Source organism: Flavobacterium agrisoli (assembly GCF_016522065.1).
Lineage (GTDB): Bacteria > Bacteroidota > Bacteroidia > Flavobacteriales > Flavobacteriaceae > Flavobacterium > Flavobacterium agrisoli.
This window is the reverse complement of record NZ_JAEHFV010000001.1, coordinates 1-57671: the sequence shown is the minus strand read 5'-3', so window position 1 is coordinate 57671 and position 57671 is coordinate 1. Positions and strand designations below refer to the sequence as shown.

Genomic DNA, 57671 nt, shown 5'->3' with positions numbered 1-57671 from the left:
GCCCTCTTATTTTTATATCAAATCCCCCTCCGGGCATGCCAGTGGTTTGCGTAATGGCAACTCCTGCCATTCTCCCTTGCATGGTGGCCAAGACATTGGTCACGGGCTGTGTTTCTATATCTTTTGCTGTAATACGTGCAATACTTCCTGTGCGTTCACTTTCTTTAACCGAATAGTATCCGGCATTGACCTTAACTTCTTGAAGTGTACTGGTATCGTACTCTAACTTAATATCAATCGTCCTACGTCCTAGCACAGGCATGAGTACCTTTTTAAATCCGATGAAAGACACCACAAGAGTGTCTTTTGGAGCAGCATATATAGCATACTGTCCATTATAATCGGTAATAGCAGTAGTATTGGATCTGCTCTTTACAGTGATGGAAACACCGGGTAGTGGCGCATGCCCATCGGTAACGGTTCCTTGAATTTTAATTTCCTGCGGAAAAACATGAGGCTTCCGGTTTACATTTCCGGCAAATGAAGTTGAAAAGGACAATAGTAGGCATGAAAAAATTATGCAATAAAGTGTCTTCCCATCCTTGTAAAATGAAGAATAATTCATAATATTGAGATTGGTTAGTGAAATGGACATTTGATTAGCTAAGGTCCTCTGCTCTAGTTTGGTCGCTGAACAGAGGGCCATTTTTATGCTATAGTATTTATATATTTTGGAATAGCGGTTTACTTCATGGGCAATTTGTTCTAAATAGGTTAAACAATGACGAATACGAATTTTCTAAATAAAGAAGAAATGCTAAGAATTGTAAGGGAGTAAAAAAAATGGCATGGAACTCACCATACTGCCTTTGAGGTACTGGTATACCAGGGGACAATAAGTGAGCCCACGCCAAAGACGTGAGCATCATACTTATCATCTCGTCCCCGTTAAAAATTACCAGTTTTCAAAAGCGAGATTCAAAGCGAATGCTTCAAATATTTTTATATGAAGTTTCGCAAAATTAATAAAAAACCATCAAAGGTTTTTTTAAACTTTATTGAAAGTTCAAATATATGAAAAAAATCAGAAAATTGTCAAATTTGACAATTTTTTTTATTGCAATTGTTTCAATTTCACTTTATGAATGAAATTAGAAAACAATATTATGTCGCATTTGGGGAAAATTTGCATAAAATAATTAATATAAATAATACAGATGTAATGACAATTGCCTCTATTGGTAAAATTGAACCCAAACAAGTATACCGCGTTTTAAAAGGTGAACATGGTGCTTCAATGGGTACGATAATTTCAATAGCAAAAGGATTAAGAATTTCTCCAAAAGAACTATTTGATTTTGATTTTGATTTTGATCACGATTACTAAACACTTTTCTAAATATTAGGTTTAGGAACTTCAATCTCTAATTTCATTTTATTCTATCTCTTCAAGTTTATCTTATTACATTAAACTACCCGCTTAAATATTTACCAACAAAGTAATACTTTAATGTACTTCCATTTTTAGGTAAATTTAGCACAACTAAAATTTCAGTTATTGAAACATCATAAAAGCCGTACTGCATTTTCGTTACGTGCCAATTGTAATCTTTAACAATCAGTCGTTTCAGGAAAATCCAATTTCATTTGACTTTTTTTACAAAAAAGAATGTTCTTCAGATTTGCTGTTATACCCTAGCCCATGTTAATAAATCAACTTTTTCATCCAATTGCTTTTTACTATGTTTGTAGGATAGCACTAACAAAACAGAACACCCTGTTGTTTCTATAGTAAACACATACAATGATTGAGTACTAATCTACCCCAATCAGTAATCTTAAATAACCTAATGGCAAAGCAAAAAAAAGAAAAATCAATTGAGGAAACCCTATGGGATTCAGCAAACAAATTAAGAGGAACAGTTGAATCATCCGAATACAAACACGTCGTACTCGGGTTAATCTTCTTGAAATTCGCCAGTGATAAATTTGAAGTAAGAAGAAAAGAGCTAGTAGCTGAAGGCAAAGAAAAGTTTTTAGAAATGAAAGAGTTCTACAATATGTCGAACATCTTTTATTTACCCGAAGAAGCTCGCTGGAGTTATATTATTGAAAATTCCAAACAGGCTGATATCGCCTTAAAAATTGATACCGCTTTGCACACCATCGAGAAAAACAATCCTTCACTTAAAGGCGCTTTACCCGATAATTACTTCTCTCGTTTGAACATGGACGTCAGTAAATTGGCTGCACTATTAGACACTATCAACAATATTGACACCATAAAGGACAAACAACAAGACATTGTAGGGCGTGTTTATGAATATTTTCTGAGCAAGTTTGCCTTGGCCGAAGGAAAAGGAAAAGGCGAATTTTACACCCCAAAAAGCATTGTTAACCTGATTGCTGAGATGATCGAACCCTACAAAGGCATTATCTATGATCCCGCTTGTGGTTCGGGGGGTATGTTTGTACAATCAATAAAGTTTATAGAAAACCACCACGGAAACAAAAAAGAGATTTCCATTTACGGACAAGAATATACGGCTACAACTTATAAACTAGCCAAAATGAACCTCGCCATTCGTGGTATTGCTGCCAATTTAGGTGATGTTCCTGCCGACACTTTTGGCCGTGATCAACATCCCGATTTGAAAGCCGACTACATTATGGCAAACCCACCTTTCAACCAAAAGGATTGGCGTGCGAGTGATGAATTAATAGACGATCCTCGTTGGAAAGGCTACGACGTACCACCAACGAGCAATGCCAACTACGGTTGGATTTTGAATATGGTTGCCAAGCTCTCCGACAATGGAGTTGCAGGTTTTATCTTGGCTAATGGCGCACTTTCAGGAGGTGGCGAAGAATATAAAATTCGTAGAAAACTGATAGAAAATGACATTGTTGAAGCTGTTGTGATTTTGCCTCGATCAATGTTCTATACTACTGATATTAGTGTAACGCTTTGGATTTTAAACAAAAACAAAAAAGCGAGAACAGTTCAACTCCCTGATGCTACTAGAAACTATCGCAATAGAGAAAACGAAATTTTATTTTTGGACTTGCGTGAAAAAGGAATACCGTTTGAAAAGAAATTTATTCAATTTTCAGAAGAGAATATTATAGAAATTACTGAAGCGTATCATAACTGGCAAACGGATTTGTCTGTTTATGAAAATGTTCCTGAATTTTGTCATTCTGCTTCTTTAGAAGAAATTGAAGCCAAAGATTTTTCATTAGTACCTAGTAAATACATCACATTTGTAAACCGTGATGAGAATATAGATTTTGAAGATAAAATGACTTCCTTACACAGCGAGTTTTCAGAGTTATTAAAAGCCGAAGCACAATCGAAAAACGATTTATTAACCGTATTTAAAGAATTAGGTTATGCCATCGAATTATAAAAAGCTAGCCGATTATATACAACTAGTTAATAATAGAAACAAAGACTTAGTTACTATTCCGTTATTGGGAGTAAGTATCAAAAAGGTTTTAATGCCTTCTATCGCTAATATCATTGGAACAGATATGTCAACGTATAAATTGATTTCAAAAAATCAATTTGCTTATGGCCCTGTAACTTCCCGTAATGGCGATAAAATCTCTATTGCTTTATTAGAAGATTATGAGAATGCTATGGTTTCACAAGCTTATACTGTTTTTGAAGTAATTGACGAGAAAGAATTATTACCTGAATATTTAATGATGTGGTTTCGAAGACCTGAATTTGATCGTTATGCCCGTTTTAAATCACATGGTAGTGCAAGAGAAATTTTTGACTGGGCTGAAATGTGTGATGCTGAATTACCTATTCCTTCTATTGAAAAACAACAAGAAATTGTTAGAGAATACAATATCATTCAAAACCGTATTACTTTAAACAATCAACTCATTTCTAAGCTCGAAGAAACAGCTCAGGCTATTTACAAACAATGGTTTGTTGATTTTGAGTTTCCTGATGAAAATGGAAAACCTTATAAAAGTAATGGTGGGGAAATGGTTTGGTGTAAGGAATTGGAGAAGGAGATTCCTGCGGGGTGGGAAATGAATAAATTAAAAAATATATGTTCCAAAATAGGTAGCGGTTCTACTCCAACAGGAGGTAAAGGAAGCTATTTCAAAACAGGAATATCATTAATAAGAAGTACAAATGTTTATGATTTTTCATTTTCATTAGACGATTTAGCATATATAAACAATATCCAAGCTGAAAAGTTAAAAGGAGCGGAGGTTTTAGAGAATGATGTTTTATTTAATATTACTGGAGTTTCTGTTGCTCGTTGCTCCATCGTACCGCAATATGTACTTCCTGCTCGAGTAAATCAGCACGTTATGATAATCCGAGCTGCTAAAAACTCAAATCTTTCATCTTACATCTTGTGTACACTTTGTCATTCAGAAAACAAAAATAAATTGCTTGGTATCAGTCAGTCTGGATCAACAAGAGAAGCTATCACAAAAGCTGAACTTGAAAATTTTGACATTATAGTTCCTAGCTCTGAAATAATGCGACGTTTTGAGGAAATAATAAATAAAGTTTTTACTCAGAAAGAAATTCAGAATAAAGAAGTTCAAAAACTTGAGGAGTTGAAAGATTTGCTATTAGCGAAGATGACAAAAGTAGAAACTGAAAAATACCTATACCAATGACTTTAAAATTTGATGAATTTCTAAGATCAGTATCAATAAGTAAAGACAACACATATTCGATGCTTCTTGGAGCTGGTTGTTCAATTAGTTCAGATATTCAATCTGCAAATGATTGTATTTGGGAATGGAAAAAAATAATTTATAAGAGCAACAATCCAAATAGTCTAGATTGGATTGAGAATTATAAAAATCCTAAAGTTCAAGACACTATTCAGAATTGGCTAGACAATCAAGGTTGTTACATTGAAAAAGATAACTCAGAAGAATATTCATTTTATGCAAAAAAATGTTTTCCAATTGATGAAAACAGAAGACAATATTTTCAAAAAATATGCTCAAACAAAACTCCTTCTGTTGGATATAGAACAATACCCTTGCTAGTAAAACAAGGTATATTAGATACTGTTTGGACTACTAATTTTGATGATTTAATTAATACGTCTTGTATTCAAGGTGGAATTACTGGAATAGATATTTCATTAGATTCTGTTAACAGAATAAACCAAAGAACTCAAAGTAAAAATGAATTACCAATTATAAAAATCCATGGAGATTTTAAATATGGGGAATTAAAAAACACCTCTGAAGAGCTAAAAAACCAAGATAATGTTTTAAGAGCTAAATTAGTAGATTACCTCACTGATAAACATTTAATAGTTCTTGGATATAGCGGTAGGGATAAATCTTTAATGGATTCTCTGAAAGAAGCATATTCAAATAATGGAGCTGGAATATTGTTTTGGTGTGGATATGGGGATAAAATTAACAATGATATTTCAGATTTACTATTACATATTGAAAGCAAAGGTAGAAAAGCATTCTATATAAATACTGAGGGATTTGATATTACAATGCTAAATATTACTAAACTAATCATTGACGATAATTCTCAGTTAAAAAAAGATCTTATTGACTTAAAAAAAATTACTGATATAGATAAAAATACTTCTTTTAATATTAATCCCGAGAGAGTAAATAAAGTATTGAAAAGTAATTTATTCCCAATTGAATTTCCAAAAGAAGTTTTAGTATTAGAAGCTAATTTAGGAGATAAACCTTGGAAAAAAATAAAGGAAAAGACAACTTTAGATAATTCAATAGTAGCTGTCCCATATGGTAAGGATCTATGGTCTTTTGGTATATCGGAAGATGTTGTAAAAAAGTTTTGTGAATACTCTATAGGAGAATTAAAAAGAAAACCTTTGACTGATCTAAAAATCTACAACCAAAGTATAAACTATTTGTTATTGTCTTCGTTATGTAAAATATTTAGTCAAAAAAACAATCTTGAGAGCAATTTTAAAAATAAATTATGGGATAAGTCAAAATATGTATATATTTTAGATCAAAAAGTATATCAAGCACTTAGTTTAGGTTTAGAGAAAATTGATGGTAAATATTACTTATCTCTTAATCCTAATTTTCAAATTGAAAATAATGATGTTGAAAAAGAAATTAAACAACAAATTGGGTTAACTTTTTTTCACAAAATTTACAATGACAAATACAACGCATATGTAGATGAATGGAGAAAAAAATTATTAGTAACCAAAGATAATAAATTGGAATTTCCAATTAATTCAGGTACAGGATTTGTTTTCAATATTAAAGGTAGTCCCATTTTTACTAATATTTGTGATTTAAATAATCAATACACTAATAATCATAATGTTCCTGAAAGTTTATTAAAATTAAAGGGAATACAATTTAAGGAAACAAATTTGGTATTCTCTTCCAATAATGGTCAAAGGAAAATCCTTGATACCCACCCTATGAGAGGTTTGGTTGATAATAAACCTTTTGATTCAGGTTTGTATAATTTATTAGACAACACAATTAATTTTGGTGTAATATGTCCTGAACAAGATTCGGAAAAGTTACACAATTTTCTCAACACACAAAATCAAGAGATACTCAAAAACAATCCAAAGGATAATTATATTATGGACTTTAAAGGGTTTTATAATACATATGGTATAAGCTTAAATATACCAAATGTTTCATCTCAAAATTGGGAAAAAACAAATGATCCTATTGAAAATAATGAAAATAAAATAGTTCATGAGATAAAAAGAAATATATGTGATAAAATCAATAAACTAAGCTCTGTTGGTTCACAAAAAATAATCATTATATATATACCGAAAAGATGGGATAATTTTCTGCATTATAATGATGGTATTGAATCTTTTGATTTACATGATTACATAAAAGCTTTTTGTGCTGAAAAAGGACTTACATCGCAAATAATACGAGAGAAAACTATAGTAGACAAAAGCCTAAATTGTCAAATTAATTGGTGGCTATCTTTATCTTTTTTTGTTAAATCCTTTAGAACTCCTTGGGTAATTCACAATGCTGATAAAACTACTGCCTTTGCTGGGATAGGATATAGTATAGATAATAAAAGTGACGATAAAGGTCATATTATATTGGGATGCAGTCATATTTATAGTTCAGATGGAGAAGGATTAAAATATAAATTGTCAAAAGTTAATGATAAAATAAAGTGGATAAATAAAAAGCCGCATTTAAGCTATGATGACGCCTACGAATTTGGGAGAAATGTTCTCCATCTTTTTTATGAATCTATGAATGAAGTTCCTAAGAGAGTTGTAATTCACAAAAGAACTTTTTATACTGAGGAAGAAAAGCAAGGAATTTTAGATAGTCTTTTAGATAATAAGAAAATAGAAAATATAGATTTGATCGAAATAAATTTTGAGGACAATATTAGATATGTTTCGAGTAAGATAAGTAATGGTGAAACGAAAATAGATGGTTTTTCTGTATCAAGGGGAACATGTATTCAACTAAACAATAAAGAAGCATTACTTTATGCTCATGGTATAATTCCTTCTGTTGTAAACCCTAAATTCAATTTTTATCCTGGAGGGCGATACATTCCAAAACCTTTGAGAATTATCAAACATCATGGAAACGGCAGTTTAGAGCAAATTGCTAATGAAATTCTCGGATTGACAAAAATGAATTGGAATTCTTTGAATATGTATTCACAATTACCTGCTACAATATCTTCTTCAAATGAAATTGCAAGGATTGGTAAACTAATAGAAAATACAGAAAAAATACAATACGATTATAGATATTTTATCTAAATTTAGTTGCGTATTATTAGTAAGTAGCTTTAACAATAAAATAAAAACAACTAGATCTATAATGGTTGACGTAATAAATAATAAGAGTTGTCTTTGGTGCTTAAAAAAAGAACCAGATGTTACATTTATAAAAAAAGCACATACAATACCAAAATCATTAGGAGGCCAAAATTATAATAAAAATGTATGTGATGATTGTATGAAAATAGAGACAGTCAAAATGTTAAATATTCAATAGAAGTTGCTTTGAAAGAAGCTTTTTCTATTTCTAGGAAAACTTTTTTCTCGGGTCGTGTAACAAAAAGAAAATTAGGAGAATTCAAATCTCAATTTTTTGAAATGAAAAAATGAAGTGGTAAATTTCGTTAAGGTATAAAACAATCGTTTATGTTCAATAATCAATCAGGACCTTGTAGAGCATTTAAAAGAGTCTTATATAAATGTATTTTTAAGAATTAAATAGGCAATAAGGAATTGGTCACAAAGAATGTTTTGATATAATTAGAGCCTTTTCAAGATATAATAAATTTGATTTGCCCGTTTTGTATTTTGAGAGAAAAATAAGTGTTATGATATTTTTTAAAAGTGAAACCGAAACTCCAAATTTTATATTTTGACAGAATCAATTATTTGTATTCGGACAGCAAGTTTGTAGAAATTGAATTTGTAGGAAATGTTTTTGGCTTCCCCGTAGCTCATTTTACAAAAAAGGAATTTGAAGAGTATGCGCAAAAATAATTGAAAATTTACAGATATTGATATTGCATTGCGTGTTTTGAATGGATGAGATAATGATTTTTAAATATGTCTTGTACTATCTAAAAAAATGAATGAATGATTGTTAATTATATAAATAGCATTGTTATGCTGAAGTAGGAAAACGATAGAAATAAAACCATTTTCCTTACGACGATAAAAAGGTTTTACTATCAAGTTCCTCCTCCAAAATTGAACTAGCTGTGATTAAGAAATTTGTAAGGAATAGTATTTATTCTAAACGAATACATTTTGTCACAAATATTTACTAAATTTGTGACATAACACTAAATAAAAAACGGTGCAATCCTCACATAATCAGGTAGAATTAAAGATTAAGAAATCATCCAAGGGTCAAATATTTTTCGCAGATGATTTTGCAAAATTCGGCTCACCAGAGAATATCCGAAAGGTATTATCACGTTTAGAAAAAGAGGGTTTACTAGAGCGTTTAACTCATGGTATATATTTAGTGCCTAAAAAAGATGAACTGTTAGGTGTCTTGTACCCCACCACAGAAGAAATTGCGGTAGAGATTGCCAAGCGAGACAAAGCACGTATTGCCCCAACAGGAGTGTTGGCTTTATATCAATTGGGCTTGTCAACACAAATTCCGCTTAAAGCAGTGTACCTTACAGATGGAGCGCAAAGAACAATCACTATTGGCAATCGTTCCATTCAATTTAAGAAAACGACTCCCCGCAATCTTTCCATCAAGGATCATTTATTAATGTTAATTGTACAGGCTCTAAAAGAAATTGGTCAGCATAAAATAAACCAAAGCCATTTAGGGAAACTAAAGCCGTTTGTTTTACAACTAGACCCAGAGGTACTAAAATCGCAAACTAAGTTTGCACCAGTTTGGGTGCAAAAAATAATTAGTAAACTAAGGAATTAAGCAATGTGGGTACACCTTACTAAAGATCAAAAACAAAATATTATCAAGCAAACAGCTGTAAAAACAGGTTTGCCTGATTATGCAGTTGAGAAGGATGCTTGGGTTTGTATTATTTTGCAAGCTGTATTTCAATCAAAATACGCTCCTCATATTATTTTCAAAGGAGGAACTTCTCTCAGTAAGGCTTACCAAATCATCAACCGTTTCTCTGAAGATATTGATTTAATAATCGATAAAAGTTTTTTAGGTTTTGCAGCATTACCTTCAAAAATGGCAATAAAGAGACTACGAACGGCTTCGGGGTCATTTATCATAAATGAATTTCGGGAAGAGTTAATAAATCAATTAACGCAGTTAGGAATTGCATCAGATACCTATACTATCAAATACAATGACAAAGTAGATGATACCAGTGATCCCAACACATTAGCGTTTTATTATGAGCCTTTAATAGAAAGTGATAACAGTTATATTCAACCTAGAGTATTAATCGAAATGGGGGCTCGTTCTTTGACAGAACCTACTGAGGAAAGAGAAGTAATCTCGTTTATAGACAGTGAATATGCCCATCTCCCGTTTGCAAAAAAAGCAACAAAGGTGAATGTGGTCGTTCCAACACGTACTTTTATTGAAAAAGTATTATTACTGCATGAAGAATTTTTAAAACCAATTGATCACATAAGAAGCGAGCGGTTGTCTCGTCATTTGTACGATATAGATAGGTTAGCAAATTCTGAATATGCGCAAAGAGCATATAAAGATTATTCGCTTTTTGAGCAAATTGTAGCATACAGAAAAGCCATTACGCCATTACGGAATATCAGTTATGAATTTCACAAAAGAGATACTTTACAAATAATCCCCCCTGCTGAAGTACTAAATGACTGGGAACAAGATTATAAAGCAATGCAGAAAAATATGATTATTGGAGATTCTAAATCTTTTACTGATCTTTTAGAAAGAATGAAAGAAGTAATGCAAAATTTTAAAACAAACTAACCTAGTGTAAGCTGTAGCAATTTAAATAGATGAAATTTACCGAAGCACAATTAGAACAAGCCTTTATCAGTTTATTGCAAAATGAAAACATGACCTACTCAGCAGGTGGTGCAGCACGAACAATAGAATACAACGGAGCTGCTGAACCATCAACAGTATACGGACATATTGTTAGTGAACAAGTCTTGCTTACAGAAGATTTGAAAAACTATTTGCGATCTTCCTACGCAGCCGAAAATATTACAGAAAACGAGATAGAATCCATCGTAAGAGATTTGGATCGTTTGCCGTCTTCTGATTTATACGAAAGTAACAAAACCATTATGAAAATGGTAAGTGATGGCTTTTTATTAAAGAGAGAGGATCGAAGTCAAAAAGATTTTTATGTACAGTTAATCGACTATTCGGAAAAAGATAATAATACCTATAAGATTGTCAACCAGATGGCTATCAAAGGCTATGAGATGCGCATCCCCGATTTGATTTTATACCTCAACGGATTGCCTTTGGTTGTTTTTGAATTTAAGACGGCTATTCAAGAAAACACCACACTTCATGATGCTTATTTGCAAATAACCACTCGTTATAAAAGAGACATTCCAGAACTTTTCAAATACAATGCTTTTTGTGTAATTAGTGACGGAGCCAACTCAAAAGCAGGATCATTTTTTGCACCTTATGAATTCTTTTATGCCTGGAGAAAAATTGAAGGCATGATAAAAGAAGTCGACGGTATTGATGCCATGTTTACGCTTATTCAAGGGATGTTCAATCGTAAAAGATTACGGAATATTATTCAAAATTTTATCTTTTTACCTGATAGCTCCAAAAAAAATGACAAAATCGTTTGTCGTTATCCTCAGTATTACGCAGCTACCAAACTTTTTGAAAACATAAAAGGACATCAAAAACCAGATGGAGATGGTAAAGGAGGAACTTATTTTGGAACTACCGGTTGCGGAAAAAGTTATACCATGTTGTACTTGACTCGTTTGCTAATGCGAAGTAAATATTTTGCTAGTCCTACGATTGTAATTATTACGGATCGAACTGACCTAGACGATCAGTTGTCAGGACAATTTACAAATGCGAAAGGATTTGTGGGGGATGAATCAATAATTAGTGTCGAAAGTCGTTCTAATTTAAGAGAACTATTGCAAGGCAGAAATAGCGGTGGCGTGTTTTTGACTACTATTCACAAGTTTACAGAAGATACCAAATTATTAACAGATAGAACCAATGTGATTTGCATCTCCGATGAAGCACATAGAAGTCAGACCAATTTAGATCAAAAAGTAAAAGTTACAGAAACAGGGGTTAAAAAGTCCTATGGATTTGCAAAACATTTACATGATTCCTTACCCAATGCCACTTATGTAGGTTTTACAGGAACACCTATAGATGCTACCATTGATGTATTTGGAGAAATAGTCGATTCCTACACCATGACTGAATCGGTTGCTGATGAAATAACGGTTCGTATTGTATATGAAGGCCGTGCGGCTAAAGTACTGTTGAACAATCAAAAACTAGCCGAAATTGAAGCGTACTACAATCAATGTGCAGAAGAAGGCAGTAACGAAAATCAAATTGAAGAAAGCAAAAAAGCCATGTCGCAAATGAATGCGATTATTGGTGATCCCACACGTTTAAAAACAGTAGCCGAAGATTTTGTAAGGCACTATGAAAATAGAATCGCAGAAGGTTCAACAGTAAAAGGAAAAGCAATGTTTGTCTGTAGCAATAGAACTATTGCTTATGAATTGTACAAAAATATCTTGGAATTAAGACCCGAGTGGAGTGAAGTAAAAGTTGCAGCAGATGATGTGGTATTGTCAGACAAAGACAAAAAAGAAATCAAACCCATGGAGCGCATCAAAATGGTGATGACTCGTGGGAAAGATGATCCTGAAACACTCTATCATTTGTTAGGAACTAAAGACGATCGTAAAGAATTGGGTCGTCAGTTTAAAAGTGAAAAATCAAATTTTAAGATAGCCATTGTAGTGGATATGTGGCTCACTGGTTTTGATGTTCCATTTCTTGATACCATGTACATTGACAAACCCATTCAGCGCCATAATTTAATTCAAACCATATCTCGTGTAAATAGGAAGTTTGAAGGAAAACAAAAAGGACTAGTTGTAGATTATATCGGTATTAAAAAACAAATGAACATGGCTCTAGCCATGTACAGCAATGCCGATGGAGAAAATATAGAGGATATTGAGCAATCGGTAGGCGTTGTAAAAGATCAGTTGGATTTATTAAGTAGATTGTTTTACAAGTTTGACAAGTCGGGTTATTTTAGTGGTACGCCATTAGAACAATTAAAAACACTTAATCAAGCTTCAGAATTCGTTCAACTGACACAAGAACTTGAAAAGCGTTTCATGTACATCGTAAAACGATTAAAATCGGCATATGATATTTGTTCAGGTTCAGGAATCTTTTCAGAAGAGCAACGAGATAAAATTCATTTTTACCTGGCTGTTCGTTCTATTATTTTCAAATTAACAAAAGGGGTTGCACCCGATACTGCTCAAATGAACAATAGAGTAAAACAAATGCTACAAGATGCTATTGAAAGTGATGGAATTGAAGAGATTTTTAAGTTAGGAGACGAAGGGCAAACCGAAGTTGATATTTTCGCAGATGATTATATGGCTAAAATTGATAAAATCAAATTGCCGAACACCAAAATTAAATTGCTTCAAAAATTACTAGGTAAAGCCATTGATGAGGTAAAAAAAACAAATAAAATAACAGGAATAGATTTTTCTAAACGATTGCAGTTTATTGTAGATAAATATAATGAACGAAAGGAGGATGATGTATTACAAAGTCGGGTGCTAGAGGATTTCACCGATGAAATCATAGACCTGTATTATGCTTTAAAAAAGGAAAAAGAGTCCTTTAAAGATTTAGGAATTGACTTTGAAGAAAAGGCATTTTATGACATTTTAAAGGCATTAGCTATTAAATACGACTTTAGTTATCCTGAAGATAAATTGATTGTCTTAGCGCAAAAGGTGAAGCTTGTTGTAGATGATAAAGCCAAATACACCGATTGGAGTAAAAGAGACGATATAAAAGCGGAATTAAAAGTTGATTTAATAATCTTATTAGCAGAAAGTGGCTATCCACCAGTTGATCGTGATGAAATTTATAAAGAAATTTTTGAGCAGGCTGAAAATTTTAAAAAGTTTAAATTGTGAACATAAAAAACCGATTAGTTATTAATTTGAACTATATCATTATTAAATAAAATCAAACTAGACAACTAAAATTACATAGGAGGCCGGTTTATTAGTCCTCCTTTTTCAGTTGAGCAACAAAATAGATTACCGGAATTCCCATTTTGGTTAAAAATGCATTAGCAAACCGTTGCGTACTGCTAAATCCCGCTTCTTTGGCTAAAGCATTGTTCGTATAATTCCTGTACTTCTTTTCCTTTTGAAGCAATGCAACGATGTAGTCTACCCTAAGACCATTAATGTACTCGCTGAAATTCTGGGCTCTATGATGTTTTATGATTAAAGCCAAATAATTAGAATTACTATTCAAATATGCTGCTAAACTTCCTTGCTTCCAGTCTCTTTCTAAAAATTTCTTATCCCTTTCAAACTTATCTAGCTGTTTTAAAATGGCAGTTACAGTTTCTGCATTAATTTCTTTAAGGGGAAGTTTTTCGTTATCATTTTTAAGTATATTTTTAGGCTTCCCTATTTGAGAAACATATTCCTCATACCTTTTTTTAAAAAGAGTTTTATTTCTGTAATGCCGGAAAGTGAGCCACGTAATCAACATAAACAATACAAAAATTAATATAGCTGAAATCCAATCATAATTTTTCTCCCAAACCATTTCTTGGGTTAGATCATCATTTTCACTCTGGAGCTTATCCATTTGTGACACAAGTTCCTTGGTATCATACTCCTTATGGATTTTTCCAGCAATGTATCTGCTGGTTTCCGTTAAAAGGGTATCTGCTTTTAACAGTTGTTTAATATAATATAGTTGCGAGTCCACATCTTTCTGTTGGCGAAAATAACTGATTAATAGCTCAAACGACTGTCGCAAATCGGGACGCAAGTAGTGCTTTTCATTAAAAATTTTATCCACTCTTGTAAAATACTCCACCGCCTTTTGCTTCTTACCTAACGCCCAGTAGTCTTTACCTAAATAAAAATTTCCAATCGCCACATTTGCAAAATCACTATTGTCTTTGATGACATCCAAAGAGGATTTTATGTTTTTGATGGATTGTGAATAGTTTGTCAAAAAGTACTCATTTATTCCTTGTGAGTGAAGGAAATAAGGTTTCATTTCTGGTTGATCAAGCCTCAGGCATTCTGCTATTCCGAGAATATTGGTTTGCGTACAAAGTCCGTAATCACCGCTTTTATTATACGAAAGTCCTAAGGAGTGAAGTGAATTTAAATACGGTCGAGGATTGTGATCTTTATAATAGTCTGTACATTCTCTAAGTAGTGAAATCGCCTCATCATAAAATCCAATATAGAGTTTGCTAAGTGCTATATGATACTTCACTTTGTACTTTAAATACAAATCGTCCGTTTTGGAAATGTAATTATTAGCAATTAAATAATTATCCATTGCCTTATCCTGCTGCTTGCGACCATAATACACAATCCCTTTAGACAAATAAGCTGACCCTAAAAGGGCATTGTCGGCAGATTTTTTAGCCGAGTATACCATACTATCGGCATAACGTAATCGCATTTTACTAGGAGACTGGTGTAGGATATTCTGGTAGCCATTGATCATCTCCTTCCAGTTTTTTTCTTTCTAAGCTTTATACAGATAAGTGTATAAATAGACCGCCGCCTTAGCACTGTCTTTTCTTAACTCATACATCTGGTTATCCAGATAGTCATAATTTTTGTTTTTTAAAGAATCAGGCACTACAAACTTTTTTATTTGCGCAAAGAGTGAATAAGAAAAAAGAAAGCTCAGTAGAATTAATTTTTGTCTATTCATGATACTATCTAATTAGGGGATAATGTGTCTTGAATACTTTCGAGGCAACGGATTTTTATATATAAGAATAATTTTACATTAACTTAACTCAAAAATAACACAATCCTTTATAAAACAATAATTTATAACAAAAAATAAGATGTTGATTTTCGGAAAACCCATAGCCGAAATCCTGTAAATCCAAATATATACTGTTGTTTGGGATATTTTAAGGCCATAGTTTTGGCTTGAATTCAAAAGCATAATATTCGGCAAGGTGCTGGATAGAAGTTCTGCTTATCCGGATGAAATGAACAGAGAAGAAATTCTCATTCACTTTCAAAAATCAAAACCATGAAAACTTTTTTAGTATGTACAGTCCTTTCATTTTTTCTTATTTCTTGCTCAGATGAAACTCAGTATATTGATGAATCAACAGGTCAATCAACTGATGCTGCCATGCCTGCCAATGGAAACAACCCCTATGATATAGTGGGTTTGGAAATCTACCAAAAGCTTAATCTCTATTATGAACATAGCAAAGTTCCAACTTCCGTTGCCGATTTAACCGCTCAGCTGAGATTTATTTCCTTGAAACCTGAAGCTTTAAGGAATAAAAACACGCAACTAATAAACTTTACTGATGACATGGTAGACTCGATCATGAATGACCCCGACAATAGTATGATTGCAATTGTTCAAGCAAGTAGTATAGGGTTATACGCTAAAAACAACCTGACTACTTTTCTTCAAACTCTAGTTTATCAAAGGCACCAGGAATTCAGCATTTGCTATGATTATATAACAAATTACGAATCCGAGGTTCTAAATGATGATGAGCTGACGACAGACGAAACGGAGGCTATTTTAACGGTGGCCTCCATTTCCAGATATTCACTGTACTCAGCTGAAGAAAGAAAAGACCGAGATTGGGAAACCTCCGTTGGAAGTAAGCCATCAAAAACCTCTTTCACCCCTCGAAAGGCCGCTATAATTTCTATTATCGCGCTGCTTGTCAACATACTCAAATAATCTAAAAATCTCAAAATGACCCTTATTAAGATAAAACCACAAAACATTTTGTATGTAATGCTGGTCATTTTTAATTGCGCCAGCCTTTATTTCATCATTATACTATTTCTTTATGGTGAAATGGCTGGTTACTTTCTCAACCTCCAGAAAAAGTCGCTGCAGGCTAGAGAATTTGCTTATCTCTTGTATATCACAACACTACTGAACCTTTATTTTTTAACGTACAGTATTATCAAAAGCTATTTTAAAAACAAATAGTTCGAAACTCGTTTCCCTTTTTTCTTTTCAAAACTGTCATGATAAAAGATTTAATAAATACGGAACTTTATGATAAGACGCATAATGGATTAGCTATTCACTTTATAAAGAGATATATAGCGGAGCCTTACAAAGACGAATCATTTATTTCGAGTAATTTGTCCGTACTGCTCATAAAATCAGGAAGGTTTAAAATTCGGCTAAGGGAAATAGTTCAAGATTTATCAACTCACCATCTTCTCGTGATTCCTAAAAATGCTTTATGCACTTTCATGGAAATAGAAGACAAAATACAGTTGTACCTGATAACTTTTTCTTCTGAATTTGCAATTCAAAACAGTCTTAGAAAAAACCTGGTGGATTCTTTTTATTTTTTGGTGCGCAAGGAACCTTTAAAACTAGCGCTGGAAGATAAAGATTATCAAGTATTGTCAATGATTTATAAACTAATTTATTTTGTTAACAAGGACAAAAAAAGCAGTGGACTTGACCAAGAACTAAACAGAATCAGTTTTAATTTGTTTCTATATGAACTCAAAATCATTTATTCTAAATATACCACTGAAACGGTACTACACTTTTCAAGGAAAGAAAATCTTACCATTCAGTTTCTGACCATCTTATCGATTCACTGTATTAAACATCACCAAGTTAAATACTACGCTGGTGCCCTATTTATAACACCTGCCTATCTCAATAAAGTTATAAAAGAAACCACTGGAAGAACAGTCAAAGAATTTATTATTGAAGCACTTGTAATTGAAGCAAAAAGTATGCTTGAGGAAGTTCAAAACACCATTGAAGAAATTGCCGAAGCGCTTCACTTCTCTTCATTTTCTGCTTTTAGCAGCTTCTTTAAAAAATATACTGATTCTACTCCCTCCCAATATCGCCAAAATTCAATCGAAAATATTAAGAAACAGTAGTTCTCATTTCTTAACTGCAATTAAAAATAAGTATCATGAGTAATGTTTATCCTTTACAATGGCTGGATTCTTTGATTATGGAGCAATTAAATCCAAAGAAAGGAGCGCAAATACTCCTCTCAGATCAAGAGTTGGCAATTATTTCTGAAAATATTGACAAAGAATCCGATAAAATACAACTACGAATTAAAAATGAAATTTTTTCTATGACAAGAAAGAGGCAAATTAGACTGTTGGTTCGCAAATACCATTCCAATCTCATCTTCCTATTGGATACGGTTATGGAATTTCATAACCATAAAAATCCCAGCAACAGTACCAGAATGAAACTGTTTGAATATATAGTCAGCAAGTTAGATGAATTACTGTCTTTTGTTGAAACCCGATTTTCGTATTACCTCAGTTTAGATGAACGGGTTCCAATCACCTATGTAGCAGTTTCTGGCAGGGAACTAAATGCAAAACTAAATAAACTTAAAACCTTACTACCCAGTATAGAGACTCAAACCCTTAAAAGAGAAATGATCCTATCCCTTTTAAAAGAGTGTTTAAACTTTAAATCTAGAAGAAAGATCACCTTTAGACAAATCATTTATGAACGGGAGCTATTACATGCTTTAGCTAGTTCGCAATGCTACTGTGAATGCAAATCGGTTTTTTCGAAATTGGATAAAGTATTAATTGAGAAGAATTTTAACAGCGTAAAATATACAGAATATCTACTAAGTAGCATTTTGGAAAATTTAAAAGACACTGTTTCTGATGCTGAAAAACTCAATGTCCTACATCTCTTTTATAAAGATTTAATTCACATTAACTGTAATGATAAAATTAATTTTGACCCTATGCAAGAAAATATCAAATTGGTTTTGACCAAATCACTTTTGCATGAAATAAACTATTGGGAGAAAAAAAGCGAATTAAGTAGTGTAGATGTAGCTAAAAAATGTGCTCCCAATACTACCACTATTCCCTCTAGTGAACAAAAAGTGGAGTGCGATCTCTCAGCAGACCAGCTTGCTTTGATTTTAAGAGCCGCCGATGAAGCAAGAATTATTAAGGCACGTTCAATGAATTTGGTGTTTAAGACCATAATCCCCTATTTATCCACGGGATTTAAAACAGATCTATCCTATCAATCGGTCCGAAGTAAGTCCTATAACGCAGAGGAAAAAGACAAAGAAACAGCCATTGCAGGCTTAGAGAAAATGATTAAAAAAATCAGATCCTATTAAATAGTCCCTACCTGTTTTTTTTTGTGTCACCAAAATTTTCAAACCATTTAAAAAGAGCTTTCGTTTTCCAAAGTTTAATAACCTTTAAAATGCAATCACCATGACATTAATAGCCATTTTTTTTCCATTTATTTCTTTTCTATTTAGAGGAAAGATTCTTACTGGCATTATTTGCCTTATTTTACAATTGTCGTTAATAGGCTGGATTCCAGCTGCTATTTGGGCAGTATGCTCTTTGCAAAATTCAAGAGCAAACAAACGTACAGCCAAAATATTGAAATCCATGCGTAAATAAGCATAGCACAAAATCTTCATCAAGCCTGAGATAAAAAAAATCTCAGGCTTTGTTATTTTGATTAAGCAGGTATAAACCCCATAAAATATAGGCTTCACAAAGGGTACAAAAAGGTACAAGATAAAGTTGTACTTGTAGCAAACCCATTGTAATCGTTCCTTTGACTTGTGAAATTAATCAAGCACCTTTCTTGCCATGATGTTTTACTAAGAGAAAAAGATGTCGAATGAAAAATGATGAATTATGTTTACAAACATCACCTGGAGCAGTTTTCTTACTGCCATGCTTTTTGCGATACTATTTTGGTATTTAGCTCTACTATATAAGTACCACCGAGGCGATTTTCAAAAAATCATTTCTGGTCAAAAAAACTTTAAATTTTCCTTTAATAAGTCTCCTTCAAAGGATTCAATTGAAAAAACGTCCTTGAAATCGAATTTTTCAGAATCCTTTGACACCTTAGAAGATGCGGAAGCACTCGCTATCAAAATACAGCAGGCCACTATAGAAAGTATTGAGAAAGGGCTTGCCAAAGAACAATTTGAAAATTATGTATGCATGCTGCTTGAAGACTACCCTTTTGTGAAAAATTCCACACTAAAAGACAACATTAACGAACTAATAGTAGCTGAATCTTCAAAATATCCCCCCTTTCAATTAACACTCAGTGAGGCGAACAGTCTCTGGGAAAGAAGTGTTTTTTGAAATTCAGCAGAGGAATGTTCCCTGTTCTCTCTTGTGCGGTAGGCTTGATGTGACAATGATAAGGAGCTGCAACAGCGAATTCCTCTGCTTTTTATACCAAAGTAATTTTAAAAATGATATGAGATGAAAAAATGTAGATGGAACGTAAGATGTTTTTGGAAAAAGAATAAAGTGATTATCACTTCCTTTCTTTTTGCAATATTGGGCAAAGTAAATGCTTTTGCTCAAGATGGTGTAGCCGGAATAAACGAGGCGAACCAAAAGGTGCGAAGTTATTTTGATGCAGGTACGGAACTGATGTACGCTGTAGGAGCTATTTTAGGTTTGATAGGTGCTGTTAAGGTCTACCAAAAATGGAATGCTGGTGATCCTGATACCGGAAAAGTAGCAGCAGCTTGGTTTGGCAGCTGTGTCTTTTTAGTGGTAGTGGCAACGGTCATAAAATCATTTTTTGGCGTGTAATGAACAGCGTTTACCACATTAACAAGGGTATCAACCAGAGTATCGAATTCAAGGGGCTCAAGGCACAATATATTTGGTATTTGGGAGGCGGTGTGGTTCTTTTAATGATTCTCTTTGCCGTAATGTACATTATAGGGGTTCCTTCGCTGATTTGCATCATTCTTATAGGGATACTAGGAACTGGGTTGGTAATGAAAATTTACAAAATGAGTAAACAGTACGGGGAATTTGGAATGATGAAAGCCCTAGCGAGAAAACAACTTCCTAAATGTTTAAAAGTGTATAGCAGAAGCGTTTTTATGAAATTCAGTAAAGAAGATTAAGCATAAAATGAAGAGAGATGGAGAAAAGAATGGAACAAATGCTTCCGATTATGGATATCGAGCATGACTGTATAATATCAAAACATGGGGACATAACCGTTGTCTTTAAGGTCGAATTACCAGAAATTTTTACCCTATCGGATCAGGAATATGAATCTTTCCACCAATCGTGGATTAAAGCGATAAAGGTACTTCCAAAACATTGCGTCTTTCACAAGCAGGATTGGTTCCTTCAAAGTTGTTACAGTGGAGATTTTTCAAATCAGGACAACAGCTTTTTAAGTCGAGCCAGCGAACGTTTTTTTAACGAAAGGCCTTTTCTAGATCATTGCTGCTATATCATGCTAACTAAAAAACCTGCCGACAGAAAGAATTCCTCTTCACTATTTTCAACACTGATCCGAAAATCTCTTGCTCCTGATGAAACACTAAAACCAGAAATCTTGCAGGACTTTTGGGATGCTTGTGGACAATTTAAAAGGATTATAGAAGACAGCGGCTTTATAAAAATGATGCGGCTTCCCAATGTGCAACTTAAAAGTCAAAGTCGTAAATTGGGACTTCTAGAGCAATACTGCTTTTTAGCCGGAAGGGAAGAATCATTTATTTTTTCCGATATTAAATTCAGCGAAGGACTGCAGGTTGGTAACAAATATTGCCAGCTATTTACACTTGGCGATGCCGCTGACTTACCGGGGCTGTGTGGATCTAGAATCAACTTTGACCGCTATTCCACAGATAAAACCAAATTCAGTATTGGTTTTGCGTCCACTCTTGGACAGCTGTTATCTTGTAATCACATTTATAACCAGTACCTGTTTATTGAGGATCCCCAAAAGACGATGCAAAAACTTGAAAGTAAAAGACTGCGACTGCAATCTTTATCTGCCTATAGTCGTGAGAATATGATCGCGCGCGATGCGGTCAATGATTTCCTAAATGAAGCTATTTCGCAGCAACGCTTACCAGTTAAAGCGCATTTTAATGTATTGGCATGGAGCGAGGATAAAGAGGAATTGAAGGACATTAAAAACAAGGTTTCTTCTGCCCTGGCTCAAATGGACGCTGCTGCAAAACAGGAAACCGTAGGGGCGCCCCAAATATATTGGGCAGGGATGCCGGGCAATGCTGCCGATTTTCCCATGAACGATACTTTTGATACCTTCTCTGAGCAGGCAGTTTGTTTTTTAAATATGGAAACAGGTTACCTATCGTCACTTAGTCCAGTGGGAATCAGATTGGGAGATCGATTAACGGGGAAACCCGTACATGTGGATATTAGCGATGAACCCGTAAAAAAGGGTATCTGTACCAACAGAAATAAATTTATCCTGGGACCTTCAGGCAGCGGTAAATCATTTTTTACCAATCATATGGTTAGAAGCTATTATGAGCAAGGAACGCATATTGTACTTGTGGATGTTGGACACAGCTACAAGGGTTTGTGTGATATGGTGTCAGGATACTATTTTACCTATGATGAAAAAAGCCCTATTCGTTTTAACCCGTTTTATATCGGTGAAGGTGATAATCTTGATACCGAGAAAAAGGAAAGTATCAAAACTCTATTACTTGCTTTATGGAAGAAAGATGATGAAACTTTCAACAGAAGCGAATATGTGGCTCTGTCTAATGCCCTGCAACTGTATTACGATAAACTGGATACCCATACTGAAATCTTTCCGTGTTTTAACAGCTTTTATGAATTTTTGAAAGAAGATTTTCTTGCCGTTCTCCAGGGTGATAAGGTTAAAGAAAAAGATTTTGATGTGAATAATTTTCTCTACGTGCTACGCCCTTACTATAAAGGTGGTGAATTTGATTATTTGTTGAATGCTACAGAGAATCTAAATCTTTTAAAGGAAAGATTTATTGTTTTTGAATTGGATAACATTAAAGATCATCCGATATTATTTCCGGTGGTGACCATTATCATTATGGAAGTTTTCATCAGCAAAATGAGAAAACTTAAAGGCATCCGTAAGATGATCCTTATAGAAGAAGCATGGAAAGCCATAGCACGTGAGGGAATGGCAGAATATCTGAAGTATCTTTTTAAAACGGTTCGCAAATTTTTTGGAGAAGCAATCGTTGTCACGCAAGAGGTCGAAGATATCATTTCCTCCCCGGTAGTCAAACAGGCCATCATTAACAATAGCGACTGTAAAATACTACTGGATCAAAGTAAGTATCAAAATAAATTTGACCAGATCCAGGAACTTCTAGGGCTAACCGATAAAGAAAAAGCACTGGTGCTTTCAGTAAATAAAGCTAATGATCCAAGTAAGAAATACAAAGAAGTTTTTATCTCGCTGGGTGGTACACTTTCAAAAGTATACCGAACCGAAGTGTCCCTAGAAGAATATTTGGCTTATACTACGGAAGAAACAGAGAAAGTAAAAATGAATGCCTACGCTTCAAAATTTGGGGGCGATATAAAAAAAGGAATTGCAGCGCTGGCTGATGAGATGAGAAATGGAAATTAAATGAAAAGGAAAGATGAAAACGAAAATAGTATCCTGTCTGATATGCTTGCTACTCGTCAGCGCTCCAGTCAGACCAGTAGAAAAGACAGCGGCACTGCCGATACTGGAAATCGTAAAGTTTGTAACTAAAAAAGTAATCAAAGCGATCGATTTGAGAATCCAGCGTTTACAGAATAAAACTATTTGGCTTCAGAATGCACAGAAGCAGGTGGAAAACGTACTCTCAAAATTAAAACTTGATGAAATCTCAGAGTGGACAAAGAGGCAGAAAGACCTTTATAAAGGGTATTACGAAGAGCTGGCAAAAGTAAAATCAATCATTACCTATTATCAGCGCATCAAAGAGATCACCAAAAAGCAAACCTTACTTGTACAGCAATACGAAAAGGCTTGGAATCTCTTTAAGCAAGACAGGAACTTCAAGGAAAATGAACTGCAGTATATGGAAAAAGTCTACACTGGAATACTGGAGCAAAGTTTACAAAACATTGATCAAATCTTTCTCATATTAGATTCCTTCACTACTCAGATGAGCGATCTAAAACGGCTTGAAATTATCAATAAGTCGGCAGACCAGATCAATTCCAATTATGACGATCTAATGTTGTTTAACCAGCAGAATGTGTTACTGAGTCTTCAAAGAGCCAAAACTAAGGCCGATGTAAATCAGGTGAAACAATTTTACGGAATTCCTTAAACTAAATAATATGAAAAAAAGTGTTTTACTCTTGCTTACGCTTGTATTATTTCACCAAAGCATTCAAAGTCAAGCTAAGTATAGAAAGGAATTAATTCTTCAGATAGCAGCATTAGAGGTATACATCGATTACGCTAAAAAAGGTTATTCGGTAGTATCGAAAGGGCTGAATCTTATTGGTGATGTTAAAAAGGGAGAAGTTAATCTTCACGGCGATTATTTTACCTCTCTTGCGAAAATCAATCCCAAAATCCGGAATTATTACAAGATTGCTCAGATCATTTCGTTGCAGCTTAAAATAATGAAACTTTGTAACAAAACGACTGCCCATTTAAAAGGTGTGGACCTGTTCCACGGTGATGAAATTGATTATATCACGCGTTCCTTTGACAGGTTAATTGAAAACTGCAGCAATACGCTCGACGAACTTTTGATCATCACTACAAGTGATGCTTTGGAACTTAAAGACGATGAACGTTTTGCAAGGATTGACAAATTGTATGTTACCATGATGGACAACTACATTTTCTGCCAAAGATTCTCTAGTGATGCTAAATTATTATCGCTATCAAAGGCAACCGATAAAAGGGATGCCAAAACTTTTGAAGACCTTCTGGATTTATAAATCAAATTATTATGAAACGAATAGTGATACTGCTAATGCTGTTGTCTACTGCTCTTTTTCCTATGGGAGCCAAAGCGCAGTCTGCTGAAATTCAGCAATTGATTTTAAATATCGAAAAGCTATCTCAGTTCAAGAAGATATTGAGTGATATGAAAAAAGGGTACCAACTATTAAACGGTGGTTACAAAATGGTTAAAGATATGACAGAGGGCAATTTTAGCTTGCATCAAACTTTCTTGGATGCCCTAATGCAAGTCAGCCCAGCGGTAAAGAACTATAAGAGGATCAGTGACATTGTACAGTACCAGATTTTGCTGGTCAAAGAAAGCAAATCGGGGCTTAATCGTTTTTTAAAATCGACAAATTTTACTGCTCAAGAAATCCGATATTTTGAAAAGGTATATGGAAACCTTTTAAATCAGAGCCTGAGAAATCTGGACGAGCTTTCCATGGTCGTGACGGCGGATAAACTCAGAATGACAGATGACGAGCGACTCGAGGCCGTGGATAAAATTTATGTAGAGATGCAGGAAAAAGTTTTATTTCTAAGAGACTTTAACGCAACATCCCATATTCTAGCCATACAACGCGCAAAAGAAGCCGGTGATACTAAGGCTTCTGCCTCTTTATATGAACTTAAAGACTAAAAACATGAAAGCTAAAGATTTTAAAACAACTCCTCTTTTAGTTGTGCTTTGCATACTTTGGCCTGCAGCAGGTTTTAGCCAAGCGCTAGCAGATGATATGAAGAGCCTTCATGGCATATTAGACCAACTGTATGAGGAGATGATGCCTTTGTGCAGTGATCTATTAACAGTTGGTCAGGGGATAGCCGGATTCGGAACAATCTGGTATATCGCAATGCGGGTGTGGCGCCATATTGCCAATGCAGAGCCTATTGATTTTTATCCGCTTTTCCGCCCTTTTGTCATCGGATTTTGCATTATGATATTTCCCTCTGTACTGGCACTGATCAACGGTGTGATGAAACCTACTGTTACAGCCACAGCTGCTCTGGTATCAGGGTCAAATAACGCCATAGCGGTGCTTTTGAAGGAAAAAGAAAAAGCGCTCAAGCAAACAGATCCTTGGAAGATGTATGTAGGTGTTACTGGTAGTGGAGATCGGGATCGCTGGTATCAATACACACATGAAGGCGCTGACCCATCGGATGAAAGTTTGGTAGCAGGAATCGGTAATGATGTTAAGTTTGCTATGGAAAAGGCTTCGTACAATTTCAGAAATTCCGTTAAAGAATGGATGAGCGAAGTCCTGAGAATCTTATTTGAATCAGCTGCCCTATGCATCGATACCCTTAGGACATTTCAGTTGATTGTTCTGTCTATTCTTGGCCCTTTGGTATTCGGATTAGCGGTATTTGACGGTTTTCAACACACCCTAACGGTTTGGTTGGCCAGGTACATCAATATTTACCTATGGCTTCCTGTTGCCAACATCTTCGGAAGCATTATTGGTAAGATTCAAGAACTGATGCTCCAACTCGATCTAACCCAAGTACAAAATTCAGGAGATACATTTTTCAGTAGAACAGATATCGCGTATCTAATTTTTATGATTATCGGTATCATAGGGTATTTTACTGTTCCTTCTGTTGCCAATTATATTGTACATGCTGGGGGTGGCGGGGCACTAGGACAAAAAGTAACGAGCTTGTTTGGAAACTCGGTGGTCTCAACGGTTTCAAAATCCTCTCAGGGAGCAACTATGGTAATGGATTCCATGGGAAATTCAGCTGGGAAAATTGCTCAAAGTATGTCGTCATCTGCATCTAGTAGCCCTTACTTTCACGAAAAAGGTAATTATATGAGCGAGAAGCTCACAGGAAATTCTAAATAATTTAAAAAAGCAATGCAAATGTTTACCAAAATGAAAAATATAGATACTGCTTTCCGCTATGTTAGAGGGTTTTCCTTTTTGGTCGTTAGCGGCTGCATAATCATTTGCAGCTTCATAATCTTTAAAAGTTTCCAAGCTGTTACACTGATGCAAGATAAAGTATATATTTTGGCTAATGGCAAGGTGTTAGAAGCTTACGCATCTGAACGTAAAGAGAATATACCAGTGGAAGCAAAAGACCATGTAAAGAATTTTCACTATTATTTCTTCACCTTAGATCCCGATGATAAGGTGATTAAAACCAACATCACAAAGGCCCTTTATTTAGCAGATGGCGGAGCCAAACGCATCTATGATGATTTGAGGGAGAATAATTTTTACGCAGGAATCATTTCAGGAAATATCAGCCAAACAATAGAAATTGATAGCATTAAAATTGAAATTGGACAATACCCCTACCAATTTAAATGCTATGCAAAACAAAACATCATCCGCACTACCAGTATTTTAAGAAGAAGCCTACTTACCGAAGGAACGCTACGAAATGTATCGAGAAGTGATCATAATCCACATGGTTTTTTAATCGAAAGATTCAAAACTATCGAAAACAAAGATTTGTCTATGGAAAATAGAAAGTGATCACTTATGCATTTACCAAATAAAAAAAGGAACCAAACCTTCGCGCCGCATAAATTTTCTGTGTGGGTTCAAAGAAAATGGGCTGAAAAGATGAGTAATCTCACTGGAGGTCTTTCTAGGAAAAAACTAATCGGTCTACTAGTGTTATTTGTTTTATTGACTTCTGGCTATTTTATCTACAATATCTACGAAACATTTAGAAAAGAAACTACTGAATTACAATCAAAAAAAATATCAATAATTAGATCAAATAATTAAAAAAGTAAAGCTATGGAAGAAAAAACTATTTCTGCAAAAGAAGCTAAAAAGCGTAAAATGTTATTTGTTTTGCCTCTTATAACACTCCCTTTTATAACGCTTTTATTTTACACATTAGGAGGAGGCAAAATGGAGGCTCAAGTTGTCGAAAGTAATGGAAAAAAGGGCTTCAACTTTGAATTGCCCCTACCAAAATTAAGTGACGACTCAGAACTAGACAAGATGAGTTACTACCATCAGGCGGCTGTTGATTCATTAAAGCTGGAAGAGCAATACAAAAAAGATCCAAACTATTCAAGGAACCTTGGTGGTATCGAAGAAGAATTCGTTTCGTCAAATGATCCACAAAACCTCGATTTCCCAAAAAACAAGTCGGGTTTGAACACAACTGGACTACAGGACAACAAGGAGCAGAAAGTTTATGAAAAGCTCAGGGCTCTTGAAAAAGCAATAAGCCGACCAGAAGTTGAAAGGTATAATCAGGATATGAACGAGTTTAAAAATTACGATTCTCCCGAAAAAGAATCCACAGAGGTAAAAAAACTAGAAGAGTTGATGTCGGCTTTACAAGCGCCAGCAAAAACAGACCCGGAGTTGCAGCAACTAGGCGGTATGTTGGAAAACATATTGGATATTCAGCATCCAGAGCGTGTAGAGGAACGTTTAAAACAAGGCTCCGAAACCAGAAAGGGAAAATCATTATCCGTCACAAAAAAGATGGAAGGTCCTACTATCAGTACTTGGAATCAGCATCAAATTTTGGAAGGGGATCCCACTTCTAATGCTTTTTTTACTCTAGAACAGAAGTCTTTGGAAGCCCAAATACCAAATGCTATTGAAGCGGTTATTCATCAGACACAAACCATCGTAAACGGATCGGTTGTCAAACTAAGATTGAAAAATGATATTGCTATTGAAGGTAAAACTATTCCTAAAAATACTTTTTTATATGGCATGGCATCTTTGAAAGGTGAACGATTGGAAATCAAAATCACCGCTATCCAATATCAAAATTCCATTTTTCCGGTTGATTTAGCTGTCTATGATCTTGACGGTATTGAGGGTGTCTATATACCCGGAGCTATTAATAGGGACGTAGCCAAAGCCTCAGCAGATCGCTCTATTCAAACTATGGGATTAACTGGAATATCAGATTCTTGGGGAGCGCAAGCTGCAGGAATGGGTATTGAGGCAGCCAAAAGCCTAATGAGTAAAAAAGTAAAACTCATTAAGGTGGTTGTTAAGGCGGGCTATCAAGTACTGTTGAGCGATGAAAAGCAAAAAATTATAAATCCTTAAAAATGAAAAAATGAAAAAATTTAACTATGTGGTTCTACTACTTTTATCACTATCCTGGATTTCAATACATGCGCAATTCAATGCAGAAGAAACAGACTTCTATGAAAATCAGTACAAAAACCTGAGAATAGGTTTTTCCAAAACAACCAGTATCGTTTTTCCCTACGCCATCAAAAGTGTGGATATAGGAAGTGCTGAAATTTTGGTGCAAAAAGCTAAAGCGCTGGAGAACATTTTATTGGTAAAAGCCTTAAAAGAACATTTTTACCAGACGAATCTCACTACTGTAACGGCTGATGGAAGGCTGTATATTTTTGTACTTAATTACGATGAACTACGTCCAGATTTGCATGTAAAAGCCGATAATGCGGTGGCAATCAACAAAGAAATTTTATTTACAACAACAAATGAAAATGAGAAAAAAATTGAGCAAATGGCCACTCTTGCCTTATCTAAAAAAAGCAAAGTCGGTGGTATCAAACGTTCAAAATACCAGATAGGCCTACAGATTAATGGCATTTTCATAGATGGGGATGTGATGTATTTCAGGGTGGTTTTTGAGAATAATTCCAGCATAAGTTATGAAATTGACCAGCTGCGTTTTTTTATAAGAGACCAGAAAAAATCCAAACGTACAGCCTCTCAAGAAATTGAAATCCTGCCCCTTTACACCTCGGCCAAATCCACTGTCCTACCTGAAAATTCGGCTGTTGTAAAAGTATTTGCTCTTGAAAAATTCACTATACCCGAGAAAAAGTATTTGACTCTTGAGATGATCGAAAAAAAAGGAGGTAGGCATGTAGAGTTGAATCTTAATAATAATCGACTCTCTCAAATATTACCCATTGGTGATCAACTTTAATTTTACAACTCTTTAAATATACCCTATGAAAGTAAAAGCCAGTGAGATCGAAACTTTGTCCTCATTTGCAGAAGAAATGGCTTCGTATGGATACCGATACGCAACCTTTCCAGTAATTAAACTCACTGATAGTGATACCATACAGTTTTTTAGAACCGCAGCAGGGGCAGCAGATAATTGTCTTGTGGGACCAAATGACACAGACTTTTTTAAAAGTATGCCTTTATACAAACTGATAAACAATTTAAAAAAAGTCATGCAAAAAACAGTAGATACTAAAAGTGATATGACAATTAATATTACTGAAAGGGCTGATATACTCATAAATAACAATAAATCAATAGAAATTAACTTAAATAAAAACGTTATGAATCAGAAAAATTTTGAATACTTAAAACACCAGTTAAAATATTCTGGAATGGGCGAAACGTTCGATGGAGAACTAAAACAAAATATGAACAAAGGGGATAATGATTTCAAAATTCTTCGTTCAGGAATCATTAATAATAGTGCCGTAAATAAGGACATTGTGAATGTAGAATTGAACTTTAAGAAATCAGAACAAACTGATATGTACTTTTTTAATTCCTACAAGGTCAATGTGCAAAAAGAGGAGAACAAGCCAGGCATGCAACAGACATTTTATATCAATAAAGACAACTCCAGTATCACTATGAAGGAAGCTTATAATCTGATGGAGGGGCGAGCAGTTCATAAAGAACTTAAAACAAGAGAAGGAGAAGGTTATGATGCTTGGTTAAAATTAGATTTCAAGCAAACTGACAATGCTGGAAACTTTAAAATGAATCAATTTCATAAAAATTATGGATATGATTTGGAAGCGAGTCTTTCCAAACATGCAATTAAAGAACTACTTACGCCGGAATACAAAAATGACCTCATGAATTCCCTTAAAAAGGGTAATCTTCAGTCGGTTACTTTTTTGGAGGGTAAAGTAGAAAGTAAAATGTTTGTTGAAGCCAATCCTCAGTTTAAAACGATTACTATTTACGACGAAAATCATAAGCGTATTAATCAGAGAGAAACTAACGATCAGCAAAAATCTGAAAGTGAAAAAACATCAAAAAAGCAGTCTAATAAAGATAAAACCGAGACTACTGCTGACGATTCTTCAGAAAAAAACAGTCCTACCAAAAAAAAAAGAAGAAAGCAGTCTAATTCCATGTAAAGATTAAAATAAGAAAAGGATGGTATGGAGGAAATGTTAGTCAATAATCGTATTGAAAATGATTTGAAACAATGGCAGGAAAGAGAAATGCGCTTTTACAATTTATTAGCAATATCCGCTGCGAATAATCAACCACTTCTTAAGGAGAAATTGCGACAGTACGAATTACTAGCTGCCAAATACAAGTTTACTGAAAACACTGATGAAAAACAAACCCTTCGTTTTTTAAACATAGAAAAAAGCAGGATTTCAAAACAACTCTATCCTAATTTTATAGTAAGACTATTACGGAAAACAGCTAGTCATTTACAAAATGATATAGTAATTAGAAAGGAAAAGAAGTTAAAACAAGAAAACATTCAAGTGCTGCACGATCAAGTGCAGCGCTTAGGTTTTCCAAATCTATCTCAAAAAATAAAAGAAAATAGCATAAAAGATAAAGATAGTTTTACCATTCCTCTCTCCTATCACATAAATGAATATCAAAAAATAGATCATACCATTCTCTTCTCTAAAAGTGAAACTGGTTTATATAAAATCAACGGCTTTACAACAAACATTGAAAACAAATTTAATGAGCAAGAAAATAGAGAGTATTACTTTGAACTTAAAAACGGATACTGTGAAAATATTACTCAGGCCTATAATCTGTTATCAGGAAGAGCTGTAAAGTGCAAAGATTCTTGGATTCAAATGGATTTTAATGATAAGGATTCCTCTAACAAATATAAAATTAAAGAATTTTACTCCGAATACAATTACAATCTGGTCAAAGAGTTACAGCAGCTACCTATGAAGCAATTTAAATCCAGTGATGATAAAGAAAAATTCATAGCCTCACTAAAAAATGGAAACAAAGAGAAGATTATTATTATCAAAAATAAAAAAGAATATGAATTTTTGATTGAAGCCAACCCGCAGTTTAGGTCATTCAACTTCTATGGCAAGGATGATAAAAAATCTTCTATTTCTACTATTGTAAATAAAAAATCTCAAACTAAAACAAGGATTAATTCAGAATTGCCGTTGCACAACCTCAAAACAAAATCCCAAAAAATATAAAGAAATGGAACAGTTAAAACCTTTGTCAGATTTTTTCAAAGCTATTGAAAAAGATTACCGGATCAGCATCACCCATATTGGTATTTACGCTGCACTTCTTCAATATAGATCTGACAATGGATTTATCAACCCAATTAAAGTATACAGATCCGAAATTATGCAAATTGCAAAAATAAGTGGCCCTGCTACCTACCACAAGTGCATACGACAGCTTAATGAATATGGTTACATTTCATATATGCCAAAAAGAAACAGGAATCAAAAAAGCACCATTTACTTTTCAATTTGAACAACGAAATAATTTTTTAAAACAACCAGCCCGGCTTTCGGGCTTTTTTTATTTATGGAAGGAGGCTCATAATGAATGTAAATCTAAAAGATAAAATATCACCTGCCGAAGCAGTTAAATTACTTAGAAGGGACGGTATTCTAGTAAGCATAGAACAAGCTGAAATTATAACTACATTTCTATATGAAATGGCTGAAATTGTAGTAGATACATACCTAAATCAGCAAAAAAACGTAAATTTACAGACTAAAATTACTTCCTGTAAAAAATACATAAAATAATCTACTACTTATGAAAATTGCAGATCTATACATCCGAGTAAGTACTGACGAACAGGCCGACAAAGGTTACTCTCAACGTGATCAAGAGGAACGTTTGCGTAAATATTGTGAAATGAACAGCATTCAAATTCGGAAGATGGTAACTGAAGATCATTCGGCTAAAACTTTTAACCGTCCAGCCTGGAAAAAACTATTATCAGAACTTAGGTCACGTAGGGGTCATTGTGATTTAATTCTTTTTACAAAATGGGATCGATTCAGCAGAAATGCGGGAGATTCCTACCAAATGATCAGTACGCTGCGTAATTTAGGAGTTGAACCCCAGGCAATAGAACAGCCCTTAGATCTGACTATACCCGAAAATAAAATGATGTTGGCGTTTTACCTTGCAGCACCAGAAGTAGAAAACGACCGCCGTGCATTAAATGTATTCAACGGAATGCGCAGAGCTAAAAAAGAAGGTCGTGTAATGGGACGACCACCTGTAGGTTACATCAATAGAATTACGGAAACAGGAAAAAAGTATATTGCCATTAAAGAAGACCAAGCATTAATAATGAGCTGGGTATTTGAAGAAATTGCTAAAGGACAAATTCATACGGAGCAAATATGGAAAGTTGCAAAGAAAAAAGGTCTAAAATGCAATCGTAGTGGCTTTTGGGTAGCACTTAGAAATCCTATTTATATTGGTAAAGTTTTAATTAATGAGTACAAAGATGAAGAAGCTCATTTAGTAGAAGGACAACATGAGCCACTTATTACTGAGTCACTATTTTATGAAGTACAGGATGTACTCGATGGCCGAAAAAAAATCAAAAGAACTACTATAACAGTTGATCCAGCAATACCATTAAGAGGATATCTTTTATGCCCAAAATGTTGTAAAGTACTTACAGGAAGTGCCTCAAAAGGACGTCACAAATATTACTATTATTATCATTGTACAAATGGATGTACATTTAGAGAAAAAGCGCCTGTGGTTAATGAAGGAATTGTTGAAGAGATTAGAAAATATGTTAGACCGCTACCTTTCCTCCAACTTTATAAACAGATGATAACTTCGGTATATAACAGTAAAATGAAATACAAAAGAAGCGATACTGAACTACTGAAAGAAAAACTACAATTAGAGAATCAAAGATTAACTCGAGCTAGAAACTTATTAATAGCAGGTGATTTGGATGCTGATGATTATAAAAAGATAAAAATTGAAACAGCAGACAATATAAATCGATTGGAGGCACAACTGACTACCCAAAACGACAGTATGATAAATGTTGATCCTCTTCTAAATAGAGCACTGAGTAACATTTCACAACTAGATAAACTTTACGAAGAAGCATCAACAGAAGGGAAAAGAAAGATAATTGGTTCGATGTTTCCTGAAAAATTTACTTTTGAAAATAATGAAGTTCGAACCACTAAAATCAACGAGGCTTTGCGACTTATGTTGCTGTTTTACAAAGAGTTATACGCTAAAAAAAAAGGACAAAATCAGCAAAAAACTGATTTGTCCTCTTACGTGAACGCAGAAGGATTCGAACCTTCGACCGCCTGCTTAGAAGGCAGGTGCTCTATCCAGCTGAGCTATGCGTCCATTTCTTTTAAAACTAAATGATAAAGTTTTTGTCGGGGTGGCAGGATTCGAACCTGCGGCCTCCTGCTCCCAAAGCAGGCGCGATAACCGGGCTACGCTACACCCCGAATGCAAATTATAAAGCGGAGAGACAGGGACTCGAACCCTGGCGACGATTGCTCGTCGACAGATTAGCAATCTGCTCCATTACCACTCTGGCACCTCTCCTTGCTTAAAAGAACGTATTCTGTTTTGCGGTTGCAAATGTAACACAACATTCTATTTCTGACAACTATTTTTATGCTTTTTTTTGATTTAATTTCTAAACATTCTTAAAGAAGTTCACTATCAACCGAATAGGAATAAACTTTCTTTACCTTTTTTTAAAAATCACAATAGAAACCCGCAAAATTGGAATTTGAACAAATAAAGATTAAATTTGCTTAACTAATTAATTTACCCTCTAAAATGTATAAAAAAGTCGTTATTGTTGCTGCTGCTAGAACTCCAATCGGAAGTTTTATGGGAAGTTTATCTACCATTTCAGCACCCAAATTAGGTGCCATAGCTATTAAAGGCGCACTAGACAAAATACAATTAGACCCTAAATTAGTTGAAGAGGTTTTTATGGGCCATGTTATTCAGGCAGGGGTTGGACAAGCGCCCGCTCGACAAGCCGCCCTTTTGGCCGGATTACCCCAAGAGGTTCCTTGCACTACTGTGAATAAAGTTTGTGCCTCTGGAATGAAATCCGTAATGTTGGCCGCACAAACCATTGCTAATGGAGATGCCGAAATCGTCGTGGCAGGCGGAATGGAAAACATGAGTCAGATACCGCATTATATACAAATGCGTAATGGAACTAAATTCGGACCTTCCACCATCATCGATGGTATGCAAAAAGATGGTTTAACAGATGCTTACGACCATAATCCTATGGGGGTTTGTGCTGACTTATGCGCTACTGAATACAAAATTTCGAGAGAAGAACAAGATGCCTTTGCAATTCAGTCTTATGAGAGAAGTGCGAAAGCTTGGGAAACGGGAAAATTCACTAATGAAGTAATTCCGGTTGAAGTTCCACAAAGACGAGGCGAACCCTTAGTTGTTTCTACAGACGAAGAATATACCAATGTAAAATTGGACAAAATTAGCAGTTTAAATCCTGTTTTTACAAAAGACGGAACGGTTACTGCAGCAAATGCTTCTACCATAAACGATGGTGCAGCAGCACTAATATTGATGAGTGAAGAAAAAGCAATTGCTTTAGGATTGAAACCTCTTGCCTATATCAAAGGCTTTGCAGATGCAGCTCAGGAGCCAAAATGGTTCACTACCAGTCCAGCAAAAGCACTACCAAAAGCTTTAGCTAAAGCAGGAATTTCACAAGAAGAGGTGGATTTTTTCGAATTCAACGAAGCTTTTTCTGTTGTGGGACTTGCTAATGCAAAAATTTTAGGATTAGACCCTAACAAAGTAAATGTAAATGGTGGTGCCGTCTCGTTAGGCCACCCATTAGGATGCTCTGGAGCCCGAATCATAGTAACGCTTCTCAATGTTTTAGACCAGAATAATGCTAAAATTGGAGCAGCTGCCATTTGCAACGGTGGCGGAGGTGCTTCTGCAATTGTTCTCGAAAGAGCCTAAACTTTTCTAATTTAAATAACGTTTTTTAATTTTAATAAACCACCTAAATGTTCGGAATTTGCAATCTTGCCATCGTGCCCGTTCGCTCAGAAAATAGTGATAAAAGCGAAATTGTTACTCAGCTTTTATTTGGTGAACATTTCGAAATTTTAGAACAAATTAATCAATGGTCTAAAATTAAAATTCAATTTGATGGTTACGAAGGATGGGTGGATTCTAAACAATACCAGATTATATCGGATGAAAATTACAAAGATTTATCTGCAGATGCTATAATTTTAAATGCCGACTTAATCGACTATATTACCGCGCCAAACAATATTTTGCTTCCTATTCCTTTAGGAGCAAGTTTGTCTTTTTTAAATCATCCCGAAATAAATACAGCCCTTTTTGAATACGAAGGAACTAAAAAAAGCGGTATGAAACCAAAAAAAAGCCTAATAAGTACCGCTTTTATGTACTTAAATGCGCCATATTTATGGGGTGGAAAAACACCATTTGGCATTGATTGTTCAGGTTTTACACAGATGGTTTACAAACTTAATGGCTATAAAATTGACCGAGATGCTTCGCAACAAGCCTTGCAAGGAGAAGCGTTGAGTTTTATCGAAGAAAGCGAACCAGGCGATTTGGCTTTTTTTGATAATGAAGAAGGAAACATTATTCATGTTGGTATTATCATGGAAAACAACTACATCATTCATGCCAGCGGAAAAGTACGCATTGACAGACTAGATCACCTCGGTATTTACAATCCCGAAATCAACAAACATACCCACAAACTTCGCGTTATAAAAAAAATAATATAGACTTCAGAAAGCCTGTAGCGCTATCAAATGCCGATTAAATATAAAAAGGCTTTTTTAATTAATTTTGTAATTCTAATTAGTATACATGAAAATAGCAATTGTTTGTTATCCAACCTTTGGAGGAAGTGGCGTTGTCGCTACCGAACTTGGATTAGAGTTAGCAAGACGTGGTCACGAAATCCATTTTATCACATACCGACAACCTGTGCGTTTGGCACTTTTGAACGAAAACCTGCATTACCACGAAGTAAATGTACCTGAATATCCTTTGTTTCATTATCAGCCGTACGAATTGGCTTTATCTAGCAAATTGGTCGATATGGTAAAATTATACAAAATTGAGGTTTTACACGTTCATTATGCTATTCCTCACGCTTATGCAGGCTATATGGCGAAACAAATGCTTAAAAACGAAGGCATTTACATCCCGATGATAACAACGCTTCACGGAACCGATATTACGTTAGTAGGAAATCATCCTTTTTACAAACCAGCGGTTACCTTTAGTATCAACAAATCGGATTATGTCACTTCGGTTTCGCAAAGTTTAAAAGACGATACGCTTAAATTATTCAAAATCAAGAATAAAATAAAAGTTATTCCTAATTTTATTGAAATCGAAAAGAATTACAAAGATACCGAATCGCCTTGTCAACGTGTGGTCATGGCCAAAGACAACGAACGTATTATTACGCATATCAGTAATTTCAGAAAAGTAAAACGAATTCCGGATATCATCAAGATATTTTATACCATACAGAAAGAAATTCCAGCCAAATTAATGATGGTGGGCGATGGTCCCGAAAAAGAAGTTGCGGAGCAAATGTGTTTGGATTTAGGCATTCACGATAAAGTTATCTTTTTTGGAAACAGTAACGAAATTGACAAAATTTTGTGCTTAACCGACTTATTTTTATTGCCTTCCGAAACCGAAAGTTTTGGTTTAGCCGCACTCGAAGCGATGGCATTGGGAGTTCCTGTTATTTCAAGTAATTCAGGCGGTTTACCCGAAGTTAATTTCAACGGATATTCCGGCTATTTAAGTGATGTTGGAAATGTAGACGAAATGGCACAAAATGCCATTAGTATTTTAAAAGATGATGCTACTTTAAAACAATTTAAAGCGAATGCTTTAGAAGTAGCTAAAAAATTTGACATTAAAAACATTCTTCCAAAATACGAAGCTTTGTACGAAAAAGCCATAAACGATTATAAGTTATAAAAACCAAATAAGATGAAAAAAATAATTGCCCTTTTTACCTTTTTAAGCTTATTTTCTTGTCAAACTACTCAAAAATCAACAGCTAAAAAAGGTAGTTTATACGAGGTTTTAACCGAACAATCTAACGGTGGCGGAAACATTCAGTTTTACGAAATTCTGACAGAGCCACAAGAAATTAAGATGCTCTTGAACGATGAATTTCTGAAAAACAAAATTAAAGAAAGCGATATTCAAAATGCTAATTTTGTGATTTTGAATATGGGAGAAAAAAACACAAGCGGTTACTCAATTGGCGTTTCGAAAGTAGAAGAAACTCCTACGGAAATTATCGTAACAGTTCAAGAAAACAAACCTTCCGCAGACAGTATGGTTATGCAAGTGGTTTCATATCCATACACGGTTTTAAAAATAAATTCTAAAAAACCGATTAAAATTCTGTAAAATTTAAAAAACTAGGGTAGCTAACTCCTACCCTAATTTTTTTGCTTCGTTCCAAAAAACATCCATTTCTGATAACGTCATTTCTGATAACGCTTTACCGCCTAAAGCCGCTTTTTCTTCTAGGTATTGAAAACGTTTTATAAATTTTTTATTAGTGCGTTCCAAAGCATCTTCTGGATTAATTTTCAAAAATCGGGCATAATTAATCATAGAAAATAATACGTCGCCAAATTCTGCTTCTATTTTATCTTGATTTTGCGAATTAACTTCTTCCTGAAGTTCCTGCAATTCTTCTTGTACCTTATCCCAAACCTGATGCGGCTCGTCCCAATCAAAACCAACCGCTTTCACTTTATCCTGAATTCGACTGGCTTTTACTAACGCGGGCAAGCTTTTAGGAACCCCTTCAAGAACAGATTTTTTACCTTCTTTTAACTTTAATTTTTCCCAATTTTGTTTCACTTCTTCTTCATTCGCTACAACCGTATCACTATAAATATGCGGATGACGGAATATTAATTTTTCACAAATTTCATGGCAAACATCGGCAATATCAAAAGTATTGGTTTCGCTGCCAATTTTGGCGTAAAAAACAATATGAAGCAATACATCGCCCAATTCTTTTTTAACTTCATTTAAATCGTTATCCAGAATAGCATCGCCCAATTCGTACGTTTCTTCAATAGTAAGATGACGCAACGACTGCATGGTTTGCTTTTTGTCCCACGGACATTTTTCTCGTAAATCATCCATAATGTTCAATAATCTTTCAAAAGCTTGCAACTCTTTTTCTTTGCTCATCTTAATTGTATTTAGGAGGTGTAAGTAAAAATAAAAAATCCTGCTAAGAATTAAGTTACTTAACAGGATTTAATATCAATTACAGGAAGATTTTACTCTTCTTTAACTTTAGTTGTTTTTTTTGCGACTGACTTTTTTTCAGTTGCTTTTTTTTCGTCTTCCATAACAGTTGTTTCTTCTGTTGAAGTAGCTGCGGGAGCCAAATCGGTTACAAGACCTTTTGCCTGAAGCGTGTTGTACCAATTTAAAATCTTTTTAACATCTGATGGGTACACACGATCTTCGTCGTAATTAGGTAAAATTTCTTTAAAGTAAGCTAATAAAGTCGCATTGTCTTCTTTATGTGAAATAGCTTGTCCCTTGTTTTCTTTATCAGCTATTAATTTCATTACTTCAGATAATGGTTTTTCACCATCATAAGTATAAATAGAAATTTCAGATAACAAACTTACATTACTCTTAAGACTAACGGTTACTTTTTTTCCATCTACTAACGACTCAGCAACAAAACCTGTACGAGTTTGAACTTTTAATGCATATAATCCCGGTTTACCAGAAATAGCTAATATTTTTTCTAAATTCATTTTATTATAATTTGTATTAAGAATTCGGTTTTTTCAATTCCAATTAAAGAAGGATTATCTCCCTTTTTTTCCAAAAAATTTCATGCGATAATCTTGAAACGTTTTACCTTCGGAAATATTTTTTAATTTTTTCTGAATCAATCTTTTTTTCAAAGAAGATATTTTATCGGTAAATAACACTCCTTCAATATGGTCGTATTCGTGCTGAATAACGCGTGCTGCTAATCCGTCAAAAACTTCTGTTTTCATTACAAAATCTTCTTCGCAATATTCAATTGTAATTTTTTCATGACGGTATACATCTTCTCTCACATCAGGAATACTCAAACAACCTTCGTTAAAGGCCCATAATTCGCCTTCTTCTTTTATAATTTTGGCATTAATAAAAGTTTTTTTAAATCCTTTTAATTGTTTTTGTTCATTTTCAGGTAAATCTTCGTCTTCGCTAAAAGGTGTTGTATCAATTACAAAAAGACGCAAAGCCATTCCCACTTGTGGAGCGGCTAAACCTACACCATAAGCGTTGTACATGGTTTCATACATGTTGGCAATTGTTTCTTTTAAATTAGGATAATCCTCAGCAACATTCTCGCATACTTTTCGTAAAACAGGATCACCATATCCTATAATTGGTAAAATCATTTTATTGTAATTTTTTAGTTCTAAGATATTTACGTTTACATGCTTAGATCATGGTTCGCAAAAGTAGTAAAAAATACGAATGATTAGCTGATTATACCGGATTATATAACATAATTTTTGTAAGTTTAACCAATAGAATGTCGGTACGAACAACCCGTAAAATCCGAATGTATCGTTTGTTAGCAACTCTTAGTTTATGCTCCGAAAAATTATAAAACATGCCCAAAGTGTTGCCTTTGCAAGCGCCTTAAAAGTAACCATTGCTGCCGCCCTGCCCGCCGTTATTTTTAGTTGGATGGGGCAATTTGACATTGGTGTAGCCTGTGCACTAGGAGCATTTTATGCACATCCGACAGATATTCCTAGTACAATTCGGCATAAAGTTAATGGACTACTTGTAGCATCAGCTATATTTGCCGGATTGATATTAATTGTAAATCTTACTTATCATTATAACCTAATTTTTTATCCGGTTTTAGCCATTTTGCTTTTTGCTTCTTCGATGCTTACAGTTTATGGACAAAGAGCCTCGCAAGTTTCCTTTTCGGCATTATTGGCAATTTCGCTTTCTTTTGCACATATTAGAGAAGGTTGGGAAGCCTTATGGTATGCACTTTATACTTTTTCGGGCGGAATTTTTTACTTATTAGTTTCCTTGGCTTTTCATTATGTGCAACCGTTTCGATATGTAGAAATTGAGTTAGCCGAACTTATACGATTAACGGCCAAATACTTAAAATTAAGAGGAGATTTATGGAATGTAAATGCCGACAGACCCAAAATCATTCAAAAACAGCTCGATTTACAGGTTAAAATAAATGAAATTCACGAAAATCTGCGTCAGATTTTATTCAGTAATAAAATCAATTCGGGAATATCAGGACAAAGTAAAAAATTACTGATTGCTTTTATCACTTTAGTTGAAATTCAAGAATTGGCGCTTTCCACTTCTTTCGATCACGATAAATTAATTGATTATTTAAAAGACCATCCGGAAGTTTTAGAAGACTATCAGGATTTGGCTTACAAGTTGGCCAGTAAATTAAAAAAACTATCTACGAGTGTTCACAAATCAATAAAATACGGCTCAAAACAAGACATAAACAAGGCTCTAAAAAAGTTAGAACAAGCCGTAGAAAATTACAAAAATGATCGCGAAATAGACAATCGAACCGAAGTAGCGATGATGCTTGCCAACATGTCGAAATATGCCAAAAACCAAGTTGAAAAAATTAGAATGGTTGATCGGGCTTTTGCATTGGCAATAAAATCTTTTGATTTTAAGGAACGAAACAAAGGGTTAGAACAATTCATGACGCAACAATATTATCCGCTAAGTACTTTTTTCGATAATTTAAGCTTTTCGTCTTCTTTCTTTCGCCATTCGTTGCGTTTGACATGTACTATAATGGTGGGATTTTTAATTGGAAAAGTATTGCCTTTTCAAAATGTATATTGGATTTTACTAACTATAGTGGTAATCATGCGGCCGGGTTATGGCTTAACCAAAGAACGCTCCTATAACCGTACCATTGGTACATTGGTGGGTGCTGTTTTGGCTTTTGGAATTGTTTCCATAACCACCAGCCATCTTTTTTTAAGCACTTTAGCCATTGTATGCATGCTTATCGGAATTTATTTCAATCAGAGTAATTACAAAATTGGAGCTACTTTTATTACCATGTATGTGGTGTTTGTTTACGGCATTATGACACCCAATATTCACGAAGTTATTCAGTTCAGAATTGCGGATACACTGGTAGGTGCAACCTTAGCTTTTTTAGCCAATCATTTTTTATGGCCTTCTTGGGAATTTTTGAATACCAAAAACTTTATTACGCATTCGGTAGATGCTAACCGACTTTATTTGAAAGAAACAGCCATTTACTACAACAATAAAGGCATCATTCCTATTGAATATCGATTGGCCCGAAAACATGCTTTTATCGAAATTGGAAATTTAACCGCTTCCTTTCAACGGATGTTGCAAGAACCCAAATCGAAGCAAAAATTGTTACCGCAAATCAATAAATTAGCCGTTTTGAATCATTCTTTATTATCGGCTACAGCGTCTTTAGGAACTTATATTCAGTCGCATAAAACTACTTCGGCTTCGGAGAGTTTCAATTTTATTGTAGAAACAGTCAGTAAAAAATTAAGTATTTCGGTTTCTATCCTTAATAAAGAACCCTACGATTTTAACCCCGAAAAAGACCAACAAGCCTTAAATATGCGTTTTGATGAATTAAAAAAAGTGCGTGAAAAAATTTATGCGCTTAACGATGAAAAATCACACGATCAAATGCAGGAAGTACAATTGGTAATTGAACAATTAACTTGGATGAACAATATCGCCAACAACATTTTAAGAGTTAGTCAAGAATTTGTTGCAGCTAATACTAATTAGATTTCAAAAAAATAATTTAGTTGCCATTTTTGAGATGAAACGGCTTGTTTGTTTTTTGCAATATCCCATGGTGGATAAATCCGAAAAGCTCTTTTCCCTTCTCGGTTTGCAGTTGAAAAAATACCTTTTTCAACTAAAATACTTTTCGAAAATTTAAAATAGCCTTCTTGAAATTCGTTACTAACCCAAATCACTACGTAATCAATTGCATCAGAAATAGTAAAAGGAGCTATTTTTTTATCCGAATTTCGTTTGTATAAGGTTACAAACTGTCCGATTTTGGTTGGAGTAATTTTGGCTTTTCGAAAAACAATTAGATGTTTTTTTAAATAAAATCGACAAGCATGGTACTCCTTGCTTTCGGTTTCGATTACCAATTGTTGGTAATCGAAACTATCCGAACAAGCAAATTGTTTTTGCAAAGCAAGTATTATTTCATGAGGTATATATTCTTGTAAATTCAAAAAAAAATAAAAATTTACAATTCAATAGAAGCACCAATTTCCAATAACATCAAATCTTTTCCTTTATCGAAAAACTTTTTAATGGCCGCTTCATGGTTAATTTCAATATAACCAAACGTATCATAATGATACCCAAGCACTTTGTCACATTCCACAAAATCCGAAGCAATGATAGCATCTTCAACATCCATTGTAAAATTGTTTCCAATAGGCAAAATAGCTAAATCGAGTTTCGTTCGCATCGGAATCAATTTCATATCCATTGTCAACGCTGTGTCTCCCGCAATGTAAATGTTTTTATGTTCACCTTCAATTACAAATCCGCCTGGATTTCCGCCATAACTCCCATCGGGAAATGAACTCGAATGAATTGCATTTACATATTTCACTTTTCCGAAATCAAATTGCCAACTCCCCCCATGATTCATAGGATGTGTTTTTAAATTTTTATTCGCGTAATAACCCGAAATCTCGGCGTTCGAAATAATGATAGCGTTGGTTCGTTTCGCAATAGCTTCAACATCTAAAATATGATCACCATGCGCATGAGTCAGCAAAATATAATCTGCTTGCAGTGTTGCAATATCAATTTTTGAAGCGGCTGGATTTCCCGAAATAAACGGATCCACTAAAAGTTGTTTTCCTCCCACTTCTATTCCTAAAGAAGCATGACCGTAAAATGTTATTTTCATATTTTTTTAATTCAAAATAGTTTATAAAAATTGGTTTGGATTTATCGACCTCCCAAAAATAAATTTACAAAAATATCTGACAAAAGCGAAATCATTGCCACAGATAATAAGACTGCCAACAAAAAAGTACTCAATGCCAGTTTCTTTAATTCCGGATCTAATAATCGAGGTTCTTTATTTTGAGAAACGGTTTTTAAATGCAACACCATCGGAATAAAAGCCAGTACAAATAAATACTGATCCAATCTAAATTCACTTAAAAACGCAAAAACCAATACGCAAATCATGGCCGTTATAATTAAAAAATAATGGTATTTTTTGGCTTTTTCACCTCCCATTTGCACAACTAGCGTATTTTTTCCTGATTTTTTATCAGAAACTTCATCTCGCATATTATTCAAATTGAGTACGCCAACACTTAACAAACCAATGCTAACAGCAGGCAAAAAAAGCAAGGCATCCAATTGTTTAGCATACAAAAAATGTACACCCAAAGTACTCACTAAACCAAAAAAAATGAAAACAAATACATCGCCTAATCCTTTATAACCATAAGCCGAACGCCCAACAGTATAGCGAATAGCCGAAATTATAGCTGCAATTCCTAAAAGCAAATACAACACAGAATACACAAAATTAGAATTTCCAAAAGCTACATAAATCAATGCCATAGCCGAAAAAAGAGTTAAAACAGCCGTAATAACCAAAGCTTTTTTCATTGCTTGAGGTGTAATTTTCCCACTTTGAATGGTTCTTTTTGGGCCAATTCGATCTTCGTTATCGGTTCCTTTAACTCCATCACCATAATCGTTGGCAAAATTTGAAAGTACTTGTAAACCCAATGTGGTCAATAAGGCAAAACCTAAAATTTGCCAGTTGAATACATCCGTAGGCGTGTAAATATCTTCGGGCGGATTTGCTAACGCATACATACTTCCAACAATAATTCCGGATACCGATAAAGGCAGTGTACGCAATCTAGCAGCTTCAATCCAATGTTTCATAAATAATATTATCTTTTAATTCTTAAATCGTTTTATTAATTTACTCGATTTTTATTTAATACGGAATACTTTTATGGCAACCATTTTTTATCAAAATTGGGTTTTCTTTTCTCTAAAAAAGCATTTCTTCCTTCTTTGGCCTCTTCGGTCATATAGGCCAATCGGGTAGCTTCACCAGCAAATACTTGTTGTCCCACCATACCATCATCGGTCAAATTCATAGCAAATTTTAACATTTTTATAGAGGTCGGCGATTTTTGTAAAATTTCTTGCGCCCACTCGTACGCAGTTGCTTCTAATTCATCGTGCGGAATAACGGCATTTACCATTCCCATTTCAAAAGCTTCTTGAGCCGAATAATTTCTGCCTAAGAAGAAAATTTCTCTAGCTTTTTTCTGCCCAACCATTTTAGCCAAATAAGCCGAACCATAACCTCCGTCAAAGCTGGTTACATCAGCATCGGTTTGTTTAAAAATTGAATGTTCTTTACTTGCCAAAGTCATATCGCAAACTACATGCAAACTATGTCCGCCTCCAACTGCCCAACCTGGTACCACTGCAATTACAACTTTGGGCATAAATCGAATTAAACGTTGTACTTCGAGAATATTTAATCGATGTTGGCCATCATCACCCACATAACCTTGGTGACCACGGGCATTTTGATCGCCTCCGCTACAAAAAGAATAGACGCCATCTTTGGTAGAAGGTCCTTCGGCAGACAACAACACTACTCCTATAGAAGTGTCTTCTTGTGCATCATAAAAGGCTTGGTATAATTCGGATGTTGTTTTAGGGCGAAATGCGTTGCGAACGTTGGGTCTATTAAATGCTATTCGGGCAACTCCATTGCACTTTTTATAGGTAATATCTTCAAATTCTTTGACAGTAATCCAATCCATTTTTACTATAATTTTTTAAATAATGATAGTGTAAAAATAAGGCATTTTTTAGAGAAACGAATACCTAAACCAAAGTAAGATGCTGCCAAACGCTCCCAAAAACGTTAAATTTTACTTGAATTACAAAAAAAACAAGTCGTATTGAATTGAGACTAAAATTTAATACGTAACTTTACTATCTAATAATCAATTAAATACATTTTAACTGATTTATTAGATTGATTTTCTTTCACTGATTTATTAACCTAAAAAATGATTTTTTTGAGACAATTCAAACAATTTGTCGCTCATTTTTCTGAGTTTTTAAATACCAAAATGACGAGCAATGAGCAAATGTTACGTTTTGTTTACCTAATTGCTGATAATAAAAAGTAACACCAAAGGTTGACAGCAAGATTAATTTATTCTTTTTGTATTTGAATTTCTCGAATAGAAGATTAATAAATAATTTTGAGATGAAATTAAAAAACCAAAGGGTTTAACTGTGAAATTTATTAGGCCTTTACGAAAACTTAATTCCACATTTAAAAGACAAACCATCGCAAAAATTAAGGCTCTTTTCATCAAATGATAACGTATACACTAGAAAAATGAATAGAGCGTAACGTTTACAAACAATTTTTATGATGGACATGCATTAATTTTATTTTTGTTTTTTTTTAATTACAATTTTTTTTAAAACTGAAATAAAAGAGAAAGACCAATCTGCAATAGATTGGTCTTTTTTCTTTTAGTCCTTTTGAATCAAGTAAATACCGTCTTCCTTTATTTCGATTATATGGTCTTTATACAGTGCGCCAATAGCTTTTTTAAATGTTTTTTTACTCATTTTTAAAACCGTTTTGATGTCTTCGGGATGCGAATTATCGTTTAATCGTAAGTAACCGCGATTGGCTCTGAGTTCGTCTACAATTTTTTGCGCATTCGGTTCTACATTTTGGTAGCCTTGCATTTGTAAACTCACGTCAATTTTATTATCAGGACGAATGTTTTTAATAAAACCCCGCATTCTATCTCCGGTACGTATAGCATCATCATAAACTTCGTCTTTATACAAAAGGCCTTTGTGTTGCTCGTTTATAATTACATTAATTCCTAAATCGGTAATATGCGAAACAATTAAATCTACTTCTTCTCCTTTTTCAACGGTAATGGTATCGTTATTTAAAAACTGATTTAGTTTGCTAGATGCTACCAAACGTTCCGTTTTTTCGTCAAGGTACAAATACACCAAATAGCGCTTGCCTTTTTCCATCGGTCGGGCTTGCTCTTTAAAAGGGACCAAAATATCTTTTTCCATTCCCCAATCCATAAAAGCACCCACTTGGTTAATGTAATTTACTCGCAAAAGAGCAAATTCATTCAATAAAATATAAGGTTCTAAAGTAGTAGCAACCGGACGCTGTTCGTGATCTAAATAGGCAAAAACGGTAATTTCTTCGCCAATTTCAAATATATTTGGTACGTATTTGTTTGGTAAAAGTATATCGTGTTTCCCTTCTGGATCCTCTTCTGGATTTCCTAAAAAAAGACCCACTTTGGTGTCGCGTAAAATGGTTAGTGTATTGTATTTTCCTATTGCTATCATTTTCTTATTATTCTAAAATCGAAAACCGACTTATTTTAAAAAGCCAAAGGTACGAAGTTTAAACGAAGAATGATGAGGAGATTTCCCTCTAAAAAAAACATGTTTTATCTATTTTTAACCAATGAAATATCATCAATTAAACAAACTGAATTTGCTTTGGCGGCTGCTAAAATTCCGATTTGGACCTCTCCTTTTTTGATTTTGATATTCGGAATTGTAACGATTCTCCAATCTACATTCGAATCTTTTATAGCGATAGAAAAAGTTTCACTGCCACTTTCAGCAAATAATTTAAGTTCCGAAAATCCATTAGTGTTTTTAATTTTTGCAGTTAAAGTATAGCGACTATCTTCTAATTTTACAAAAGGCGAATCAACTATTTTTTGCGAAATTTTACGAGCAAAATCTACTTTGTCGCTAATTTGTAAACTTTTTTCTCCAATTACTTTTTTTCTATCTTCTTCAGAATTAAAATAATTTAGGACTGGCGAATTTTCATCGCTGGTACTAATTTTATTTCCTTGTAAAACTTCTGTTTTCCAACCTAAAAGTTGTGCTTGAATGGGTTTAAAATTACTTGGTATTTTATTCCGATCGGCTTCAAAACTTCCGTTTTTAATGTAGTTATTGTCTTTTTCTACTTGCCACTCACCCGTTTTCTCATTCAAATTCCAAGAACTTAGCGAATTAAAATACGCCTCATTTTCTTTAAACGATAACGGAAACCATTGGTTGTAACCCAATCCATTTCCTGCAAAATCAGCCCAACGATCGCCACAATACAGTACTGTTTCTTTTTTAGTTCCTTTAATCGTATAAAAAAACCCAGTTTGTGTGATGTGCGCATAATCCTCTTCCGAACCTTTCATAATTTGCATATCATTAGCAGGCAAATAAGGACCTCGAATAGCATCAGCAACCAAATAATAAGCAAAAGAAGAATCCCAACCGTAGATATTCGAAGCGGCCATGTAATACTTGTTTTGGTATTTAAACATACAATTTCCTTCACGACTTTCGCCTTGAAATACTTTTGTACAATCTAACAAATTCACTTTTCCATCTTTGATGCCTATTTCCGAAACGTAAATTTTATTTCTTCCTTTTCCGTAAGAATAAATGAGATAGGATTTTCCGTCATCATCGGTAAAAACGGTTTGATCTCCCGTATTTGTAGTTCCTATCAAAGGTTCCATATTGATTTTTTGATGCCAAGTAAATTCGCTTGTGGGCGAGTTAGCTAAGGCAATTAAAACTTCTGAACCGTGTTGAACAAACAAAGCATACTTATTTATTTCTTTAACAAAAGCAACGCCCATCCGACCTACCCACGTTTTTTTTCCATCCGGAAATGCATTTTGGGTAGTAAAAACAGTATTTTCAAAAGTCCAATTCACCAAATCGGTCGAACTGTAACAGTTTATAGCTTTAAATGTGCATGTTTTTAAAGTTACGGCCGGATTTTGACGATAAACAGAAGCTTCTTCATATTCGGCTCCATACCAATAATAAGTGTCTTTATGGGTTGTAGGACTGGTAAATTTAAAAATTCCTCCCCCTTGACTATAAATGGGTTGACCGTCTTTTGTATTCCAAAAAACATCATTTTGTATGTTTTTAAATTGTCCAAATATAAAAACCGGAAACAATAAAACACAAATAATCAATAACTTAAATCTGTAAACAGCAATTTCAAACATGGTGGTTAGGTTAGTATTGTTGGCTAAAATAGACAACACTAATCTTAATTTTATCCTGTACTATCCTGCGTATTATTTTCCCCAATAGTATAAAAAAAAGCACCAAAAGGCGCTTTTCATATATTAAGTTAAAAGAGTTTAATTGTAAACGCTTTCTTTTTTAAAATGAACGGTTAATAAATAATACACTACAGCACGGTGCTTATTTTTGTTCGATTTTCCGTATTTCTCTAAAACGGCATCAATTCCGGCATCTAAATCGGCCGAATCAGGCAAGCCTAATTTTTTAATTAAAAAGTTATTTTTAACGGTATCCAATTCAGATTGATCACTTCCGGCCACCGTAGCCGAATCGGCGTTGTAAATAGAAGGACCACAACCAATGGTTACTTTGGTCAACAAATCCATGTTAGGAGTAACTCCACATTTTTCTTTTAAATCTGTTGCGTACTTTTCAATTAATTCTTCTCTAGTACTCATAAATTATGTTTTTTAGTTGATAAATACTTATTGGTAATCTCAAATATAAAAAAATATTTACATTTTGAAGGTTACCTAAATGCTAATTATCAGGATACTAAATGACTTTTTAAAAAAGACAATTTGATAATATTTATTTTTTTACAGTATAAAAGCATGTTTTAACCACCGGAATCCCACTGCCGGTAATACCCTCCAAAGCAATTTTAACTTTGGTTTCAACTCCACTATTGAAATAATTTACAATTGTATTTCCTATTTTATCAGGATGCACGTAAGGATTCCAGTAAATGGTGTTTCTAAATGCAGCATTTTTATCTAACTCAGGATTTGGTTTTTCTGGATTGGGAGTGTAATAAGTACGAGCGGCATAAAATCCTTCGATTTCTTGTTTAACAGCATAAACAGGGACCAGTTTTTTCTTTTGCCCATTTTTGGCACTAGTAAAAATTGAAACAACAGTTCCCTTTCCGTATAACGCTAATATACGTGGTCCACTAACAACATCTATTTGAAGAGCTTCATCCGGTGAAACCCATGCTAACTGATCTCCACTTACCGCTTCAAAACCATCAATTAACACTGCAAATGATGAATCCGACAAATCTTTTCCTACAATATCCCAGTAAGTTACATTAACAATACCTCTTAATTCTTGCTCAAGATAATCTACAAAATTATTATACTTATTCGCTTCTATTTTATTAACCTTATACGTATAATCAGGTACTCCATACCATGAATTGACATTATTTTTCTTTGCTTTTACCTTAACTTCTTTTAGCATATTTTCTGGTTTAACTCCAAAAGCAATATATTTCTGAGATACATTTTCAACTAATACATTAGAATTTCCCTCTAAAAGTATAGTTGTTTTATTTAATCGAACCGTCATTGGATAAGATTCAATAGAATCCAAAACTATTTGTCCACTGAATTTTCCTTTTTCGTTGGTACTATTTAAATACATATTGGTTTTGCCTGAAATCATCAAATTTTCAAACTTAAATCGACCATTGGCATCTGTAGTAGTATTAAAAACTCCATTGTTCTTCCCTCCCATCAACCCCAATGTCAAATTATTATTGACTAATGGTTTATCTGCAAAAACTTGTTTTACTCTGCCGGAAACGGTTAGCCCTCTTTCAATGGAATATTTTTTGTTTTCATCTAATTTTGGCATCGTTTTCCAAACAAAATCACGCCAACCTTGAGTCAATAATAAATTATCCAAATGTTCCAATCGCTTGGAATTTGTTTCATCAAAATAATAACTCGGATGAAAAACTTTACCTCGAATATCAGATTCCATCAAAAAATAAGAACTAATATTCGATTCGTAATTTTCATCTTCAACGCCATTCGTATCGGTAACACTCAATGAAAAACTCGCTGATTTTCCTTCACCCGATTTTGATTGGGAACGAACGGTAATTGTGGCTTTTTCGTTGGGTTGGTAAATGGTTTTATCTGCAAAAACTTCAACTTCTAAATCATTTTCTTTTTCGATATAAACCAAGCGTTCACAATGCGGCTTATTGTTTTCGTCCAAAAGAGTGATTTGAATGATCCCTTCGGGGAGTTTGTCTTTTGGGAATTCAAAAGAAAAATTGGTTTCGGTGAGAACCTGAGAAATCTCTAAAACAGAAACTCCTTTTGATTTAAAATTCAACGTTAGTTTTGCGCTCGGGTTTTGAGCTAAAGTAGCTTCGTTGGTATTGATGCTGAGAATATTTTTTCCTCGAAAAGTTCGGTAACTCAAAGTATACCCTTCTTTTAAAACTTTTGGCAGCTCCACGCGAAAGTCGCCACTAGCACTTTTTATTTGGGCATAATACGTTTTCCCTTCAATGGGAAACAGTTGCAATTTTCCTATGCCATCGTGAACACTTTGAAAGTTCGTAATCAATTCGTTATCCGAATTGTAAATTTCGCCACTAATTTCTACTGGATTTTCGTTTCTATCAACCGCTTTAAAACCAAGGGTACTACTAACACTTTCTAAAAGTGAACCACCTTCCGGGAAAAAATTAACGCTAAAATTATTTTGTTTTGGAACTAATTTTGAATTTGCTGTACCTTTTTCAGCATTATTTTTCACAGTCGAAACATCGTTTTTATCTTGAAAAACATCGATGATTTCAATCTCCTTTTTGAATACAAAATCATCCCCAAAATTCCGATTCCAATTGGTGTAGGCTCTAAGTTGGTAGGTTCCAGGCTTTACTCCCAAAGAATCCTGCAAATTAAAATCGCCGTTTCCTAAACCTAATTCTAGCTTGGTTTTGTTGCGAAAAATAATTTCAGCATCCGGAGAAATTAATTCGACATATAAAATCTTACTTTGGTCAATCAGGACATTATTAGTAGCATTTACATTATAGGCTTTGTACCACAAATCTTCGCCTAGAAAATAGGTAGATCGATCAGTGTGGAGGTAGGTTTTTTCGATGTTTTCAGTAATTTTAGCTTCTTGAGCCTTCACAAAACCTAAAGAAAAAAATAGCATCCAGCTAAAACACCAATAACCTTTATTGAAGCAACAGAACAATTTTGCCATAGATCAATTAATTCTTCTTATTTTTTTTACAAAATGAAGATATGTAAATAATTAATCCATCAAAAGAATATTATCCAATAAAATTGTGATATATTTTATCAGTACTCTAAATTTTAAGCCAATTCTTTAAAAAACCGCTTCAAAACCAAATCATTTTCTAAAGTAGGTGTACTAATTTCTAAAATACTTGGTTTATCATTTTCTTCAAAAAAATCATTTAAAGATTGCTCCAATTCAAATTCGTTTTGTACCAAACAATATTTCATTTGATACATTTCGGCTAAATGTTTTGCTGTTAACTGATGTGACGTTTCAAAATACGTATTAAAAACTGCATTTTCTTGATGCCCTGGCAAAATTCGGAAAATTCCTCCGCCACTATTATTCACCAAAATAATTTTAAAATTTTGTGGTATATAAGCATTCCAAAGTGCATTACTATCGTATAAAAAACTGATGTCTCCGGTGAGTAAAATGGTGGGGTTATCACTAGTTGTAGCTGCTCCAATTGCAGTTGAGGTACTCCCATCGATTCCGCTAGTGCCTCTATTGCAAAAAACGGTTATCGAATTATTAAACGAAATCAATTGCGCATATCGAATGGCTGCGCTGTTACTAATTTGTAATTGAGCATTCTCTGGCAAGGCTTTTAAAACCTTTTCGTAAACTTTTAAATCAGAATAAGCAATTTTAGAAAGGTACTTTTGCGCATTTACTTTTCGACTTTCAAAAATGTTGGAAATTTTATTAAAGTAATCGCTTTCCTTATTTTGCGTTTGCGATAAAAACGATTCAAAAAATACGTTAGGATTCATTTTTATCGGGTGCGATAAACTACCAAAAGTATCGTACGCTCGTAAGGTATCAATATGCCAATGTTGCTGGGGTTTGTATTTTCTGAGAAAAGCTTTAATGCGTTTGGAAACAATCATGCCGCCAAAAGTGATTAAAATATCCGGCTGCAACTCTTTAAAATCTTCCTCGTCAAAAGGATTGATCAAAACATCAATATGGTTGATGAATTTCTCGTGGTGTAAGTTTGACGTCACTTCCGTTAAAACTAAAACTGATGGATCCTTTGCCCAAAAATCAATAACTTTTTGAGATATTTCATCGGGATTGTTAACGCCAACTAAAATCATTTTTCGTGAGGAAGTGTTCCAACTTTGGATTAATGCTGAAAAATCTAGTTTTGTATTTGATTCCAAATTCGATTCAAAAGGAAAAATTTTTGGAGTAACAGAAATTTCAGAAACTGTTTCGTACAAAGGCTCTTCAAACGGAACATTGATGTGAACGGGACCTTTTTGCAAAATTGCAGTATGAATGGCTTGATTGATTTTTACATCATTTTCCTCACTTGCCTCTTCGACTAAATTCGCATTAAAAAGTGAATGATTAGCATAAACATTTTCTTGCCTAATCGTTTGTCCATCACCAATATCAATTTTATTTTGAGGTCTATCGGCTGAAATTACAATTAGTGGAATCTGACTGTAAAAGGCTTCGGCAAAAGCGGGATAATAATTCAGTAATGCCGAACCCGAGGTACAAACCAAAACTGTCGGTGTTTTTAATTGTTGTGCCATTCCTAAAGCAAAAAAAGCGGCACATCGCTCATCGGCAATACTATAGCAATTAAAATTAGGATTACTAGCAAATCCGATGGTTAAAGGTGCATTACGTGAACCGGGCGAAATAATGATTTCGGTTAATCCTTTTGCTTTAAAAATTTCGATTATACTTTGCGCAAGCGCTATTTTGGGGTAAATCATGTAGCTGAATTTGAAAATGTAAAGATACAAAGTTGTCGAGGTTTTATAACTAATCCGAATTAGTTTTCTTATTTTTGAAACCCTTCAATAATTTTCAAAAAACAAAAAAATGCGCCTGCTTTTATCTCTACTTTTTACTTTCATTTTCCATTTTTCGTGGTCACAAACCGACTGGAAACCCAACAATATTACTTTTGAAGAAGCGCTAAATCAATCGAAAACCAATCAAAAGCCCATTTTTTTAATGCTTTATGCCGATTGGTGTCCGCATTGCAACACAATGAAATCAAATACTTTCAGCGACCCAAAGGTTATGGAATATTTAAACGAAAAATTTGTTTGTGTTTGGAAAAACATCGAAAGTGAAGAAGGTAAAAAGTTGAAAGAAAAATTTCAAACCAATGGTTTACCTATTTTTTTATACCTCGATTCAAATCAAAATGTATTATATAGTGTTAAAGGAGAAATGAATACCAAACAATTTATAACCGAAACTTCGTATGCGCTAAACCCGAAATTACAACTGCCTTTTTTGAAAAACCAATTTTTAGAAGACCAATCGAATCCTGAAAAATGCTTGCTTTATTTGCAAATATTACTAAAAGGTAACGATCGAAAATCATTATCAGAACCTGCTCATCTTTATTTGAAAACCCAAAAAGACACCGAATTGCTGACTGAAATTAATTGGCGTATTATTTCATTCGGCGTAAGCGATATAGAATCAACCGAATTTCAATATGTTTTAAATCATAAAAAAGAGTTTGAAAAACTAACCTCCGAGTCTCGAGTTGATAAAAAAATCAACAATATCGTAACCGAATTATTAGATCCGTATTTAAGTAGTTTAGATAGTTTAAATTATTTTAAATCACGAAAAATCGCAAAATCCATACAATTGCCCAAAATTGATTCCTTAATTTATACCTATGATTTGACTTTTGCAGAGCGAAGTAAAAACTGGAAATTTTACAAAACGGTTGCTTTAGAAAATACCGACAAATACAGTAGCAATGATTACAACAAACTTAATGAAATAACTACCGTTTTTTATAAAGAAATCGGCGATACTAATGCTTTACAACAGGCTATTGTTTGGGAAAAAAGAGCCTTAGCCTTAAATAATTCAGCTGAAACAAATACCATTCTCGCCCAATTGTATTTCAAAACAAAAGACAAAAAATTGGCAATGGAATATGCTGAAAATGCTAAAAATATTATTACCGAAATGGGTTGGAATACTAAGGATATCAACTTATTAATCAATAAAATCAAAACCCAATAAACGAAACGGCTATGGAAATACGAAAATTTAAGCCACAAGACACACAGGCAATTTTAGACATTATAAATTACAATATCGAAAATTCAACCGCTATTTACGATTACAAAAAGCGAACTTTGGAAGAGCAAGAAAAAATCATTGCCGACAAAATTTCGAAAAATTTCCCAGTCATTGTAGCCGAAATCGATAGTAAAGTCGTAGGTTTTGGTATGTATAGCGAATTTCGTTTCAGAGAAGCATACAAATATACCGTAGAACATTCGGTTTATGTAAATCAAAATATTCAGGGGAAAGGAATTGGTCATTCACTTTTAGAAAATCTAATCGCTATTGCGAAAAAAGAAGGCCTACATACGATGATTGGCGTAATTGATTCTGAAAACCAAAACAGTATTGCGTTTCATGAAAAATTCGGATTTAAAAATGTTGGTGTTATAAAAGAATCCGGCTATAAGTTTAACCGATGGCTCGATTCTGTTTTTATGCAATTGATTTTAAATTAAAAAAGATGAAAAAAATAATTTTTTAAAAATAAAACTGTTTCTTTAATAAACTCAAATCCCAATTCAATTCAGGATTGTACCAAAGTTTACCTTTTTTAACTTCCAATGGCGAATCAAAATTATTGGTAAAGAGAGAACCCGTTCCTAATCCTTGTGGCATTTTATTTTGCAAATTATAAGTCCATTGAGCAATTGCGTTTAGTCCAATATTACTTTCTAAAGCCGATGTAATCCACCAACCTACATTGTGTTTTTTAGCTAAATTTATCCATTCTTGAGTTCCTCTAAAACCACCTATAAAACTCGGTTTTAAGATGATGTACTGAGGTTTTATTTTTTGCAATAAAGCGTCTTTATCCTCATAGTTAAATACACCTATTAACTCCTCATCCAAAGCAATGGGTAAATTGGTACTTTTACATAAATCAGCCATAATGTCAGTATTCCCTTTTTTGATTGGCTGCTCAATACTATGTAATTCAAAACCAGACAATTGATTTATTTTATTTAAAGCTTCATTTGAATCAAAAGCACCATTAGCATCAACTCTTATTTCAATAGTTTTTGAATCAAAATGCGACCTAATAAAAGCAAATAATTGCAATTCTTCCTCAAAATCAATTGCCCCTATTTTCAATTTTATGCATTTAAAATCCAACTGAATTTTTTCTTCTATTTGCTGTTTCATATCAGCAAAACTCCCCATCCAAATTAAGCCATTTATAGGTATTGCATTTGTTCCTAAAGTAAAATCGGATGGAAATAACTCGAAAGGATTTGTTTTACTTTCTAACGAACGGAAAGCCATTTCAACACCAAATTGAATTGAAGGAAATTCAATTAATAGTTCCCATAATTTATCTTCTCCTTGATTTATATTAGTACATACCCACTTTAACTTCTCTTCATAGTCATCACAATCATCTGCGCTTAGACCACGTAAAATACCGCACTCACCTATACCTATTTTATTCTCATTTTCTAAAATGATAAACCAGGTCTCTTTTTCGGTCAAAATGCCTCTAGAAGTTCCTGATGGCTTTTTAAATTGTAAATTATATTTAAAATAACTTGCTTTCAAAATAAATTTCTAATTATCAATTAAATGTAAAACTTTATCAAAATCATCAGTTGGCAATTTGTATTTTCTAAAAGTTTCAAAATCAATTTTTATTTTATCACTCCAACTTACATTTACTGCTACATTTTGATTTTGATATTTTTTATAGATTTTTTTTGCTTGTGAATAATCACCTTTTAGTAAATAGGTATGTGCTAGGTTTAATTTTATTAATAACTCCGAATCATCTAATTCTTCAACAATTAAAAGTGTTTTAAGTGCTTTATCGTATTGTTTGGTTATCAAATAAGAATACCCTAATTTATTAAAATCCAAAACATTACCCTTTCCTGATTCAACTATTTCATTAAAAAGAGGAATGGCTTTAGCAAAATCATTCTTTTCCATATATCTCAAAGCTTGCTCTCTATTAGCCTCATTAATGTTTTTTTTATCATAGCAAACGGCACCAAAATCCTTATAATTTTTATTTTTTTCGATTGGCAATAAATGATTAAATTCATCGTATCGATACTTAGCACTTATTTTATCTAAAATACACAGACAAAAATCGTCGGAATTAGTCATTTTTTGAGCAAGCAAAGACGTTTTACAATTAGCAAGAATAACTTTTTTGGCATCGGTATTCCAACCTCTACTTACTTTTTTATCAACCCAAGGAACTACTTCCAAAATAATTTTTTGGTTCATAATCCAATTGGTATTTTCAAAAACAAACCATAATCGATTTTTATCGTTATTCAAACAAGCTGAGTTACCAACTGTTAACCTTCTAGCATCTTTGCTAACAGGCGTATTTTGAATAAAACAAGCTTGGTCGTTTGATTTTGTTTTTAAAAAAGAAGCAGCATCCTCTTTGGTAGAAAAAATGCTGTATTTACATTTATCTTCACCCGAAATCGAAGACAAAATCCAAACAGCTCCTGCTGAACCTTGGCTAATTCCTGTAGGATCTGGAACTGCTTTTAAAACAGAAACCAAACTATTGGCTAATGTTTGATTTTTATCCAAAAGCGTAATTCTAAAAACAATTTCGGTTGTACCGATTGGAAGTTCTTCTGTTTCAATTACTGAATTTTCAAAAGCAGAAATAGTGATTTCGCGATAAGTCGACCTTTCTTTATCCCAAAAACCTTGAGAAAAAGTGCCATTCCAAAACACAAAAGTAAAAAGAACAACCAACAATGAGTTAAAATTCATATCCTTCTAAAATAAAGACCAAATGTAACGCTTTAGCTAACAAATCTATATAAACAAACTATAAATTATATACGGAAAAATATACATTTTAAAGTAAAACAAAAAACCCTGTTTCATACGAAACAGGGTTTTAGAAGAATCTGAAATGATTTCAGATTAAAGAAAGGCGACGACATA

The 57671-nt window shown here is 33.9% G+C and carries 50 protein-coding genes, 3 tRNA genes and 1 pseudogene (1 of these 54 running past the window's edge); 35 read left to right on the top strand and 19 right to left on the bottom strand.

Annotated elements, in window-relative coordinates; genetic code table 11:
- A protein-coding gene (locus I5M07_RS00270) for a SusC/RagA family TonB-linked outer membrane protein (protein WP_200104175.1) crosses the window boundary here: on the bottom strand, positions 1–565 show its start. Its footprint begins 2459 nt before the window's first position; only the first 565 of its 3024 coding nucleotides appear in the window; it begins with the start codon at positions 563–565; its stop codon lies off the left edge, out of view.
- A gap of 516 nt (positions 566–1081) precedes the next feature.
- Between I5M07_RS00270 and I5M07_RS00265 the strand changes: the two genes are divergently transcribed.
- The 9 genes from I5M07_RS00265 to I5M07_RS00225 all read left to right on the top strand — a co-directional run bounded on the left by I5M07_RS00265 (position 1082) and on the right by I5M07_RS00225 (position 13586).
- Positions 1082–1327: a hypothetical protein gene (locus I5M07_RS00265; protein WP_200104174.1), complete on the top strand. Its 246-nt coding sequence runs from the start codon at positions 1082–1084 to the stop codon at positions 1325–1327.
- Between the two features lie 463 nt (positions 1328–1790).
- On the top strand, positions 1791–3350 hold the full coding sequence (locus I5M07_RS00260; RefSeq protein ID WP_200104172.1) for a type I restriction-modification system subunit M: 1560 nt from the start codon (positions 1791–1793) through the stop codon (positions 3348–3350).
- Positions 3334–4596: a restriction endonuclease subunit S gene (locus I5M07_RS00255; RefSeq protein WP_200104170.1), complete on the top strand. Its 1263-nt coding sequence runs from the start codon at positions 3334–3336 to the stop codon at positions 4594–4596. Before I5M07_RS00260 ends, I5M07_RS00255 begins: the two co-directional genes overlap by 17 nt.
- A complete protein-coding gene (locus I5M07_RS00250; RefSeq protein ID WP_200104169.1) occupies positions 4593–7715 on the top strand; it encodes an SIR2 family protein in 3123 nt (1040 codons plus the stop codon). The genes I5M07_RS00255 and I5M07_RS00250 overlap by 4 nt, the downstream gene beginning before the upstream one ends.
- Before the next feature lie 61 nt (positions 7716–7776).
- Positions 7777–7953: an HNH endonuclease gene (locus tag I5M07_RS16090; protein ID WP_200104168.1), complete on the top strand. Its 177-nt coding sequence runs from the start codon at positions 7777–7779 to the stop codon at positions 7951–7953.
- A gap of 347 nt (positions 7954–8300) precedes the next feature.
- On the top strand, positions 8301–8453 hold the full coding sequence (locus I5M07_RS00240; RefSeq protein WP_200104167.1) for a hypothetical protein: 153 nt from the start codon (positions 8301–8303) through the stop codon (positions 8451–8453).
- A 319-nt stretch (positions 8454–8772) separates the two neighbouring features.
- Entirely contained in the window at positions 8773–9369 is a 597-nt protein-coding gene (locus I5M07_RS00235) for a DUF6088 family protein (RefSeq protein ID WP_200104166.1), read from the top strand.
- 3 nt (positions 9370–9372) lie between these two features.
- On the top strand, positions 9373–10368 hold the full coding sequence (locus I5M07_RS00230) for a nucleotidyl transferase AbiEii/AbiGii toxin family protein (RefSeq protein ID WP_200104165.1): 996 nt from the start codon (positions 9373–9375) through the stop codon (positions 10366–10368).
- 29 nt (positions 10369–10397) lie between these two features.
- The gene (locus I5M07_RS00225; RefSeq protein WP_200104164.1) at positions 10398–13586 is read left to right on the top strand and encodes a type I restriction endonuclease subunit R; all 3189 of its coding nucleotides are present in this window, start codon (positions 10398–10400) and stop codon (positions 13584–13586) included.
- Between the two features lie 91 nt (positions 13587–13677).
- Here the strand turns inward: I5M07_RS00225 and I5M07_RS00220 are convergent, their stop codons facing one another.
- Positions 13678–15159, bottom strand: a complete 1482-nt coding sequence (locus I5M07_RS00220; RefSeq protein ID WP_200104163.1) for a helix-turn-helix domain-containing protein — start codon at positions 15157–15159, stop codon at positions 13678–13680.
- Positions 15160–15705: 546 nt separating this feature from the next.
- Between I5M07_RS00220 and I5M07_RS00215 the strand changes: the two genes are divergently transcribed.
- The 19 genes and pseudogenes from I5M07_RS00215 to I5M07_RS16085 form a co-directional block, all read left to right on the top strand.
- Positions 15706–16383, top strand: coding sequence for a hypothetical protein (locus I5M07_RS00215; protein ID WP_200104162.1), 678 nt, complete (start codon positions 15706–15708; stop codon positions 16381–16383).
- A 296-nt stretch (positions 16384–16679) separates the two neighbouring features.
- Positions 16680–17567, top strand: a complete 888-nt coding sequence (locus tag I5M07_RS00210; RefSeq protein ID WP_200104161.1) for a helix-turn-helix domain-containing protein — start codon at positions 16680–16682, stop codon at positions 17565–17567.
- Between the two features lie 35 nt (positions 17568–17602).
- Entirely contained in the window at positions 17603–18802 is a 1200-nt protein-coding gene (locus I5M07_RS00205; protein ID WP_200104160.1) for a hypothetical protein, read from the top strand.
- 100 nt (positions 18803–18902) lie between these two features.
- Positions 18903–19097: a YqaE/Pmp3 family membrane protein gene (locus I5M07_RS00200; RefSeq protein ID WP_200104159.1), complete on the top strand. Its 195-nt coding sequence runs from the start codon at positions 18903–18905 to the stop codon at positions 19095–19097.
- 243 nt (positions 19098–19340) lie between these two features.
- On the top strand, positions 19341–19802 hold the full coding sequence (locus I5M07_RS00195) for a hypothetical protein (protein ID WP_200104157.1): 462 nt from the start codon (positions 19341–19343) through the stop codon (positions 19800–19802).
- A 123-nt stretch (positions 19803–19925) separates the two neighbouring features.
- A complete protein-coding gene (locus I5M07_RS00190) occupies positions 19926–20264 on the top strand; it encodes a DUF4134 domain-containing protein (protein WP_200104155.1) in 339 nt (112 codons plus the stop codon).
- Positions 20264–20587: a DUF4133 domain-containing protein gene (locus I5M07_RS00185; RefSeq protein ID WP_200104154.1), complete on the top strand. Its 324-nt coding sequence runs from the start codon at positions 20264–20266 to the stop codon at positions 20585–20587. The genes I5M07_RS00190 and I5M07_RS00185 overlap by 1 nt, the downstream gene beginning before the upstream one ends.
- Positions 20588–20604: 17 nt before the next feature.
- A complete protein-coding gene (locus tag I5M07_RS00180) occupies positions 20605–23073 on the top strand; it encodes a TraG family conjugative transposon ATPase (RefSeq protein ID WP_200104153.1) in 2469 nt (822 codons plus the stop codon).
- Between the two features lie 13 nt (positions 23074–23086).
- Entirely contained in the window at positions 23087–23770 is a 684-nt protein-coding gene (locus I5M07_RS00175; protein WP_200104152.1) for a conjugal transfer protein TraI, read from the top strand.
- Between the two features lie 10 nt (positions 23771–23780).
- Positions 23781–24395, top strand: a complete 615-nt coding sequence (locus I5M07_RS00170) for a hypothetical protein (protein ID WP_200104151.1) — start codon at positions 23781–23783, stop codon at positions 24393–24395.
- A gap of 11 nt (positions 24396–24406) precedes the next feature.
- Positions 24407–25042 (top strand): TerB family tellurite resistance protein, encoded by a 636-nt coding sequence (locus I5M07_RS00165; protein WP_200104150.1) that lies wholly within the window; start codon positions 24407–24409, stop codon positions 25040–25042.
- 4 nt (positions 25043–25046) lie between these two features.
- Complete coding sequence (gene traJ / locus I5M07_RS00160) at positions 25047–26252, top strand: conjugative transposon protein TraJ (protein WP_200104149.1); 1206 nt, start codon at positions 25047–25049, stop codon at positions 26250–26252.
- 12 nt (positions 26253–26264) lie between these two features.
- Positions 26265–26891: a conjugative transposon protein TraK gene (gene traK, locus I5M07_RS00155; protein WP_317191299.1), complete on the top strand. Its 627-nt coding sequence runs from the start codon at positions 26265–26267 to the stop codon at positions 26889–26891.
- Between the two features lie 270 nt (positions 26892–27161).
- Positions 27162–28448, top strand: coding sequence for a conjugative transposon protein TraM (traM, locus tag I5M07_RS00150; protein ID WP_200104146.1), 1287 nt, complete (start codon positions 27162–27164; stop codon positions 28446–28448).
- Positions 28449–28458: 10 nt separating this feature from the next.
- Complete coding sequence (gene traN / locus I5M07_RS00145; protein WP_200104145.1) at positions 28459–29310, top strand: conjugative transposon protein TraN; 852 nt, start codon at positions 28459–28461, stop codon at positions 29308–29310.
- A gap of 25 nt (positions 29311–29335) precedes the next feature.
- Entirely contained in the window at positions 29336–30499 is a 1164-nt protein-coding gene (locus I5M07_RS00140) for a hypothetical protein (RefSeq protein ID WP_233621894.1), read from the top strand.
- A gap of 24 nt (positions 30500–30523) precedes the next feature.
- Positions 30524–31561, top strand: a complete 1038-nt coding sequence (locus I5M07_RS00135) for a hypothetical protein (protein WP_200104144.1) — start codon at positions 30524–30526, stop codon at positions 31559–31561.
- Positions 31562–31565: 4 nt separating this feature from the next.
- On the top strand, positions 31566–31850 hold the full coding sequence (locus I5M07_RS00130; RefSeq protein ID WP_200104143.1) for a hypothetical protein: 285 nt from the start codon (positions 31566–31568) through the stop codon (positions 31848–31850).
- Positions 31851–32141: 291 nt separating this feature from the next.
- Positions 32142–32924, top strand: a pseudogene (locus I5M07_RS16085) (recombinase family protein); the annotation flags it as partial.
- Between the two features lie 730 nt (positions 32925–33654).
- Here the strand turns inward: I5M07_RS16085 and I5M07_RS00120 are convergent.
- The 3 genes from I5M07_RS00120 to I5M07_RS00110 form a co-directional block, all read right to left on the bottom strand.
- A tRNA-Arg gene (locus I5M07_RS00120) sits at positions 33655–33728 on the bottom strand.
- 32 nt (positions 33729–33760) lie between these two features.
- Positions 33761–33835: transfer RNA gene (locus I5M07_RS00115), tRNA-Pro, on the bottom strand.
- Positions 33836–33851: 16 nt separating this feature from the next.
- Positions 33852–33935 (bottom strand) — tRNA-Ser (locus tag I5M07_RS00110).
- Positions 33936–34175: 240 nt separating this feature from the next.
- Between I5M07_RS00110 and I5M07_RS00105 the strand changes: the two genes are divergently transcribed.
- The 4 genes from I5M07_RS00105 to I5M07_RS00090 all read left to right on the top strand — a co-directional run bounded on the left by I5M07_RS00105 (position 34176) and on the right by I5M07_RS00090 (position 37826).
- Positions 34176–35354, top strand: coding sequence for an acetyl-CoA C-acyltransferase (locus tag I5M07_RS00105; RefSeq protein ID WP_200104142.1), 1179 nt, complete (start codon positions 34176–34178; stop codon positions 35352–35354).
- A gap of 47 nt (positions 35355–35401) precedes the next feature.
- Positions 35402–36163: a C40 family peptidase gene (locus I5M07_RS00100; protein WP_200104141.1), complete on the top strand. Its 762-nt coding sequence runs from the start codon at positions 35402–35404 to the stop codon at positions 36161–36163.
- Between the two features lie 85 nt (positions 36164–36248).
- A complete protein-coding gene (gene bshA, locus I5M07_RS00095) occupies positions 36249–37385 on the top strand; it encodes an N-acetyl-alpha-D-glucosaminyl L-malate synthase BshA (RefSeq protein WP_200104139.1) in 1137 nt (378 codons plus the stop codon).
- 12 nt (positions 37386–37397) lie between these two features.
- Entirely contained in the window at positions 37398–37826 is a 429-nt protein-coding gene (locus I5M07_RS00090; RefSeq protein ID WP_200104137.1) for a protease complex subunit PrcB family protein, read from the top strand.
- A gap of 27 nt (positions 37827–37853) precedes the next feature.
- On the opposite strand, the gene mazG is transcribed toward I5M07_RS00090, so the two are convergent.
- The 3 genes from mazG to def all read right to left on the bottom strand — a co-directional run bounded on the left by mazG (position 37854) and on the right by def (position 39853).
- Entirely contained in the window at positions 37854–38627 is a 774-nt protein-coding gene (mazG, locus tag I5M07_RS00085; protein WP_200104135.1) for a nucleoside triphosphate pyrophosphohydrolase, read from the bottom strand.
- A 92-nt stretch (positions 38628–38719) separates the two neighbouring features.
- Positions 38720–39211: a DUF5606 family protein gene (locus tag I5M07_RS00080; RefSeq protein ID WP_200104133.1), complete on the bottom strand. Its 492-nt coding sequence runs from the start codon at positions 39209–39211 to the stop codon at positions 38720–38722.
- Between the two features lie 54 nt (positions 39212–39265).
- Positions 39266–39853, bottom strand: a complete 588-nt coding sequence (gene def, locus I5M07_RS00075) for a peptide deformylase (protein WP_200104131.1) — start codon at positions 39851–39853, stop codon at positions 39266–39268.
- A gap of 196 nt (positions 39854–40049) precedes the next feature.
- On the opposite strand from def, the gene I5M07_RS00070 reads away from it, so the two are divergent.
- Positions 40050–42260: an FUSC family protein gene (locus tag I5M07_RS00070; RefSeq protein ID WP_200104129.1), complete on the top strand. Its 2211-nt coding sequence runs from the start codon at positions 40050–40052 to the stop codon at positions 42258–42260.
- Here I5M07_RS00070 and I5M07_RS00065 read toward each other — a convergent pair.
- From I5M07_RS00065 to menD, 9 genes are all read right to left on the bottom strand, one after another.
- Positions 42257–42724, bottom strand: coding sequence for a MepB family protein (locus tag I5M07_RS00065; RefSeq protein ID WP_200104127.1), 468 nt, complete (start codon positions 42722–42724; stop codon positions 42257–42259). The two genes, I5M07_RS00070 and I5M07_RS00065, sit on opposite strands and share 4 nt — an antisense overlap.
- Before the next feature lie 14 nt (positions 42725–42738).
- Positions 42739–43416, bottom strand: a complete 678-nt coding sequence (locus I5M07_RS00060; protein WP_200104125.1) for a metal-dependent hydrolase — start codon at positions 43414–43416, stop codon at positions 42739–42741.
- 41 nt (positions 43417–43457) lie between these two features.
- Entirely contained in the window at positions 43458–44420 is a 963-nt protein-coding gene (gene menA / locus I5M07_RS00055; protein ID WP_200104123.1) for a 1,4-dihydroxy-2-naphthoate octaprenyltransferase, read from the bottom strand.
- Positions 44421–44491: 71 nt separating this feature from the next.
- A complete protein-coding gene (locus I5M07_RS00050) occupies positions 44492–45322 on the bottom strand; it encodes a 1,4-dihydroxy-2-naphthoyl-CoA synthase (protein ID WP_200104121.1) in 831 nt (276 codons plus the stop codon).
- Positions 45323–46052: 730 nt separating this feature from the next.
- On the bottom strand, positions 46053–46910 hold the full coding sequence (locus tag I5M07_RS00045) for a CvfB family protein (RefSeq protein WP_200104119.1): 858 nt from the start codon (positions 46908–46910) through the stop codon (positions 46053–46055).
- Between the two features lie 104 nt (positions 46911–47014).
- Positions 47015–48649: a family 43 glycosylhydrolase gene (locus I5M07_RS00040; protein ID WP_317191298.1), complete on the bottom strand. Its 1635-nt coding sequence runs from the start codon at positions 48647–48649 to the stop codon at positions 47015–47017.
- 99 nt (positions 48650–48748) lie between these two features.
- Positions 48749–49090: a DUF2853 family protein gene (locus I5M07_RS00035; RefSeq protein WP_200104118.1), complete on the bottom strand. Its 342-nt coding sequence runs from the start codon at positions 49088–49090 to the stop codon at positions 48749–48751.
- A 133-nt stretch (positions 49091–49223) separates the two neighbouring features.
- Positions 49224–51599, bottom strand: coding sequence for a hypothetical protein (locus I5M07_RS00030; protein ID WP_200104116.1), 2376 nt, complete (start codon positions 51597–51599; stop codon positions 49224–49226).
- Between the two features lie 164 nt (positions 51600–51763).
- The gene (menD, locus tag I5M07_RS00025; RefSeq protein WP_200104115.1) at positions 51764–53425 is read right to left on the bottom strand and encodes a 2-succinyl-5-enolpyruvyl-6-hydroxy-3-cyclohexene-1-carboxylic-acid synthase; all 1662 of its coding nucleotides are present in this window, start codon (positions 53423–53425) and stop codon (positions 51764–51766) included.
- 109 nt (positions 53426–53534) lie between these two features.
- Between menD and I5M07_RS00020 the strand changes: the two genes are divergently transcribed.
- Positions 53535–54710 carry a thioredoxin family protein gene (locus tag I5M07_RS00020; RefSeq protein ID WP_200104114.1) on the top strand — a complete coding sequence of 392 codons (1176 nt, stop codon included), beginning with the start codon at positions 53535–53537 and terminating at the stop codon, positions 54708–54710.
- Positions 54711–54721: 11 nt separating this feature from the next.
- Positions 54722–55213, top strand: coding sequence for a GNAT family N-acetyltransferase (locus I5M07_RS00015; protein WP_200104113.1), 492 nt, complete (start codon positions 54722–54724; stop codon positions 55211–55213).
- A gap of 22 nt (positions 55214–55235) precedes the next feature.
- Here I5M07_RS00015 and I5M07_RS00010 read toward each other — a convergent pair whose 3' ends face one another.
- Positions 55236–56294, bottom strand: a complete 1059-nt coding sequence (locus I5M07_RS00010) for an o-succinylbenzoate synthase (RefSeq protein ID WP_200104112.1) — start codon at positions 56292–56294, stop codon at positions 55236–55238.
- Positions 56295–56303: 9 nt separating this feature from the next.
- Complete coding sequence (locus tag I5M07_RS00005) at positions 56304–57494, bottom strand: tetratricopeptide repeat protein (RefSeq protein WP_200104111.1); 1191 nt, start codon at positions 57492–57494, stop codon at positions 56304–56306.
- Between the last annotated feature and the right edge of the window lie 177 nt (positions 57495–57671).

What these genes read in the sequence shown, in the direction of transcription:
- I5M07_RS00265 (WP_200104174.1), top strand. Translation starts at nt 1,082, where the DNA reads ATGAATGAAATTAGAAAACAATATTATGTCGCATTTGGGGAAAATTTG.
- I5M07_RS00260 (WP_200104172.1), top strand. Translation starts at nt 1,791, where the DNA reads ATGGCAAAGCAAAAAAAAGAAAAATCAATTGAGGAAACCCTATGGGAT.
- I5M07_RS00255 (WP_200104170.1), top strand. Translation starts at nt 3,334, where the DNA reads ATGCCATCGAATTATAAAAAGCTAGCCGATTATATACAACTAGTTAAT.
- I5M07_RS00250 (WP_200104169.1), top strand. Translation starts at nt 4,593, where the DNA reads ATGACTTTAAAATTTGATGAATTTCTAAGATCAGTATCAATAAGTAAA.
- I5M07_RS16090 (WP_200104168.1), top strand. Translation starts at nt 7,777, where the DNA reads ATGGTTGACGTAATAAATAATAAGAGTTGTCTTTGGTGCTTAAAAAAA.
- I5M07_RS00230 (WP_200104165.1), top strand. Translation starts at nt 9,373, where the DNA reads ATGTGGGTACACCTTACTAAAGATCAAAAACAAAATATTATCAAGCAA.
- I5M07_RS00225 (WP_200104164.1), top strand. Translation starts at nt 10,398, where the DNA reads ATGAAATTTACCGAAGCACAATTAGAACAAGCCTTTATCAGTTTATTG.
- I5M07_RS00220 (WP_200104163.1), bottom strand. Translation starts at nt 15,159, where the DNA reads ATGATCAATGGCTACCAGAATATCCTACACCAGTCTCCTAGTAAAATG.
- I5M07_RS00215 (WP_200104162.1), top strand. Translation starts at nt 15,706, where the DNA reads ATGAAAACTTTTTTAGTATGTACAGTCCTTTCATTTTTTCTTATTTCT.
- I5M07_RS00210 (WP_200104161.1), top strand. Translation starts at nt 16,680, where the DNA reads ATGATAAAAGATTTAATAAATACGGAACTTTATGATAAGACGCATAAT.
- I5M07_RS00205 (WP_200104160.1), top strand. Translation starts at nt 17,603, where the DNA reads ATGAGTAATGTTTATCCTTTACAATGGCTGGATTCTTTGATTATGGAG.
- I5M07_RS00200 (WP_200104159.1), top strand. Translation starts at nt 18,903, where the DNA reads ATGACATTAATAGCCATTTTTTTTCCATTTATTTCTTTTCTATTTAGA.
- I5M07_RS00195 (WP_200104157.1), top strand. Translation starts at nt 19,341, where the DNA reads ATGTTTACAAACATCACCTGGAGCAGTTTTCTTACTGCCATGCTTTTT.
- I5M07_RS00190 (WP_200104155.1), top strand. Translation starts at nt 19,926, where the DNA reads ATGAAAAAATGTAGATGGAACGTAAGATGTTTTTGGAAAAAGAATAAA.
- I5M07_RS00185 (WP_200104154.1), top strand. Translation starts at nt 20,264, where the DNA reads ATGAACAGCGTTTACCACATTAACAAGGGTATCAACCAGAGTATCGAA.
- I5M07_RS00180 (WP_200104153.1), top strand. Translation starts at nt 20,605, where the DNA reads ATGGAGAAAAGAATGGAACAAATGCTTCCGATTATGGATATCGAGCAT.
- I5M07_RS00175 (WP_200104152.1), top strand. Translation starts at nt 23,087, where the DNA reads ATGAAAACGAAAATAGTATCCTGTCTGATATGCTTGCTACTCGTCAGC.
- I5M07_RS00170 (WP_200104151.1), top strand. Translation starts at nt 23,781, where the DNA reads ATGAAAAAAAGTGTTTTACTCTTGCTTACGCTTGTATTATTTCACCAA.
- I5M07_RS00165 (WP_200104150.1), top strand. Translation starts at nt 24,407, where the DNA reads ATGAAACGAATAGTGATACTGCTAATGCTGTTGTCTACTGCTCTTTTT.
- traJ (WP_200104149.1), top strand. Translation starts at nt 25,047, where the DNA reads ATGAAAGCTAAAGATTTTAAAACAACTCCTCTTTTAGTTGTGCTTTGC.
- traK (WP_317191299.1), top strand. Translation starts at nt 26,265, where the DNA reads ATGCAAATGTTTACCAAAATGAAAAATATAGATACTGCTTTCCGCTAT.
- traM (WP_200104146.1), top strand. Translation starts at nt 27,162, where the DNA reads ATGGAAGAAAAAACTATTTCTGCAAAAGAAGCTAAAAAGCGTAAAATG.
- traN (WP_200104145.1), top strand. Translation starts at nt 28,459, where the DNA reads ATGAAAAAATTTAACTATGTGGTTCTACTACTTTTATCACTATCCTGG.
- I5M07_RS00140 (WP_233621894.1), top strand. Translation starts at nt 29,336, where the DNA reads ATGAAAGTAAAAGCCAGTGAGATCGAAACTTTGTCCTCATTTGCAGAA.
- I5M07_RS00135 (WP_200104144.1), top strand. Translation starts at nt 30,524, where the DNA reads ATGGAGGAAATGTTAGTCAATAATCGTATTGAAAATGATTTGAAACAA.
- I5M07_RS00130 (WP_200104143.1), top strand. Translation starts at nt 31,566, where the DNA reads ATGGAACAGTTAAAACCTTTGTCAGATTTTTTCAAAGCTATTGAAAAA.
- I5M07_RS00105 (WP_200104142.1), top strand. Translation starts at nt 34,176, where the DNA reads ATGTATAAAAAAGTCGTTATTGTTGCTGCTGCTAGAACTCCAATCGGA.
- I5M07_RS00100 (WP_200104141.1), top strand. Translation starts at nt 35,402, where the DNA reads ATGTTCGGAATTTGCAATCTTGCCATCGTGCCCGTTCGCTCAGAAAAT.
- bshA (WP_200104139.1), top strand. Translation starts at nt 36,249, where the DNA reads ATGAAAATAGCAATTGTTTGTTATCCAACCTTTGGAGGAAGTGGCGTT.
- I5M07_RS00090 (WP_200104137.1), top strand. Translation starts at nt 37,398, where the DNA reads ATGAAAAAAATAATTGCCCTTTTTACCTTTTTAAGCTTATTTTCTTGT.
- mazG (WP_200104135.1), bottom strand. Translation starts at nt 38,627, where the DNA reads ATGAGCAAAGAAAAAGAGTTGCAAGCTTTTGAAAGATTATTGAACATT.
- I5M07_RS00080 (WP_200104133.1), bottom strand. Translation starts at nt 39,211, where the DNA reads ATGAATTTAGAAAAAATATTAGCTATTTCTGGTAAACCGGGATTATAT.
- def (WP_200104131.1), bottom strand. Translation starts at nt 39,853, where the DNA reads ATGATTTTACCAATTATAGGATATGGTGATCCTGTTTTACGAAAAGTA.
- I5M07_RS00070 (WP_200104129.1), top strand. Translation starts at nt 40,050, where the DNA reads ATGCTCCGAAAAATTATAAAACATGCCCAAAGTGTTGCCTTTGCAAGC.
- I5M07_RS00060 (WP_200104125.1), bottom strand. Translation starts at nt 43,416, where the DNA reads ATGAAAATAACATTTTACGGTCATGCTTCTTTAGGAATAGAAGTGGGA.
- menA (WP_200104123.1), bottom strand. Translation starts at nt 44,420, where the DNA reads ATGAAACATTGGATTGAAGCTGCTAGATTGCGTACACTGCCTTTATCG.
- I5M07_RS00050 (WP_200104121.1), bottom strand. Translation starts at nt 45,322, where the DNA reads ATGGATTGGATTACTGTCAAAGAATTTGAAGATATTACCTATAAAAAG.
- I5M07_RS00045 (WP_200104119.1), bottom strand. Translation starts at nt 46,910, where the DNA reads ATGATAGCAATAGGAAAATACAATACACTAACCATTTTACGCGACACC.
- I5M07_RS00035 (WP_200104118.1), bottom strand. Translation starts at nt 49,090, where the DNA reads ATGAGTACTAGAGAAGAATTAATTGAAAAGTACGCAACAGATTTAAAA.
- I5M07_RS00030 (WP_200104116.1), bottom strand. Translation starts at nt 51,599, where the DNA reads ATGCTATTTTTTTCTTTAGGTTTTGTGAAGGCTCAAGAAGCTAAAATT.
- menD (WP_200104115.1), bottom strand. Translation starts at nt 53,425, where the DNA reads ATGATTTACCCCAAAATAGCGCTTGCGCAAAGTATAATCGAAATTTTT.
- I5M07_RS00020 (WP_200104114.1), top strand. Translation starts at nt 53,535, where the DNA reads ATGCGCCTGCTTTTATCTCTACTTTTTACTTTCATTTTCCATTTTTCG.
- I5M07_RS00015 (WP_200104113.1), top strand. Translation starts at nt 54,722, where the DNA reads ATGGAAATACGAAAATTTAAGCCACAAGACACACAGGCAATTTTAGAC.
- I5M07_RS00005 (WP_200104111.1), bottom strand. Translation starts at nt 57,494, where the DNA reads ATGAATTTTAACTCATTGTTGGTTGTTCTTTTTACTTTTGTGTTTTGG.